The organism is Lacticaseibacillus manihotivorans DSM 13343 = JCM 12514 (assembly GCF_001435035.1).
Lineage (GTDB): Bacteria > Bacillota > Bacilli > Lactobacillales > Lactobacillaceae > Lacticaseibacillus > Lacticaseibacillus manihotivorans.
Genome location: NZ_AZEU01000027.1, coordinates 1 through 41,315, shown reverse-complemented (window position 1 = coordinate 41,315; position 41,315 = coordinate 1). Strand labels below are relative to the sequence as shown.

Annotated in this window: 38 protein-coding genes, 1 tRNA gene and 1 pseudogene; 30 read left to right on the top strand and 10 right to left on the bottom strand. The window is 48.4% G+C overall.

Features of this window, described 5'->3' with window-relative positions; translation table 11 throughout:
• Window positions 1-56: 56 nt before the first annotated feature.
• A complete protein-coding gene (locus FD01_RS01955) occupies window positions 57-275 on the top strand; it encodes a hypothetical protein (RefSeq protein WP_056962416.1) in 219 nt (72 codons plus the stop codon).
• A 30-nt stretch (window positions 276-305) separates the two neighbouring features.
• Here the strand turns inward: FD01_RS01955 and FD01_RS01950 are convergent, their stop codons facing one another.
• Window positions 306-980, bottom strand: a complete 675-nt coding sequence (locus FD01_RS01950; protein ID WP_054714908.1) for a phosphatase PAP2 family protein — start codon at window positions 978-980, stop codon at window positions 306-308.
• Window positions 981-1,313: 333 nt separating this feature from the next.
• On the opposite strand from FD01_RS01950, the gene leuS reads away from it, so the two are divergent.
• From leuS to FD01_RS01930, 4 genes are all read left to right on the top strand, one after another.
• Window positions 1,314-3,725, top strand: coding sequence for a leucine--tRNA ligase (gene leuS, locus FD01_RS01945; protein WP_056962415.1), 2,412 nt, complete (start codon window positions 1,314-1,316; stop codon window positions 3,723-3,725).
• Between the two features lie 137 nt (window positions 3,726-3,862).
• Window positions 3,863-4,156, top strand: coding sequence for a hypothetical protein (locus tag FD01_RS01940; RefSeq protein ID WP_054714913.1), 294 nt, complete (start codon window positions 3,863-3,865; stop codon window positions 4,154-4,156).
• Between the two features lie 138 nt (window positions 4,157-4,294).
• A complete protein-coding gene (locus FD01_RS01935; RefSeq protein ID WP_056962414.1) occupies window positions 4,295-5,932 on the top strand; it encodes a putative polysaccharide biosynthesis protein in 1,638 nt (545 codons plus the stop codon).
• A 3-nt stretch (window positions 5,933-5,935) separates the two neighbouring features.
• A complete protein-coding gene (locus FD01_RS01930) occupies window positions 5,936-6,628 on the top strand; it encodes a pseudouridine synthase (protein WP_056962413.1) in 693 nt (230 codons plus the stop codon).
• An 84-nt stretch (window positions 6,629-6,712) separates the two neighbouring features.
• Here FD01_RS01930 and FD01_RS01925 read toward each other — a convergent pair.
• Window positions 6,713-6,796 (bottom strand) — tRNA-Leu (locus FD01_RS01925).
• 104 nt (window positions 6,797-6,900) lie between these two features.
• Here FD01_RS01925 and FD01_RS01920 point away from each other — a divergent pair.
• The 4 genes from FD01_RS01920 (at window position 6,901) to FD01_RS01905 (ending at window position 10,737) form a co-directional block, all read left to right on the top strand.
• Window positions 6,901-7,725 carry an NAD(P)H-hydrate dehydratase gene (locus FD01_RS01920; protein WP_054714916.1) on the top strand — a complete coding sequence of 275 codons (825 nt, stop codon included), beginning with the start codon at window positions 6,901-6,903 and terminating at the stop codon, window positions 7,723-7,725.
• Between the two features lie 211 nt (window positions 7,726-7,936).
• Window positions 7,937-8,203, top strand: a complete 267-nt coding sequence (locus FD01_RS01915) for an ACT domain-containing protein (protein ID WP_054714918.1) — start codon at window positions 7,937-7,939, stop codon at window positions 8,201-8,203.
• A gap of 13 nt (window positions 8,204-8,216) precedes the next feature.
• Window positions 8,217-9,560 carry a PFL family protein gene (locus FD01_RS01910; RefSeq protein ID WP_056962412.1) on the top strand — a complete coding sequence of 448 codons (1,344 nt, stop codon included), beginning with the start codon at window positions 8,217-8,219 and terminating at the stop codon, window positions 9,558-9,560.
• A 130-nt stretch (window positions 9,561-9,690) separates the two neighbouring features.
• Window positions 9,691-10,737, top strand: coding sequence for a competence protein CoiA (locus FD01_RS01905; RefSeq protein ID WP_056962411.1), 1,047 nt, complete (start codon window positions 9,691-9,693; stop codon window positions 10,735-10,737).
• 60 nt (window positions 10,738-10,797) lie between these two features.
• On the opposite strand, the gene FD01_RS01900 is transcribed toward FD01_RS01905, so the two are convergent.
• Together FD01_RS01900 and FD01_RS01895 are read right to left on the bottom strand one after the other, a co-directional pair.
• A complete protein-coding gene (locus tag FD01_RS01900) occupies window positions 10,798-11,385 on the bottom strand; it encodes a DsbA family protein (protein ID WP_225436266.1) in 588 nt (195 codons plus the stop codon).
• Window positions 11,386-11,456: 71 nt separating this feature from the next.
• Entirely contained in the window at window positions 11,457-12,020 is a 564-nt protein-coding gene (locus FD01_RS01895) for a CYTH domain-containing protein (RefSeq protein ID WP_054714936.1), read from the bottom strand.
• Between the two features lie 92 nt (window positions 12,021-12,112).
• Here FD01_RS01895 and yjbM point away from each other — a divergent pair, with 92 nt between their 5' ends.
• The 6 genes and pseudogenes from yjbM (at window position 12,113) to ltrA (ending at window position 19,460) form a co-directional block, all read left to right on the top strand.
• Window positions 12,113-12,772 carry a GTP diphosphokinase gene (gene yjbM, locus FD01_RS01890; protein WP_054714939.1) on the top strand — a complete coding sequence of 220 codons (660 nt, stop codon included), beginning with the start codon at window positions 12,113-12,115 and terminating at the stop codon, window positions 12,770-12,772.
• Window position 12,773: 1 nt separating this feature from the next.
• Window positions 12,774-13,571 carry an NAD kinase gene (locus FD01_RS01885; protein WP_054714942.1) on the top strand — a complete coding sequence of 266 codons (798 nt, stop codon included), beginning with the start codon at window positions 12,774-12,776 and terminating at the stop codon, window positions 13,569-13,571.
• Window positions 13,568-14,473, top strand: a complete 906-nt coding sequence (locus FD01_RS01880) for an RluA family pseudouridine synthase (RefSeq protein ID WP_054714944.1) — start codon at window positions 13,568-13,570, stop codon at window positions 14,471-14,473. Before FD01_RS01885 ends, FD01_RS01880 begins: the two co-directional genes overlap by 4 nt.
• Before the next feature lie 196 nt (window positions 14,474-14,669).
• A complete protein-coding gene (gene pepT, locus FD01_RS01875) occupies window positions 14,670-15,914 on the top strand; it encodes a peptidase T (RefSeq protein WP_056962409.1) in 1,245 nt (414 codons plus the stop codon).
• Window positions 15,915-15,954: 40 nt separating this feature from the next.
• Entirely contained in the window at window positions 15,955-17,571 is a 1,617-nt protein-coding gene (locus FD01_RS01870) for a peptide ABC transporter substrate-binding protein (protein WP_056962408.1), read from the top strand.
• A gap of 507 nt (window positions 17,572-18,078) precedes the next feature.
• Window positions 18,079-19,460, top strand: a pseudogene (gene ltrA, locus FD01_RS01865) (group II intron reverse transcriptase/maturase).
• Between the two features lie 87 nt (window positions 19,461-19,547).
• On the opposite strand, the gene FD01_RS01860 reads toward ltrA, so the two are convergent.
• The 3 genes from FD01_RS01860 to FD01_RS01850 all read right to left on the bottom strand — a co-directional run bounded on the left by FD01_RS01860 (window position 19,548) and on the right by FD01_RS01850 (window position 22,489).
• The gene (locus FD01_RS01860) at window positions 19,548-20,183 is read right to left on the bottom strand and encodes a copper homeostasis protein CutC (protein ID WP_054714947.1); all 636 of its coding nucleotides are present in this window, start codon (window positions 20,181-20,183) and stop codon (window positions 19,548-19,550) included.
• A gap of 10 nt (window positions 20,184-20,193) precedes the next feature.
• Window positions 20,194-21,018, bottom strand: coding sequence for an undecaprenyl-diphosphate phosphatase (locus FD01_RS01855; RefSeq protein ID WP_054714949.1), 825 nt, complete (start codon window positions 21,016-21,018; stop codon window positions 20,194-20,196).
• A 442-nt stretch (window positions 21,019-21,460) separates the two neighbouring features.
• Window positions 21,461-22,489 carry a lactonase family protein gene (locus FD01_RS01850; RefSeq protein WP_056962407.1) on the bottom strand — a complete coding sequence of 343 codons (1,029 nt, stop codon included), beginning with the start codon at window positions 22,487-22,489 and terminating at the stop codon, window positions 21,461-21,463.
• Window positions 22,490-22,599: 110 nt separating this feature from the next.
• Here FD01_RS01850 and FD01_RS01845 point away from each other — a divergent pair, with 110 nt between their 5' ends.
• Window positions 22,600-22,971 (top strand): PTS glucitol/sorbitol transporter subunit IIA, encoded by a 372-nt coding sequence (locus tag FD01_RS01845; RefSeq protein WP_056962406.1) that lies wholly within the window; start codon window positions 22,600-22,602, stop codon window positions 22,969-22,971.
• Between the two features lie 47 nt (window positions 22,972-23,018).
• Here the strand turns inward: FD01_RS01845 and rpsN are convergent, their stop codons facing one another.
• The 3 genes from rpsN to FD01_RS01830 form a co-directional block, all read right to left on the bottom strand.
• Window positions 23,019-23,288, bottom strand: a complete 270-nt coding sequence (gene rpsN, locus FD01_RS01840; RefSeq protein WP_054714954.1) for a 30S ribosomal protein S14 — start codon at window positions 23,286-23,288, stop codon at window positions 23,019-23,021.
• 160 nt (window positions 23,289-23,448) lie between these two features.
• Window positions 23,449-24,426: a GMP reductase gene (locus FD01_RS01835; protein WP_056962405.1), complete on the bottom strand. Its 978-nt coding sequence runs from the start codon at window positions 24,424-24,426 to the stop codon at window positions 23,449-23,451.
• Window positions 24,427-24,671: 245 nt separating this feature from the next.
• A complete protein-coding gene (locus FD01_RS01830) occupies window positions 24,672-25,619 on the bottom strand; it encodes a magnesium transporter CorA family protein (protein ID WP_056962404.1) in 948 nt (315 codons plus the stop codon).
• Between the two features lie 75 nt (window positions 25,620-25,694).
• Here FD01_RS01830 and FD01_RS01825 point away from each other — a divergent pair, with 75 nt between their 5' ends.
• From FD01_RS01825 to FD01_RS01760, 14 genes are all read left to right on the top strand, one after another.
• Window positions 25,695-26,534 carry a methyltransferase domain-containing protein gene (locus FD01_RS01825; protein WP_056962403.1) on the top strand — a complete coding sequence of 280 codons (840 nt, stop codon included), beginning with the start codon at window positions 25,695-25,697 and terminating at the stop codon, window positions 26,532-26,534.
• Between the two features lie 252 nt (window positions 26,535-26,786).
• The gene (trmL, locus tag FD01_RS01820; RefSeq protein ID WP_054714957.1) at window positions 26,787-27,296 is read left to right on the top strand and encodes a tRNA (uridine(34)/cytosine(34)/5-carboxymethylaminomethyluridine(34)-2'-O)-methyltransferase TrmL; all 510 of its coding nucleotides are present in this window, start codon (window positions 26,787-26,789) and stop codon (window positions 27,294-27,296) included.
• An 11-nt stretch (window positions 27,297-27,307) separates the two neighbouring features.
• A complete protein-coding gene (locus FD01_RS01815) occupies window positions 27,308-29,362 on the top strand; it encodes a DNA topoisomerase 3 (RefSeq protein ID WP_056962402.1) in 2,055 nt (684 codons plus the stop codon).
• A 145-nt stretch (window positions 29,363-29,507) separates the two neighbouring features.
• Window positions 29,508-31,784, top strand: coding sequence for a DNA translocase FtsK (locus FD01_RS01810; protein ID WP_056962401.1), 2,277 nt, complete (start codon window positions 29,508-29,510; stop codon window positions 31,782-31,784).
• A gap of 2 nt (window positions 31,785-31,786) precedes the next feature.
• On the top strand, window positions 31,787-33,043 hold the full coding sequence (yfmF, locus tag FD01_RS01805) for an EF-P 5-aminopentanol modification-associated protein YfmF (protein WP_056962400.1): 1,257 nt from the start codon (window positions 31,787-31,789) through the stop codon (window positions 33,041-33,043).
• Window positions 33,043-34,347 carry an EF-P 5-aminopentanol modification-associated protein YfmH gene (gene yfmH / locus FD01_RS01800; RefSeq protein ID WP_056962399.1) on the top strand — a complete coding sequence of 435 codons (1,305 nt, stop codon included), beginning with the start codon at window positions 33,043-33,045 and terminating at the stop codon, window positions 34,345-34,347. Before yfmF ends, yfmH begins: the two co-directional genes overlap by 1 nt.
• 1 nt (window position 34,348) lies before the next feature.
• A complete protein-coding gene (gene ymfI, locus FD01_RS01795) occupies window positions 34,349-35,068 on the top strand; it encodes an elongation factor P 5-aminopentanone reductase (RefSeq protein ID WP_056962398.1) in 720 nt (239 codons plus the stop codon).
• Between the two features lie 90 nt (window positions 35,069-35,158).
• The gene (locus FD01_RS01790; RefSeq protein WP_054714959.1) at window positions 35,159-36,082 is read left to right on the top strand and encodes a helix-turn-helix domain-containing protein; all 924 of its coding nucleotides are present in this window, start codon (window positions 35,159-35,161) and stop codon (window positions 36,080-36,082) included.
• Between the two features lie 2 nt (window positions 36,083-36,084).
• Window positions 36,085-36,654 (top strand): CDP-diacylglycerol--glycerol-3-phosphate 3-phosphatidyltransferase, encoded by a 570-nt coding sequence (gene pgsA, locus FD01_RS01785; RefSeq protein WP_054714962.1) that lies wholly within the window; start codon window positions 36,085-36,087, stop codon window positions 36,652-36,654.
• A gap of 137 nt (window positions 36,655-36,791) precedes the next feature.
• The gene (locus tag FD01_RS01780; protein ID WP_056962397.1) at window positions 36,792-38,033 is read left to right on the top strand and encodes a competence/damage-inducible protein A; all 1,242 of its coding nucleotides are present in this window, start codon (window positions 36,792-36,794) and stop codon (window positions 38,031-38,033) included.
• A gap of 221 nt (window positions 38,034-38,254) precedes the next feature.
• The gene (locus FD01_RS01775) at window positions 38,255-38,749 is read left to right on the top strand and encodes a hypothetical protein (protein ID WP_152164819.1); all 495 of its coding nucleotides are present in this window, start codon (window positions 38,255-38,257) and stop codon (window positions 38,747-38,749) included.
• Between the two features lie 5 nt (window positions 38,750-38,754).
• Window positions 38,755-38,970 (top strand): hypothetical protein, encoded by a 216-nt coding sequence (locus FD01_RS01770; protein WP_054714967.1) that lies wholly within the window; start codon window positions 38,755-38,757, stop codon window positions 38,968-38,970.
• A gap of 223 nt (window positions 38,971-39,193) precedes the next feature.
• The gene (rny, locus tag FD01_RS01765; RefSeq protein ID WP_056962396.1) at window positions 39,194-40,765 is read left to right on the top strand and encodes a ribonuclease Y; all 1,572 of its coding nucleotides are present in this window, start codon (window positions 39,194-39,196) and stop codon (window positions 40,763-40,765) included.
• A 224-nt stretch (window positions 40,766-40,989) separates the two neighbouring features.
• The coding region (locus FD01_RS01760; RefSeq protein ID WP_156647254.1) for a DUF6056 family protein at window positions 40,990-41,315 on the top strand (326 nt) is incomplete at its 3' end.

The following is a 41,315-nucleotide window of genomic DNA, read 5'->3' as shown; positions in this document are numbered from 1 at the left end:
ACCGTCAGAGCAAGGCCGCCTGAGGTTGAAAGTCCAGAAAAACGTCCGCACGCCCCTTGGCGCAAGGCGTGGCCGGCAATCACAAGTTGAATGCTGATATGTTCAACGCGTTGATCGATCCCAACAAAGCCAGCGAATTATCTGCCAGCGTGCTACCGAGTTTGCGGCACATTTTGTACACTGGGATCCATGGATTGTACTGGTGCACGGTGATCACCGTGATTTTAGCCTTGATCGCTAATTATTTTGATCATGATGGCCAATTAACGGCCTAATAAAAAGGTCCTCAATCGAGGGCCTTTTTATTAGGCTTCAGATTTGATTTTTGGCCACCAAAGATATGCCAGCAAACAAACACCAAACAAAGCGAGCAACCAGCCGGCGGCGACATCAGTGGGATAGTGGACTTGCACGTAGATTCGGGATACGCCAGTGAGAAAAATCATGACGCCAGAAACAAGGCGCAGACCCCAAGCCCATTTTTTGGATACGGGCCAAATCAAAGTTAAAACAATTAAGCTACCATATAAAAGCATTGCCCCTGCAGAATGCCCACTGGGAAACGAAAAGCCGCCAGCAGTGGTCAATGGATGAATGCTGGGATCGGCGATAAATGGGCGTGGGCGGCGTAACCAGTGTTTGATCAAGTGATTGATGCCAGACATCACCGCGACGTTGCTGAGGACAAATAACGCTTGATACGGGCGCTTTTGCCACCACAGCCCGAAAGCAAAAACAGCGGCGATGAGGGTGACACTGAGGGGATCGCCTAAAGTGGTAATCACCAGCAAGCTTGCAGTCAACCAACTTGGCCGCGTGTGACAAATCACGTTAATGATTGGCTGATCGAGGGTGGACAGCCAGCTGCTATGTTGCCACACGCCGTAAATCAAAGGCAAAGCGCAGATCAAGGCAATGATGGCGATGGGGATGAATGATTGAGGACGCCGAGCATTCGGCGTGAATATTTTATTTTTCATAGAAGTAATCCTAGCATAGATTGGTTGCTAAGGCTTGTCAGAACCTTTAAGTTTTGCTATTATTGACCCAATATCAAACGAACAAGGGACTAGTAATCCAGCTACGGGTCAACAGAAAACAAGCGGGCAATGTGAGCTTGGCGAAGTAGTAGACGAACTCACCTTTTGCGTTGTCGGCGTGAACTCAGTAGCGCCGCGCGGCTGGACCGTTATCCCAATCAAGCGCTGCATCATGCAGAACTTAGGTGGTACCGCGGTGAAAGCCGTCCTAACTTTTTAGGACGGCTTTTTGTATTCTTTGCTCAGTTTGGTTAACTCTAGGAGGCAATTTTGATGGTATACGATCACAAGGCGATCGAGAAAAAGTGGCAGAAGTATTGGGCTGAACACAACGAGTTCAACACCACCACTGACCCCGATAAAAAGAATTTTTATGCGTTGGACATGTTCCCATATCCGTCAGGCCAAGGCTTGCATGTGGGGCATCCAGAAGGCTATACAGCTACGGATATTACCGCCCGCATGAAGCGGATGCAAGGCTTCAACGTGTTGCATCCAATGGGTTGGGATGCGTTTGGCTTGCCAGCTGAACAATACGCCTTGAACACCGGCCATAACCCCCGGGAATTCACCAAGAAAAACATTGAAAACTTCAAGCGTCAAATCAATTCACTGGGCTTTTCTTACGACTGGAACCGTGAATTGTCCACCACTGATCCGAACTACTACAAGTGGACCCAATGGATCTTCGAACAACTGTACAAGCATGGTTTAGCTTATGAAGCTGAAATCCCAGTCAACTGGAGTCCAGATCTAGGGACTGTGGTTGCCAATGAAGAAGTCATCGACGGCAAAACTGAACGTGGCGGCTTCCCAGTCATTCGCAAACCAATGCGTCAATGGATGTTGAAAATCACCGCTTATGCCGACAAGTTGTTGGCAGATCTGGATGATTTGGATTGGCCTGAAAACATCAAACAGATGCAACGCAATTGGATCGGCCGTTCCGTTGGGGCCCAAGTGACCTTTAAAGTCGCAGACTCTGACAAGTCTTTTGACATTTTCACGACGCGTCCAGATACCTTGTTTGGCGCCACTTACAGCGTCATGTCCCCAGAACATGAGTTAGTCGACCAAATCACCACGCCAGAACAAAAAGCCGCAGTTGATGCTTATAAAGCGGCCATCGAACACAAGTCTGACTTGGAACGCACTGACTTGAACAAAGACAAAACTGGTGTCTTCACCGGCGCATATGCGATCAACCCGATCAACGGCGAAAAACTGCCAATTTGGATCTCTGATTATGTCTTAGCCACTTATGGGACTGGGGCAATCATGGCCGTTCCTGCCCATGATGATCGTGACTATGCCTTTGCTAAGAAGTTTGATTTGAAGATCATCCCAGTGATCGAAGGCGGCAACGTTGAAGCAGAAGCTTACACTGGCGACGGCGTGCACATCAACTCCGGGTTCTTAGACGGGTTGAACAAAGCCGATGCCATCGACAAGTCTATTGAATGGCTTGAAGCAAAAGGTGTCGGCGAGAAGCATGTCAATTACAAGCTGCGCGACTGGGTCTTCTCCCGTCAACGCTATTGGGGCGAACCAATTCCTGTGATTCACTGGGAAGATGGCGAAACCACGTTGGTTCCAGAAGATGAATTGCCATTGATGTTGCCTGAAGAAGCTGACATCAAACCTTCTGGTACTGGTGAATCTCCATTGGCCAACTTGGATGATTGGGTCAATGTGGTCGACGAAAACGGCCGCAAAGGGAAGCGCGAAACCAACACCATGCCACAATGGGCCGGGTCTTCTTGGTACTTCTTGCGCTTTGTGGATCCGCACAACAAAGAAGCCCTTGCTGATTATGACAAGCTCAAAGAATGGCTGCCGGTCAACTTGTACATCGGCGGTGCGGAACACGCGGTATTGCACTTGTTGTACGCCCGGTTCTGGAACCTCTTCTTGCATGATATCGGTGCTATCCCGAACAAAGAACCCTTTCAAAAGTTGTATAACCAAGGGATGATCTTAGGCGATAACCATGAAAAGATGTCCAAGTCTAAAGGCAACGTCGTCAACCCAGATGACGTGGTGGAACAATACGGTGCCGATACTTTGCGCTTGTATGAAATGTTCATGGGCCCATTGGATGCCGGGATCGCTTGGAGCACCACTGGTTTAGCCGGGGCGCGCAAGTTCTTGGATCGCGTATACCGCACCTTCATTGATGACAACGGTAAAATGCGTGATCACATCACCACCTTCAACGATGGCAAACTCGACAAGGTTTACAACGAAACCGTCAAGAAAGTTACCGAAGACTTTGAAGACTTGCACTTCAACACCGCCATTTCGCAAATGATGGTTTTCATCAACGAAGCGCAAAAAGCCGACGTCTTGCCATATGAATATGTTGAAGGCTTGGTCAAGATGCTCGTCCCAATTGCCCCGCATTTGATGGAAGAAATCTGGAACAAGTTAGGTCATGATCACAGCTTGACTTATGCGGCTTGGCCAACTGTGGATGAATCCAAGTTAGTCACCAAGCAATACACCTTGATGGTGCAAGTCAATGGGAAGCTGCGCGGTCATATCACCGTCGACGCTGATCTTGACAATGAAACTGCCAAGGCCAAAGCCAAGGAAATCGAAAATGTGGCGAAGTTTATCGCTGGCAAGACGATTGTTAAAGAAATCGTCGTCCCAAATAAGATCGTCAACATTGTTGTCAAATAAGTTTTTCCAAGGAGTCAAGGCTTAGGCCTTGGCTTTTTTGTGCGGGGCATACCGATAATGACAGCTGGCGGCTTTCAGTTAGCTCGACTTAACAAATGTGAATTCTGCGTTACCATAAGAGTTAAGGAGGCTTCGAATTGAAAAAAACTTTAATTTCAATTGTTTGTTTCATCGGATTATGTGCGACTAGTGCCGTGCCAGTGCTCGCTGACTCAACAGTGCAAGTCAATCCCAAGACGCCAACTTATTACTACTATGACCTCGCTTGGCAAAATGTGTCCGGCAAGCTCAAGCATATCGGTTGGGTCGCACCGACGACGCCAGCCAGTGACGCCACGCAAGGTGACTATGTCCAAGGCACGATTTCACCGCGTGGCAATGTCAATGGTCAACCTGCTGTCAACAAAACGCAAACCACACCAGCTGAATAAAAATCAAGTCGAGTCCATGATGGCTCGACTGTTTTTTTGGTGTAAAACACATGACGAATCACGTTCATTCGTTGAATCACCCGTGAATATCTATTAAACTGTAAAGGATAGTGCATTGATAGGAGCGGCGTAGCACACATGGAAAAACAAACATCGGCACAACGCCCCAAGCGTTCTGCCCAAGAACAAATGCTACGCGGTTCGGCATGGATGACCGCTGGCAGTATTTTCTCCCGGATCTTAGGTGCGATTTATATCGTCCCTTGGCGTATTTGGATGGGCGCAGCTTTTTTAACCGCCAACGCCTTATTTACCAAAGGGTATCAGATCTATAGTGTGTTTTTGATCATCGGCACCGCTGGGATCCCCAGTGCGATTTCCAAACAAGTGGCGCATTACAATGCCATGAATGAATATAAAACTGGCCTCAGGCTATTTTTTAATGGTTTATTGTTGATGGCGGGGATGGGCATATTGTCATTTGGGGCGTTATGGTTCTTGGCCCCGATTTTGGCGGTACATGATCCGGCGTTGACACAGATTTTTCGCTCGTTGGCCTGGCCGTTATTGTTGATCCCGATTTTATCGATTTTACGGGGCTTTTTCCAAGGCTATAACGAAATGGCGCCCAGTGCCATCAGTCAGTTCATTGAACAAGTAGCGCGGATCATTTACATGTTGTTGATGACCTTTATCATCATGCGCTTAGGTAGTGGCAATTACGTTGATGCGGTATCGCAATCCACGTTTGCGGCTTTTGTCGGCGCGGTATTTGGTTTGGGCTTGTTGGCAGTTTACTTTTTGCGGCAACGTCAGCGTTTTGTGGAATTGGCTGAAACCAGTGATGATAATTTACAGATTTCGATTCCAGAAATTTTATTGGATATCATCAAACAAGCCGTACCGTTTATTATTTTGGATTCGGCGATCAACTTGTACTACATCGTCGATCAATACACGTTCAATCCGATGATGCACGTGCGCTATGCGGTTTCCGAACACCGCTTAGATGAAATTTATGCGTTGTTTGCGGGGAACGCTAATAAGTTGATCATGATCGTGGTGTCATTGGCAGTCGCCATGGCAGTTACCGCCTTGCCGTTATTGGCTACGGCAGCGACGCGAGGCGACAAGCATGAAGTGGCTGCACAAATCACCAACACCTTGCAATTGTTTTATGTGGTGATGATCCCAGCCGCAGTGGGGATGGCAGCCATTGCCAAACCGTTATATGTGCTGTTTTACGGCTATGATGAACTCGGTGTGCATATGTTAGAGCTGTCCAGCTTTTTGGCAATCTTGCTTGGGTTGTTCACGGTATTGGCGACGTTGTTGCAAGGCATGTTTCGCAACCGGTTGGCGATTGCTGAAATGGCAGTGGGATTTGCCGTCAAAATCGTCTTACAGTGGTTGATGATCTACTTTTTCAATGTGTATGGCCCCACCATCAGCTCGATGATCGGCATGATCGTCACCAGCTTGTTGATGTTGCATACCTTGCGGGTAGATTATCACTATAAAGCGCGGCAAACGATGCGCCGCCTGCTTGGCATTTGCGGCTTTTCCGCGTTGATGTTTGTCGTGGTTCGCGGCATCGCGCTGTTGATGGGCATGTTCTTAGGCACTCAGCGCGCGTTACCGGCAATTTTAACCATCGTCGTGGCAGTCCCATTAGGCGTGCTTGTTTATGGCTATGCCATTTTGAAAACGCGCTTGGCTGACATGATCGTCGGCTCGCGGGTGGCTGGTATCCGGCGACGGTTGCATATGAGGTAAGCTTTGAGATTAGATAAATATTTGGCGCATTTGCAAGTCGGCAGTCGTGCTGAAGTGAAGCAATTGATCAAGAAAAAACTGGTGACTGTTGACGGTGACGTCGTGCGCGATCCCGGGTTTGCCGTGACTGAAACGATGCAAGTGGCAGTCTCCGGGAAAATGGTTTCTGGACAGCTGGCTGTGACTTATATGATGAATAAACCAGCTGGCGTGATCACCGCGACAGAAGATCCGCAAGCCCGAACCGTTTTGGATCTGGTTACACCCAGTGATCGCCGACCGGGGTTGTTTCCAGTGGGCCGCTTGGATAAAGATACGACGGGCTTGTTGTTGTTGACGACTGATGGGGCATTAGGCCATGACTTGTTATCCCCCAAGCACCATGTGGATAAAACTTACTTGGCGACGCTAGATGGAGCATTAACGCCTGACATGATCGCGCAACTTGAAGCGGGGATCGTCTTTAAAGATTTCACCTCAGCGCCAGCTCAGGTAAAATCAGTTGGTGATTGTGAGGCTGAGATCACGATTCATGAAGGCAAATTCCATCAAGTGAAGCGCATGTTTCATGCCGTTGGCGTCGAAGTCGTAAAACTGCAACGTTTGTCCATGGGCGGCTTGCGCTTGCCCGATGATTTGCAAGCAGGGCAATATCGGCTGTTAACAGAAGCCGAAATGAAGCAATTACAGCAATAACTCGTAAGGGATCAGTGAAAGCTGGTCCTTTTTTTGTATTTGAGGACAAAAAAAGAGCTCAACTTCTCAGTTGAACTCAAGTAGTGCCGCAAACAGGAGTCGAACCTGCACAAGGAAAACCTTACAGCGACCTGAACACTGCGCGTCTGCCAATTCCGCCATTGCGGCATGAGTTGTTAACTTAACAACGAAAACTAGTATATCAAGGTTTGTCGAGTGTGTCCAGTCCCAAGCCAAAAAACTTGCGGTACAATAGTCTTGAGGTGATAGCAATGCAAACTCTTTCAGAACAATGTGTGAGCCAAGTGGTTCACCCTCGAAAAAAGAAAAGTTATAAAGGTCAGTTCGGTCGCGTGACAGTCATCGGTGGCAATGCCCAATATGGCGGCGCTGCGATCATGTCGGCAAGTGCTGCAGTATATGCAGGCGCAGGCTTAGTGAGTGTGGTGACAGATGCGGTGAATCGCTCGGCGTTGCATGCTCGCTTGCCAGAGGCGATGATTTTGCCATTTGATGCCGGCAAGCTTGAAGCCTTGCTCATTGCCCAAGATGTGTTAGTGATCGGGCCAGGTTTAGGCGATGATAATGCGGCTTTACATTTATTAAAGCGAGTATTTGCTACGATTCGTCCTGACCAAACAGTGATTATCGACGGGTCAGCCATCACCTTGATTGCCCGTGAGCACTTAACAGTGCCTGAAGCGCGATTGATTTGGACCCCACATCAAATGGAGTGGCAACGCTTGTCTGGCGTCAAGCTTTCCGATCAAAACCCACAAACCAATGCGCAAGCAGCAAAAAAAATTTCGGGCGTCGTGATCGTAAAATCTGAAGCAACCGAGATTTTTGGGCTGCAAGAAGCCTATTTGAATCCAGCGGGCTCGCCAGCGATGGCAACAGGAGGTTCAGGTGATACGTTAACGGGTATCTTGGCGGCGTTTGTTGGTCAGTTCGGGTATTCAGATGCCACGATTTGTGCGGCGGTGTATACCCACAGTGCCGTCGCTGATGAGGTTGCAAGCACCCATTATGTGGCCTTACCAACTCAAGTGATTACGCAACTACCACAATATATGGCACTGATGTCGCAAAAATAATCCACAGTATCCACAAGATGTTGTGGATATCTTTTTGCCTGTGATTAGACCAGTGCTGACAGTGGCTAATTTTTCTGCGATCCTTGCGCATCTGTCGGTTAAATTCAAAGAGAAAATCACAAAAAATCCGAACAATACAAGATTAATACCGGAAAATGATGGGACTTATGGTAAACTAAATTTATCAATCAAAAAGGCAGGAAATCAACCTATGCAAGTCATCGTTACTGTGATCGGAACCGATAAAGTCGGCATTATCGCCAAAGTCACCACCAAACTCGCCGCATTGAACGTCAATATTTTAGATGTGTCCCAAACGATTATGCAAGGCGCATTTACGATGATGTTATTGGCCAAGTTGCCTGAAGACGGGGACTTTGGGGCCATCAAGGCCGACTTGCAAGATCTTGGGGCTGACATCGGTGTTGAAGTGAAAATCGCCCGTCAAGAAATTTTTGACGCGATGCACAAACTCTAGGAGGCAGGAACGCATGGAAAGCAACCAGATCAAAGAAACGATTCAAATGATCGCCGAAGAAAACTTGGATATTCGCACGGTCACCATGGGGATCTCCTTGTTGGATTGTATCACTGGCGATACCAAAACCACCGCTCAGCGCGTTTATGCCAAAATTGTTGATAAGGCCAAGAACTTGGTGCCAGTGGCCAACGCGATTTCCAGTGAATTCGGGATTCCGATCGTGAACAAGCGCATTTCAGTGACGCCAGTGGCAATGTTGGCTGGCGCTGATCCAAAGCCAGACTTTTTGCCGATCGCCAAAGCCATGGATGATGCGGCTAAAGCCGTTGAAGTGGACTTAATCGGTGGGTTTTCAGCAACAGTGCAAAATGGCTGCACGCCAGCCGATTTGGCCTTGATCGATCAAATTCCCGCTGCCTTGGCAGCGACGGATCGGGTATGTTCCAGCGTCAATATCGGGGCCTCTCGCTCTGGTTTGAACATGGATGCCGTGAAGTTGATGGGCGAATGCGTCAAAGCCATCGCTGACATTGATCCAAAACTCGCCATGAAATTGGTGGTGTTCTGTAACGCGGTGGAAGATAATCCGTTTATGGCTGGCGCTTTTTGGGGTGTATCTGAAGGCGATGTCGCGATCAACACTGGGGTTTCTGGTCCTGGTGTCGTACAGCGGGCCATTGCCAATCAACCGGATGCGGATTTTGAAGTGATGTGTGAAACCATCAAAAAAACTGCTTTTAAAGTTTCTCGCATGGGGCAGTTTGTCGGCAAAGTCGCAGCGGAACGTTTAGGGGTACCGTTCAACATCGTCGATCTCTCCTTAGCGCCAACGCCTGCTAAGGGGGATTCTGTGGCTGAAATTCTGGAAACCATGGGCTTGAGTCATGTCGGTACGCCTGGGACGACCGCCGCGCTCGCATTATTGAATGATGCGGTGAAAAAAGGCGGCGTGATGGCAGCCGAACGCGTTGGTGGGTTATCTGGGGCGTTCATTCCGGTTTCAGAAGATGCCAACATGATCAAAGCGGCCGAAGCCGGCCACATCACCTTGGAAAAACTCGAAGCGATGACGGCGGTTTGTTCGGTCGGCTTGGATATGATCGCGGTGCCAGGGGAAACACCAGCAACGACGATTTCGGGAATGATCGCCGATGAGGCGGCCATTGGCATGATCAACAACAAAACCACGGCGGTGCGGGTGATCCCAGTGCCTGGTAAAAAAGTCGGCGATGCCATTGAATTTGGTGGGCTGTTCGGCTCAGCACCGATCATGGCAGTGAACACCGGGGACGCATCAGTATTCGTCAACCGCGGTGGCCATATTCCAGCGCCAATTCACAGCTTCAAGAATTAATCGATGAGAATTTTACTGAGCCTCGACGATTCATTTCGTTGAGGCTTTTTTCGTTTGCTCAAAGTTGTCCAATGTTTCAAAAGATGAAACGCCTTTGCTTTGCGTAATTTATTAGTGAAGGGGTGATCGAATGTTTGTGGCAATGACAACTGATGAAAAGCGCATTACCTTAGTGGATCATGAACAGGCAGAAAAATTACGCGGCGGTGAGTTTATCTGTCCGGCTTGTCGCGAACCCGTCCGCATCAAAAACGGGCAAGTGATGCCTGCACATTTTGCCCATATCGGACCGGCTTGTGATGTCGACAGCGAAGGCGAAAGTACGATTCATTTGCGCGGCAAACAGTGGCTGATGCAGTTGGGCCAATTGTTAGGTTATGCCGTGACGCTAGAAGTGTATTATCCAGAAATTCGCCAGCGTGCAGATGTGGTGTGGGAAAAGCCTGAACGGAAATTGATTTTGGAATTTCAGTGCAGTCCATTAGACCCGAAGCGCTTGAAAGAACGGACGAAAGGTTATGCACAATTAGGGTTGGAAGTGATTTGGATCCTCGGCCCGCGTTACTACAGTCAACGACCTGGCGGCATGCAGGCCAAATTCTTGCGTTGGGATACGCAACATGGCTATCACTTGTGGTATAGCGACGGCCAAAACTTTTTGGAATTGTGGCAAGCACAAAGGGGGTATTTCAACGTGCAACGCTTTAGTCAGGGACCGATGCACCAGCGCCAAGTACGAGTCGGACAATCTGGGCCTAAAATCGTGCGCTTGATCGATAACGCCTTGCATTATCGCGAGCGCAATGTATTGGCGTTGCAACAACTCGCGTATGCGCAAGGACAACATCTCAGCGGCTTACCTTGGTTGGTGCATGAGCACTTAACGCAGTTGATCGGGTTGAAAGTACCTGAGTGGCAACTGCGCGCGAAGTGGTTATTAACCTTTGAAGGTGGCAATATTTCCCGGGAAATGAATCAGAAATTCTGGCATGAGCAAGTCGCACTCGCCATCACACCGTTAGTGGACAATGCGGCACTGGTGACGACGGTGGCAACGGTGTGGCTGCAGACATTGAGCCAAGCAGGTTATTTAAATGCCACCGCCGATGGCTGGCAGTGGGTCAAGCCGTTGCCGTGGTTTGTCGATGGCGAACACAAATTAGCAGCCTTGCGCTGAATCGACGCAAAAGCCCACGACTACTTTGTGAAGTTGTCGTGGGCTGATTGGAATTGGGGATCAAAGCACGTGTAGCATCGAAGGTGACGTTGGCTCAGCGAGCTTTTCGCAGACGGCTTTGAGGCGTTGATAGTTGCGGGTATTGCCGAGCTTGACGCCAGCGTCAAGACTTGCGGTGTCAAACACGACGACATCTGGGGCTTGGGTGACGCCCATTTCTTGAGCCATGTGTTGATCACTATCCAGGCAACGCGTGGTCGCCAAACGCTGACGATCATCGAGAAAGGCAGCTTGATTTAAGTGATAGCCAGAAACCAGCGCCATCGCAAAGGCGGGATCATAGGTGAAATTGCCATCGTTGAACATTTCTTGCTCGCCTAACAGCAGTTGGCGGGCTTTTTGATTGCCTTGTAGTTGGGCGGCTTTGAAGTCTAAGGCCACTTGATAAGCGGCATCGTTGACTAGGTTGCGTAAGTTCAAATCTTTAGGGTCTTGATGGTGATGCGTGAGGATATCGGTGATCACTTGAAAATTGAGCAACATCGCGACATGCAAGTCGACTTTTTGACGTGATTCCTGTTGGAGACGAAAGACTGCGGCTTCAGCTTGGCGGCATTGTGCGCCAAGTGGATTCACAAACAGAAACATTTCTAACAAGTTGGACCCTCCAAATTTATTCGATATCCTAACTTTACCAGATAATTTTTAGAACACAATTTTTAGCCTTGTGACTTATTCACATTATCAATTGCACGCTGGATCTTGTTTTCTGGAGGCAGTAAGTTGATGGCAAAATCTGTGGCCAATTGTTGCCAAAAGGCCTGGGCTACGGCGATATCGGTGTATTCCATTTCCAGTTCCCAATCATCGTGACCATTGGCGTAGGTGGTGTGATCAAGCGTCAGCAAACCGGCAGGCTGCGGGGCTAAATAGCGCGTGGTCGTGGCTTGGCCGATCAGTTGTAAGTCGGCCAAAGCGATGCCGGCTTGGCTCAGCTGGGCCTCAACTGCACCACCGGCAACCAAGTCAGCGCCTTTGATCGCATCCGTGTATTCGATCAACTTGCGGTTTGGCCCAGCTGGGACTTTGAGCGTTTGTTCGGCATGATCAGCAAATTCGCGTGTGCGCAAGCCGAAGTGATGGACTTTGAGTTGATGATTGACGGTATCGAAATAACGATTGGTTTGGGTAAACGGCGGCTGAAAGGTGATTTGCGTGAGTAATTGCTCAGCCGTAGTAGCAGGCAGAAGCGTTTTGAATTCTTGTTCGACTTGTTTTGACAATTTTGTGGTCCTTTCGGTGTACTCGTCAACTAATATTGTCTCCATTATATGGTAAACTAAGATTGTTACAATATGGATGTGGAGGCATGGCGATGCAACGTGATTGGGATAGCTTTTTAATGCCGTATTATCAAGCGGTTGATGAACTGAAAATTAAATTCCGTGGAATGCGGAAACAATTTCAACAAGCCAATGAACACACGCCGATCGAATTTGTGACCGGCCGGGTCAAACCCATCGACTCCATTATCGAAAAACAGTCGCGGCGCTATATTTCAGACCAATTGTTGGAACAAGATATGCAAGATATCGCGGGGCTGCGGATCATGTGCCAATTTGTGGAAGATATTTACCAAGTGGTGGATCTTTTGCACAAACGCACCGACATGAAAATCGTCGAAGAACGCGATTATGTCACTAACGTCAAGCCCAGTGGCTACCGCTCGTATCATGTGGTGATCGAATATCCGGTGCAATTGGTACATGGCGAAAAGAAACTCCTCGCTGAAGTGCAGATCCGCACTATGGCGATGAACTTCTGGGCCACCATCGAGCACTCATTAAATTATAAATACCAAGGCGAATTTCCTGATGATTTGAAGGCGCGTTTGAAGCGGGCGGCGGAAGCCAGTTTCATGCTCGATGAAGAAATGTCTGAGATCCGAGAAGAAATTCAAGAAGCCCAACAGCTGTTTTCTTATGGCAAAGGTCAAAATGTCCCGATGCCAAAAGCAGACAAAAAGGATGACTAGTATGCGTATCGCCATCATCAAAAATTCGAATAGTCAATCAAAAACCGCGGCCAAAAAGCTGGAAGACAAGCTGACGGCCGCGGGTTTTGAAATGGATCTGGACACACCTGATGTGGTGATCACCGTTGGCGGCGATGGCACGCTGTTAGGCGCGTTTCACCGTTATGCGCAACAGCTCGATCATGTGCGCTTTATTGGGGTGCATACTGGGCATTTAGGCTTTTATACCGATTGGCGCGATTTTGAAATCGACCAATTGGTGCAAGCCTTGCTCAATGACTCTGGGCAAAGTGTGTCTTATCCCTTGTTAGATGTGTTAGCGGACTACGAAGATGGGACCACTTCGCATTATTTGGCGTTGAATGAAGCGACTTTGAAGCGCTTGTCCGGGACGATGCGCTGCGATGTTTATATCAAAGAAGACTTTTTTGAAAGCTTTCGTGGGGATGGCTTATGTGTGTCGACACCAACTGGATCCACGGCTTATTCCAAGTCTAATGGCGGCGCGGTGATCCATCCGCGCTTGGATGCCATGCAAGTGACTGAAATTGCCTCGATCAACAACCGCGTCTTCCGCACATTAGCCGCCCCAATGATCTTAGCGCCTGATGAATGGGTGATTTTGCGTCCAGAACCGTTCCAAGATTATCTCATGAGCATCGATCAATTTTCGATCACGCCGCAGTTGGTCACGTCGATCCGCTTTAAAATTGCCAGCGAGCGGATCCATTTTGCCCGGTATCGGCACATGCACTTCTGGGATCGCGTGGAAGATGCCTTCATCGGCGCCAAGCAGTGAAATTAACGTGGACTTATGCGCAAAGCGAGCCGATCAAGTTGTACACGTTCTTGCGACAAATCGGCATGGCGCGCATGCAAATCAAAAAAGCGAAATTTCACGGTGGGGAATTCTTTGTGAACGCAGAGTCCGTGCACACCAATTTTGTCGTCCATCAAGGTGATGTGGTCGACATGGTGCTAGCGCCAGATAAAGTCTCTGATCAAGTGATCCCGTATTCAGCACCATTTGATATCGTGTATGAAGATCGCGACTATTTAGTCGTCAACAAACCCGCCGGTATCGCATCAATCCCAGATGTGGCCAAAAGCCCAGACACCATGGCCAATCGCGTGAAGGCGTATTTGATCGACTCCCAGGCTGAAAGCACCGCCATTCATGTGGTGACGCGCTTAGACCGCGATACCAGTGGCTTGATGCTATTTGCCAAACATAGCCTTGCCCATAGCTTGATCGATACGCTATTGCATACCGACAAGATGCAAAAGCATTATTTGGCGCTAGTTTCTGGGGCCAAGGCGATTCCGGCTCATGGCTGGTTGGTTTTGCGCTTAGGACGCACGACAGATTTTTATATGCATCGTGGCGTGGTGGCTGACGGCAAAGTGTCAGTGACTGAATATGAGGTCCTGGATCAAGTCCCTGAAGCGCAATTGATCCGTGTCCGTCTGCATACTGGCCGTACCCATCAAATTCGGGCGCATTTTTCAGCAATCGGACATCCGTTGTTTGGGGATGACTTGTATGGTGGCCCTGCGGTACCAGAACTCGATCGCCAAGCGCTGCATTGTGCGGAACTCGATTTCTGGCAACCGCTGACGCAACAAATGATCCACCTCAAAGCGCCATTACCAAAAGATTTGAAGGCATTAGCCAATCAGCTGCAATTAAAAAGTCAGTAACTGCACATTATGTGTGATGTTACTGACTTTTTTACGTTGCAGAGACTTTATTTAACCGTAGTTCCGACACCGTGGAAAAATAATACTTCCAAGAATGTTAGATAAGCTATCTCCAATAATTGACAAAAAAGCCATTAAATTACAAACTAATGCTAATCAATTATTAACCGTTATTTAATTATCTAGGGGGAGAAACATGACTTATCACATAAATTTATCGGCAATCCAAGACGATTTTCTGAAGTACGCTAAAATGAACACGCGCTCGGATCCCACTCAAACTTCAGTCCCGTCCACTCCAGGACAAACTGTTTTTGCAAAGCATTTAGTCAAACAGATGGAGATGCTGGGCCTCACCGATGTTCATCTTAACATGGCCAGTGGATTTGCTTCTGGAACCTTGGTGGCTAATATTAACAAAAATGTGCCGAGTATTGGATATATTGCCCACCTGGATACGGCAAATTACGAAGCGGCAGGTGTACATCCCGTGATCCACGAAAACTACGATGGAACTCCGATTCATTTTGATAATGGACTTGAACTGACCGTCGATCAGTTTCCGGAATTACGCCGCTATTTTGGTGAAACGTTAATTTCAAGCGATGGCACCACACTTTTGGGAGTCGATGACAAGGCTGGCATCGCCGGTGCAATCGGCGCAGTTCGTTATTTGATTGCGCATCCCGAAGTCAAACACGGTGAGATCAAATTAGCTTTTGGCCCAGATGAAGAAATCGGTACTGGCGCGGACCGTTTTGATGTGGCGAGCTTCGCAACGGATTTTGCCTACACGCTGGATAACGGCGATCTCGGTCAAATTGAATACGAAACTTTCAATGCTGCTCAGGCTACGCTGGAGATTCAAGGCGTTTCCGTGCATCCCGGCAACGCCAAAGACTTATTGATCAATGCCTTGTCCATTGCGCGCGACTTTGATAATGCGTTGCCGAAATATGAGCGTCCTGAATATACCGAGGGGCATCAAGGCTATTTCCACTTGAATTCGGTTCATGGCAACACAGATCATGCTACGGTGGTATACACCATTCGCGATCACGATAAGGAGCTGTTTGATGCGCGTAAAGCAACGTTTCAACAAATTGCCGAGACTCTAAACGCGCAATTTGACACGTTGAGAATTACGATTGCGATGCACGACCAATATTACAATGGTGCTTCAGCAATTCAAAAAAATCCCCAGATACTCGCCTTGGCCGAAGCGGGGATTAAAGCAGTCGGCTTGACGCCTTCGATTATCCCGTTTCGCGGTGGAACCGATGGCTCAAAAATTACTTATTTAGGTTTGCCCACCCCTAACTTGTTTAACGGTGGGATTAACTTTCATGGACCATATGAAGTTGTGTCAACGGAGGCGATAGGCAAACTAGCTGAGACGTTGGTTGCCATTGCTAGTTTGAATGTTGAACAAAGCGAATGATCCGGAAAACAGTAGCAATGTTAACGAGGAGAGATACTGAATGAATTTAAAAACTAGTAGGATCGTCGTAGGAACCAGCACATTATTGTTGCTGGCTGGTTGTGGGACTAACGCCAAGAGTAAGAAACAGACGCTTTCGTGGATGGAAACAGCGGCAATCGTGACCAACGATTCGGCCCAAGCAACTGATACCGGTTCTTTTCAGATGATGATGAATACCCAAGAGGGAATCTATCGGATGAAAGATAAAGGGCAAAAGCTGACGTTGGCGTTAGCCAAGAAAGTTTCCGTGTCTAAAGACGGCTTGACTTATCACGTCACTTTGCGCCACGCCAATTGGAGCAACGGTGATCCAATCACCGCACAGAACTTCGTATATGGGTGGCGACGCACTGTTACGCCAGCGACGAAATCACAAGATGCGTTTTACTTCTCACCAGTAAAAAATGCAGATGCGATTATTGCGGGGAAGATGTCCCCAACCAAACTTGGCATAAAATCCCAAGACAAATATCATTTCACAATCACCTTGGCGAAGCCAACAGCATACTTCAAGAAAGTCTTAGCCTTTCCGTTGTACTATCCGCAAAATCAAAAAGTGATTGAAAAATATGGCAAAGATTACGCCACGACCAGCGCTAAGCAAGTGTACTCCGGTCCTTTCAAGCTAACCAAGTGGAATGGTTCCTCAGACTCATGGACCCTGGTCAAAAACAACCAATATTGGGACAAGAAGGCAGTCAAGCTGACCAAGATCAATGAAACTGTGGTAAAGGATTCCTCTACGGCGATAAATTTGTATAATTCAGGCAAGCTCGATGAGGTGACCTTGACGGGTGCCTTGGCACAACAACAGGTCAACAACAAAGAAGCCGTTAATCGCTTAAGTGCTAATCTGGTGCGTTTGGACCTGAACCAAAAGACCCAGCCAGCGTTCAAGGATCAAAAAATTCGCCAAGCGTTGTCGTTGACCATCAATCGCCAAGCTTTAGTGAAGAATGTGCTGAAAGATGATTCGACCGCGGCGTTAGGCTTTGTCCCAGTAGGCTTGGCGACAAACTCAATTACCGGTAAGGATTTTGCTAAGAGCACTCAAATAAAATCGGCAGTTGCCTTTGATTTGGCCAAAGCCAAGAAGCTTTGGCAGGCTGGTAAATCGGAAATTGGTATCACCAAACTGAATATCACTCTTTTGGCAGATGATACGGATAACTCCAAGAGTGTGTCAGAGTACCTACAAGGCGCGTTGCAGAAACTACCCGGCTTGACGGTCACGGTGCGCAACATCCCTAAGGCCCAACGGTTGCAAGAGCAAAACTCTGGCAATTACGACATTGTTGCCGCCACTTGGCAGTCCACTTGGTCTGATCCGTACAACTTCTTGGATATTTGGTTGTCGAATTCCAGTTACAACAATTCTAGTTACAAAAGTACGAAAGTCGATCAATTGCTAGACGACAGCGAAAACAAATATGGCAATGATTCACAAAAGCGTTGGGTTACGTTGCAAGCTGCTGAAAGGCAATTGATGACAGATCAAGGTACCATCCCGTTGTATACTGCCAACAACTTGCAGCTTTTGAAATCGAAAGTCAAGCATGTTATTTTCAACCCAACCGGGGTGCCTTATGATTTTAAGTATGCTTCAATCAGATAAGGATTCAGTGCCTGGTGAATGAATAAAGTCCATTCAAAACGTTAAAAAACTGCGAACCTCAGTTGAGATTCGCAGTTTTTGGGGTGCGCCCAGCATGGACGCCAACTAGGTGGTGAAAGTCCACTGTGAGCCGTAGTAGTCGGAATCACTAGCCAAGGGCAAGGGTGTCCATCGTGAGGTGGAATCTGAAGGAAGCCTGATGAGCAAAACACTACGCTGATGTACAAGAAGTAGCTATAAGGCATAAGGTTGCTGCACAAACCAAAGTCCAATACTACTCGAAGTCATGACCGTAAAGCTGACAGCGACATGGTGTGAAAGTTGACGTTCTTACCTGGGGAAGCCTGTATCACATGATCTCGTCTGGGAATGCCCAAAGGAAAACGAGGTAAAGCGAGGCAGTGATGTCTCGTTGAGTGATGCAGGAGTCAGCCGAGGCCATAGTAGCGGCGCAAGCCGTGAAGGGCTGAACAGTAATAACTCACACTGATATTGGAGGTGGATACCATGCGACAATCGCAGAAAACAGAACAAGCTGACCGCCAGCGGAGGATAGGTCTGGAAGACCAAAGGAAAACTGGGGCGCGTAGTATGGCGTCGGGAGAAAATACGATGATGAGTGGCATTGGGTTTCAAGCCTTGATTCTCAGCAGAGAAAACCTCAATCAGGCCTATTTGCGAGTATTCAAGAATAAAGGAGCGGCGGGAATAGACGGGATGACTTTCGATGAACTCCTGCCATATCTGAAAGAACACAAGCGAGAACTACTGGTAAGTCTGGTGGATGGGAATTATAAACCTAAACCAGTTAAGCGAGTAGAGATCCCTAAGCCAAACGGTGGCGTGCGTAATCTTGGCATACCGACCGTCGTTGACCGCCTGATTCAACAAGCAGTCGCTCAGGTATTATCGCCAGTGTTTGAACAGATATTCTCCGACAATAGTTTTGGTTTTCGACCAAATCGAAGCTGTGCCGACGCAATCGCGCGCACAGTGGCGCTTTATAATTCGGGCTATCACTATGTGGTAGACCTTGACCTCAAGGCGTATTTTGATACGGTCAACCACGATATGCTTATGAAGTTTCTTGAACGCCAAATCGATGATCGCTGGACGCTTCGGCTCATTCGCCGATTTCTTACCAGCGGTACGATGAACGGCAAGATGTTTGAACGAAGTGAACAAGGTACGCCACAAGGCGGACCGATCTCCCCGTTATTGGCAAACATTTATCTCAATGAGCTTGATAAGGAACTGACCCGACGCGGCCACCAATTCGTGCGCCACGCCGACGATTGCAATATCTTCGTCAAGTCGCCACGAGCAGGTGAACACGTGCTGGCAAGCATCGCCCACTTTCTTGAAAAGGAACTGAAGCTAACGGTCAACCAAGAGAAGACGAAAGTCGTCTCTGCGACTAAGATGAAGTTTCTTGGTTTTAGCCTCTCAGTAGATAAGAACGGGGCGTATCCTCGTCCGGTGAGGCAAAGCAAAGAACGAGTGAAGCAAGCCCTGAAGAAGCTTACCAAGCGTAATCGCGGGACTTCTCTTGAGGATATGCTTGGGCAGATTCAACGCAAGATGCGTGGCTGGTCGCAATATTACTGCATTGGCAAGATGAAGAGCTTTATAGTCTCGCTAGACCAGTGGCTTCGGTCACATATTCGTCAGTATATCTGGAAGCAGTGGAAGAATACCATAACTAGAATCAATAACTTGAAACGATTAGGGCTATCAGCTAGTGATGCATACATCGCCGCCAACACTCGTAAGGGTACTGGCGAACGGCGCACAGCAAAACGCTGTACTATACCCTAACAAATGAAAAGCTGGAGCGTCTTGGACTGATAAACCTGTCCAAGACGCTCCAGCATATTCAGAATGCTTAAATTACTGAACCGCCGTATACGGAACCGTACGTACGGTGGTGTGAGAGGTCGGTAGTCGAACTAATCAACTACCTCCTACTCGATTGATTAGAAATTGATGATCTTAGTGCCATGCGCTTCAGCCACGCCTAATTCGCGGGCCACCATGTCGACGTTATCAGCAGTGATGCCACCACCTGGTAAAATGGTCAACTTGCCTTCAGCTTGTTTGACCAAGGTCAACAAATGCGGCAAGGTTTCAGTGATTGGCTCACTTAACGGTCCACCATGCGTCAAGATGCGGGCCACGTCATGTTCGGCTAACCAGTCGATGGCTTCTTGTTGGCGGTCGGCGCGAATTTCGTCGAAGGCCATATGCATGACCACATCCATCCCAGCTGAAGCGGCGATCAAGTTTTCCATCGCGTCCTCATCGAGCCAACCATCTGTTGTTAACGCCCCAAAAGTTACGGCATCAACGCCTTGGGCTTGGGCTTCGAAAATATCAGCTTCCATGATTTTAAGTTCTAAGTCGTTATAGACAAAGTTGCCACCACGTGGGCGGATCATGGCCACGACTGAAGCATCATGTTCATGAATGTAGCGCGTGCTTTCAGCCAAGACCCCTTTGGAAACCGTGGTGCCGCCAGCGGCTAAGTTGTCGTTGAGTTCGATGCGACGGGCACCAGCGGCTAAAGCTTTTGGCAATGAGGTGAAGTTTTCAACACAGACTTCTTTTAACATGCGGAACCTCCTAAGCTAAGAACAATACCAAGATGACGACGATCCCTAAGGCGATGCGGTACCACCCGAATGGCTTGAAGTCGTGAGTTTGCACGAATTTCAGCAACCACTTGATGGAAATGAAGGCGACGATGAAGGAAACGACCGTCCCAGTTAATAAAATCACCCATTGTTCGCCAGTGAAGGTGTTGCCGTTCATTAAGAACTTGCCGATTTTTAAAATCGAGACACCGACCATGGTAGGAATGGCCAAGAAGAAAGAAAACTCAGTGGCGACATAACGGCTGGCCCCTAAGATGATCGCTCCTAAAATCGTGGCACCAGAACGCGAAGTCCCGGGAACGATGGATAAGGCTTGGAACAACCCGATGAACAAAGCGGTTTGATAAGACAAGTTCGCTAAGTTCGCAATTTTTGGAGCGCGGTTTTTGAACATGTTTTCGATGACGATGAATAAAATCCCGTAAAGGATCAAAGTCGTTGCGACCACTTGTGGGGTGTGCAAATGCGCATCCATCCAGTCATTTAACGGCAAGCCGATGACGATCGAGGGGATGCAGGCGATGATCACTTTGAACCACAGCACCCAAGTGGCAGATTTTTCTGCATGGGACTTGGATGGGGCGAAGGGATTGAGTTTGTTGAAGTAAAGTAAGATGACGGCTAAAATCGCGCCAAATTGAATCACGTATTCAAACATCGCCATGAAGTCAGCGTTTTGTTGGATCTTGACCACTTGGCTGACCAAATCGATATGGCCGGTAGAGCTGACGGGCAGAAATTCCGTCAGCCCTTCGACGATCCCGATAATAATGGCTTTGAAAATGTCTAACATAGAATCCTCCTGATTGAAAGCAGCCTTGTGTGACTGCCTATAAATGAAAACCCAGCATTTTTAGTATACCTTGCGTGAAAAATATTGCCACTGATACAGGCACTTTTACAAAAATGCTACAAATTAATAGAGAGACGGCATTTTGAACGTGGGCCTCCAGCTGGCTCGTCGGTGCGTGGTGAGGGTCCTCGAGAAAGCTAACTTGAATCGTCGCTACGCTTTGATTCAAGTGGATCTTTCTCTGTGGCTTTCCGTAAGCGACAAGTCACTAACGGAAATCTCACCACGCACCGACGGCCAACTTCCGACTCACATTCAAAATGCTACTACGTTGATTGTTCAGTGAAGGTTCATTAATTATTAACGAGTTTGAATGGTTTGATTGCAAGAAAAAAAGTTCTGACCTTTTACGTTCAGAACCTTGCAGTATATATTTTTGAAATTATTCAGCAGGCAAGAAGTTGACGTTAACGGCTTCTGGTGCTGGAATGTCTGCTTGCAACCAAGTCAACTTACCAGTGGCTTCATCGCGGCGATAAAGCGTGGCGTTATCAGTGTTTTGGTTGACCACTAAGAGATACTTTTGGGTCAAATCGAAATTGAAGTCGCGAGGGAAGGACCCTTGAACCGGGATCTGTTGGATCAATTCCAAATGCAAGCCGCCGTCTTTTAAGGCAAAGACTGCCATGGAGTCGTAACCGCGATTGGAAACATAAACGAATTTGCCATCTGCAGAAATGCGGATCGCCGCAGCCCCGTTATGTTCCGTCCAAGTGGCAGGAATCGTCGCACGGGTATCGCCAATGGTGAAGGCCCCATTATCGTAATGCAAAACCGAGATTTGGCTGGAGAGTTCGCCGACTAAGTAAGCCAAATGATCGTTCAAAAAGGCGATGTGGCGCGGACCGTAGCCAACTGGCAAATGCAAAACCGTGGCTTTGCCCAACTTGCCTGCATCAGATACTGGGTAAGTGGATAAAGTGTCGTTACCGAGGTCGACTAAGACCAAACGGCCATCAGGCGCCAAAGCAGAATAATGCACATGGATGGCATCTTGTTCAGGACGAGGGCCGGAGCCACCATGTACGGCCCGATCAACTTCAACTAAAGTATGATCAGCTTGGATCTTGTAAACCACCGCGCGGCCATCGTGATAGAAGCTAGCAAAAACTAATTGGCGCGCTTCATCAATGGAGACATGGGCAGGTGAGCCACCTTTTGAAAACGTGGTGTTGATGATTTTAGCCGGATTTTGGTTCAAATCGATGGTCGCCAAGCCGCCTTCACCGTCCCCAGCGGCGCAGGCATAGGCGAAGTTGGCTTTAGAAATCGCGAGGTAAGTCGGGTTTTTGACCCCAGTGACAAAAGGTTCAGGGGTGGAAATACTGCCATTGGCGGAATCGAAGTTAGCAGAATAAATGCCAGCCCCAGTTTTTTTAGTGTAGCCGCCGAGGATCACTGTTTGTTTCATATCGAAAGCCTCCAGAAAAATAATTGCTTCTATTATAACACACGCGTGAAACCGGATACGTTGCGAGGCAAACATGTTATGATAGAAGAAAAGGTTTGCAGGAGGCTCTCATGACAATAACAATTTCGAAAGTGACCGCAATTGGCGCCAACGCGCTTGATCCCGCCGATTCCTTGGTGATTTTATTTGGGGAAAGTGCGACGCCGGCGTTGCGCGATGTGGCGGTGATCCAGCAATTCGATGATCCAAAAGCCCAATTGGCGTTGACGGTTGCGGTAGGCGATCACGTTGAAATCGATTCAGTGAGTTATTTGGTCGAGCGTGTCGGCAAACTCGCCAATCAGAATTTACAAACCATCGGCCATGTGAGCTTGATTTTTGATCAAATTCCCGATCAACCGATGGAAAATGCGCTGTACTTAGAACCGAAAGTGAAGCCACAATTGACCATTGGCAGCACGATCATCTATCTCACGAAATAAAAACAACCTCCGATTGTCGCCGCAATCGGAGGTTGTTGATTTTTAGGCTACCAAGAGGCTTTGCGGACCCCTGGGATTTGGCCTTGATGGGCAAGATCGCGGAAATTCAACCGTGAGATCCCGAACTTGCGCATGTAGGCATGCGGGCGACCATCGAGCTGATCGCGGTTATGCATCCGCACCGGGCTGGCGTTGCGCGGTAAGGTTTGCAAGGCCGCATAGTTACCTGAGGCTTTGTACTCAGCCCGAACGGCAGCGTACTTATCGACTGTGGCAGCGATTTTCTTTGCTTTGGCAATTTTTGATTTCTTAGCCATATAATTCCTCACTTTGATTTGAATTTATCTAAAAATAACTTACTTCCCGTTAGTAACAACTCATTTAGTTTAACACGGGCACTTTCAAATCACAAGTGAAATTTGACGTTTCTTGACCAAAACAAAAAGCGCGCCACCACGCAGGTGACGCGCTTTGATCTTAGTATTGATCGCCGTTAAAAATGGAGTTTTTCACGATGACATAATCGACTTTGCGCAAAGCTTCCAAATCGCGGCCGCCGGCGTAAGAAACAGAGGACTGCAGATCTTCTTTCATTTCCGTCAACGTGTCGGCAATGTGGCCTTTTAATGGTAAAAGGATCTTTTTGCCTTCGACGTTATGATGGGCACCTTTTTGATATTCAGAAGCGGAGCCATAATATTCTTGGAACATTTTGCCGTCTTTTTCGACTTTTTTACCTGGGGTTTCGTAATGGCCGGCAAAAAGTGAGCCGATCATGCACATGGTGGCACCAAAACGTAAGGACTTGGCGATGTCACCGTTGTTGCGGATTCCGCCATCGGTGATGATCGGCTTGCTAGCAGCTTTGGCACACCAGCGCAAAGCGGCCAGTTGCCAGCCGCCGGTCCCAAAGCCAGTTTTGAGCTTGGTGATGCAGACCTTACCTGGGCCGATGCCGACTTTGGTGGCGTCAGCGCCAGCATTTTCGAGTTCCCGAACGCCTTCTGGGGTGCCAACGTTACCGGCGATGACAAACGTGTCAGGGAGATATTTCTTGATGTGTTGGATCATGTCGATGACGATTTGCGAATGGCCATGCGCGATATCGATGGTGATGTATTCAGGATTCAACTTGTGGCCGGCAAGTTCTTTGACAAAGGCGAATTCTTCGGGTTTGACGCCAACCGAAATCGACGCGAACAAGCCTTTGCTGTGCATATCCGCGACAAAATCTGCCCGACGTTCGGGATTAAAGCGATGCATCACATAAAAATAATCGTTTTCGGCGAGCCATTGCGCCAGCGGTTCGTCAATGATCGTTTGCATATTAGCGGGAACAACAGGCAACTTGAAGGTGCGGCCGCCAAATTCCACGGTCGTATCGACTTCTTTGCGCGAGCGCACAATGCACTTGTTGGGAATCAGTTGAATATCTTCATAGTCAAAAATTTGCATACTTGTCGTCCTTTCAAAAACACGAACAATCTTCAATAAATCGTCGGCACTTTTCGCACCACGAGATAATATAGGCGAAGTTCGGGTAAAAGTCAAACCTAAAATGAAATTTGTAACAATTGTTCGTGTTTTAGCCGCCGATCGACTGATTTCCGAATGACAATTTCTGTAAAACCGAATTTTGTTCAACAAAAAAGCCTGCATGTGCAGACTTAAATGCGAATATTGAATGGTGCTGATGAAAATTAGAAATACTTCTTCCGCCAGAACTCGAAACCGACGACGATGCCGATCGCAATGGAAATGGCGATCGTGATGATCCAACTGGCGTGCATATTGGCCCAAGGCAGCTCCACGTTCATGCCATAAAACGAGAAGACTAACGTCGGAATCGTCAAGATGATCGAATAAGACGTCAGGAATTTCATGACCCCGTTCATGTTGTTGTTGATGATCGACGAGTAAGTATCGCTGGTTTCATTTAAGATGGAGTTGGAAATCGCAGCCATTTCAGACCCTTGCTGATTTTCAATGATGATATCATCCAGCAGATCTTGATCGTCTTCGTCTAAGCTGAGGGGATTATTGCGGCGCAGTTGATCCAACACGTTGCGGTCGGTTTTAATACTCATCATAAAGTACACCAAGCCGCGTTGGATGCCCATTAATGCGTAGAGTTCTTCGTTTTTCAAATTGTTTTGCAACTTATTTTCTAAGGCTTCGCGGGCTTTGTTGATGTCGCGCAAATAAGCTAAATAGGCGACAGTCACTTGATAAAGCATCATGAGGCTCGCTTGGTTGCGCTTGGCGGGGTTGAAGTTCGGCACCCGATTTTCAGCGAACATGGCCAATAACGGTTGGGATTGTTGATCGATGGTGATGATCGCCGTTTTGGTCAAAATAATCGCCAAAGGCACTGTTTTATAGGTGACGCGTTTTTTCTTGTCGAGGCCGGCGATGGGCATATCAAAAATCAACAGATGCGCGTCGTCATCTGGTTCATATTCGTAACGTGCGCCTTCATCAGGATCTAAGCCATATAACAGAAAGTCTTCTGGGACATGGGCTTTTTCCATTAAGCGCTGGCGTTCGCTTGCGTCAGGCGCAACAGCATTGATCCACACGCCTGGCGTGATTTTGGTTTGCGTCGTGAGCTTTGCTTTTGTATCATCGAACTTGTAGATTGCAAGCATGGCTGACCCTCCGTGGTTTCTATAGCTAACATTCTACGCGAAATTAGGCAGGCTGGCACGCCGGGAGGAAATTAATTGAAAAAAATCGATACAAAGTCACAATGGGCAGCAGGGCTGGGACCATTGTTTGCTTGTCCGGTGTGTCATGAACCGCTGTTTGTGGAAGGCCACTCGTTTGTGTGTGCTAATGCTCATCGCTTTGATCTAGCGAAAAAAGGCACGATCAACTTTTTAAATGCGCCAGTAAAAACCGAGTATACGGCGGAAATGTTGGCAGCGCGGCGGCGCGTACTACAAGCAGGGCTATTTTCGCCATTTGTCGATCGGATCGCGGCGCAACTCAGCGGGGATGAACGCTTGTTGGACATCGGTTGCGGCGAAGGGACGCCGACAGCAGATCTCGCCAAAACTGGGGCAGATGCCATTGGGTTTGATATTTCAGCACCAGCAATTCAATTAGCTGGGGCGTTGGATACGCCTGCATTTTTCTGTGTCGCGGATTTGGCGCGGTTGCCGTTTGTGGATGGTTCCTTTGATGTGTTAGTGGATTTATTTTCACCAGGCGCTTATGCCGAGTTTGATCGGGTACTCAAAGCTGGCGGGCGGTTGTTCAAAGTGATCCCAGAAGCGGATTATTTGCGTGAATTGCGCCAAGGTTTGTATGCGGGCACCCCGAAAGCTACATATTCCAATGCGCCAGTGTTGGAACGGTTTATGGCGACTTATCCAGACGCAGAAGTTTCAGATATCGAATATGATTTTCCAGTCGATGCCGCACAGTTTGAAGATATTGTGGCGATGACGCCGTTGAGCTGGCAAGCCCCGGCTGATAAGCGCGCAGCCTTGTTAGCCAACCCACCAGCCAGCATTCATGTCGCCGTCAAATTGTTACAGGTGATGAAATCTCATGCTTAGTGTTGCAAAATGCATCATGAGGTGTTAAATTACTCTTAAGCATTTTTATTTCTGGCTTTAATCAGGGCTTGCTTTTGGGAAATTGATTAAAGTTAGCGATAGGAAACTTAATTAAGGTACCGTCTCGCCGTGCTAGACACCGAGGCGGTATTTTTATGCGCGGGAAAACATGAAAATCCTCTTATTCAGGGGACATGGGGGATTTTTTGGTCACTGTGGTAGAATGAGTTAACACAAATTTTGGAGGCAATCATGGCTAATCACATCGTTTTGTTTGAACCGCTGATCCCAGCAAACACTGGTAACATCGCCCGCACCGCCGCGGCAACTGACTCTTATTTACACTTGATCAAACCGCTGGGCTTTGAAACCGACGACAAACACCTGAAGCGCGCCGGCTTGGACTATTGGGACAGCGTGAAAATCGTGTATCATGATTCGCTGGACGATTTCATGGCCACAGTGCCTGACAAGCGCTACTTGTATTTGGTCTCCAAGTTTGCGGACAAAACATACTCCGATGTCGATTATTCTGACACCACCAAAGATCACTACTACATGTTCGGCAAGGAAACCACTGGCTTGCCTGAACCCTTCATGCGCGAAAACCCTGAAAAAGCGGTGCGCATTCCGATGACTGAAAACGTTCGTGCCTTGAACTTGTCTAACTGTGCGGCGTTGGTGATTTTTGAAGCCTTGCGCCAACAAAACTTCGCCGGCCTTGAACGCACGCACACCTACGAACACGACAAGCTCAAGTAGAAAGGATCCTCATGCAACTGGTTCTTGCAGAAAAACCTAGCGTCGGCGCTGAACTGGCCCGCGTTTTAAAAGCTGATCAAAAACATGCCGGCTATTTTGAAGGCAATGGCTACATCGTCACGTGGTCGCTTGGCCACTTACTCACCTTGAAAATGCCAGAACAATATCATAAAGAATGGGCCGAGTGGACTTTCAATACCTTGCCAATGATCCCAGAAACCTTAGAGATCACCCCGCTGAAAGAAACGCGCAAACAACTCGCCGTGGTGAAATCCTTAGCCAAGCGCCAAGACATCAAAGTCGGTATCATCGCTACGGATGCTGGGCGTGAAGGGGAATTGGTCGCGCGGTATATTTTTGATTATTTGAAATTCAACCAGCCGTTGAAGCGGTTGTGGATCTCGTCGCAAACTGATGCGGCGATTAAAGATGGCTTTGCCCATTTGCGGCCAGCAACAGATTTTGAAAACTTACATCAAGCGGCCTTGGCCCGAGCAGAAGCCGATTGGTTGGTGGGCTTAAATGTGTCCCGCGCGTTGACCGTGAAGTATCATGATTCGCTGTCTGCCGGTCGCGTGCAAACCCCAACGTTAGCTTTTGTGGCCGCTCAAGAAGCCAAAATCAATCAATTTAAGCCGCAGACGTATTATCAACTTAGCGTGAAGACGCCATTGGGCAATGCCAGTTTGGATCGGCAATTTTCGGATCAACACCAAGCCCAAGTTGAAGCCGACACGTTGAGCAAACAACAATTGACCGTGACGGCAGTGAAAGCCAAGCATGAAACTGTCCAGCCACCACTGCCTTTTGACTTGAATGAATTGCAACAAGTGGCCAACCAGCAATACGGCTTCTCACCAAAACAAACGCTCAACACCTTGCAACGATTGTATGAACGCGAGAAGTTGGTCACTTATCCGCGGACGGATTCGCGCTATTTGACCACTGATCTTAAAGCCACGATGGGTGCGCGACTGGCCGCGATGGGGCGCTTTTCCAAAACTGCTGCCCAACTGGCAAAACGCGGCACAGCCCCGGATTATGTGTATAACGATGCCAAAGTCGGCGATCACTATGGCTTGATCCCCACCGAAGAAATGGTGGACCCGAGTCGGTTGGAACCAGATGAACTGAAGATCTATCGCCTGATCGCCATGCGCTTCATCGACTTGTTCAAACCGGCGTACCGCGCTGACGTGTTGACTTACACCTTAAAAGCCGGCGACCAAACGTTAACCGTGAAAACCACCAGCGTCATCGAGCCTGGGTTTAAAGATGTGGAAAAATCGACTGCAGAAGCCTTACCCGTTGGCGCCAAGCTTTCTGGCAAGTTTATCGTCAAGTCCCATCAAACGAATCCACCAGCCCGGTTGAACGAAGCGACTTTGCTGGGCAAAATGGATCACTTTGGTTTAGGGACCCCAGCGACGCGCGCCGATATCATCGATAAGCTGCAATCTGCAGGTTCGATGGAAAAGCGCGGCCGGGAACTTTTGGTCACCACCAAAGGCCATGCCTTGTTGAAACTCGTCAATCCAGACCTCGTGACACCAGATCTCACCGCCCGTTGGGAAGCACAACTGCAAGCCATCGAAAAAGGCCAAACCACCCGCAAGGCTTTCATGGGCGACATCAAGGATGCCACCAAGCGGTTAGTGCTTGAAGTTAAACAAAGTACCGTCAAATACGATGATCCCAACTTAACCATGAAGAAGTGCCCAGAATGTGGCTCGCGCTTGCGTGAAAAGGCCACCAAAATGGGCGTGAAATTGATTTGTTCGAATCCCGAATGCCACTATAGCCGCTTCCGCGATCCCAAGTTGTCCAACCATCGTTGTGCCAATTGCCACAAGAAAATGGTGATCTTAACTGGCAACAACGGCGATTACTTCAAGTGTCAAAACTGTGGCAACACCGAGCAAATGTCTGCAGCCAAAGGCAAAAAAGGCCGCGTGAACAAGCGTGAAACCCAACGTTTGATGAAGCAATATAGCAAACAAGCCGAACCTGAAGAAGAAAGTCCGTTAGCATTAGCCTTGAAAGCTGCGATGAAGCATCAAGATTAACTGAGAAAGTCTGACTGTGAGGGTCAGGCTTTTTTAGTTTTCGGCGCAAAACTATTTTCACAAAATAATATCGGTCGGAAGCCTTTTTTCATTCAGTGAGAGGGTCGTGTATAATAGGTGAGTTAAGAGCTTTGAGGAGGCAAACATGGCAACTAGACGCAAACCGACCACGCGCAAACGCAAAACCACTCGCCGCACCACCACCAAAGACCATACCTTAAATTGGGTAGGGGTCGTGTTTGTCGTGATCGGTTTATTGGCCATGTTTCGCCTTGGCCTCATCGGCGCAGTGTTCGCCAATTGCTTCCGCTTGCTCGGCGGCAACACGTTCTTATTCTTGACGGTGTTGTTTACCGGCTTTGGCGCATGGCTGGCAGCCACTGCGACCTTGCCCCACATCCGGCCGCGCTGGTTATGGGGTGGCCTACTCGCTTACGTCAGCATTCTCGTCTTAGTCACCGGCTTGTCGATGAGTCAACTCAATGTGCACAGTCATTTTGAACTGGCGATTTGGCGCACCTTGCAAAATGATTTCGCCTTAGTGACCACGACCAGTGACGCTGGCGGCGGCTTGCTTGGTGGGCTAATTTTTGGCTTATTTGCGCCGCTGATTTCCATGGTCGGCACCGAGATCCTGTTTGGCTTGTTGACCGTTGTTGGTATTTTGATCATTGCTGGCGTCACCCCGGAACAAGTTTTCAATGTGTTTCATGCGATCGGCCACGGTTGCGCGCGGGCGGTCAGTGGGTTGAAAACGGGCATCGCCAATATGCAAGACCAAGCGGCGACAAAACCTAAACGCCAGCCAAAACCGAAAGCTGAAAAGCCCAAAAAAAATAGTGAAGATAAAGATTTACCGAAACCGCGGGCAGAAGCGGATGATTTTACCATCAATGCCCCAACGCCAGCGCCGCAACCAGAACAACCCAAACCACAACCTCAGCCTGAACCAGTGGAAACTCAAACAACTGATGATGAAGCTGAGTTGGACACCGCAAGTACCGGCGCCGATTACATCATGCCGCCGATCAGCTTGTTATCCCCAGTGCAATCCGTGGATCAATCCAAAGAAGTGAATTTGATCAAGCAAAACCGGATCAAACTCAAAGATACGATGGATTCCTTCGGGGTGGATGTGTCGGTGAAGTCTGCCACCTTAGGCCCTTCGATCACCCAGTATGAAATTCAACCAGCCACTGGTGTGAAAGTGTCAAAAATCGTCAACTTAGCCGATGACTTGGCCTTAGCCTTAGCCGCTAAGGATATCCGGATCGAAGCGCCGATTCCTGGGAAATCCTTGATCGGGATCGAAGTGCCGAACACCCAAATCGCCACCGTTGGCTATCGCGACGTTTTGCAACATTCGCCGCAACATCCTGGCAAGCCTTTGGTGATCCCGTTAGGTAAAGACGTCAACGGTCATGTGCAAACCATGGACTTGTCCAAAATGCCGCACTTATTGATCGCTGGGGCTACTGGCTCTGGGAAATCCGTCATGATCAACGTGATCATCACCAGCATTTTAATGACGGCTAAACCGGATCAAGTGCGGATGATGTTGATCGATCCGAAAAAAGTAGAATTGTCGGTTTACAACGGTGTGCCGCATTTATTGACGCCAGTGGTGACGGAAGCCAAGCTCGCGCCAAGTGCGTTGAACAAGGTCCTCAAAGAAATGGAACATCGCTATGAGCGCTTTGCCGCAGCTGGCGTGCGCAATATGGGCGAATACAACAAAAAAGTTGCCCAATCTGATGATCCTGCAATGACTAAAATGCCTTACATTGTGGTGATCGTCGATGAATTATCTGATTTGATGATGGTCGCTGGTAATGAAGTGGAAACGGCAATTGTGCGTTTAGCCCAAATGGCACGGGCGGCTGGGATCCACATCATCATCGCCACTCAGCGGCCTTCGGTTGATGTTATCACTGGCTTGATCAAAGCCAATATTCCATCACGCATTGCCTTTGCGGTATCCAGTGGGGTCGATTCACGGACCATTTTGGATGCGAATGGCGCTGAAAAATTGCTTGGCCGCGGGGATATGTTGTACAAACCCATCGATGCCTCTAGCCCGATGCGGATTCAAGGCGCGTTTATCCCATCTGAGGATGTGGAAGCCGTGGTCAATGCCATTACCGATCAAGTGCAGCCGGAGTATATTGAAGAGATGGCGCCAAGCGATGCCCCAGAACCAGGTCAAAATGGCGCGTCAGATGATGAGCTGTATGATGATGCCAAAGCCTTTGTCATTCAGCAACAAAGTGCGTCGACCAGTATGTTGCAACGCCGCTTTAGAATCGGCTACAACCGCGCGGCGCGCTTGATCGATGACTTGCAACAACAAGGCATCATCACCCCACCAGATGGGGCCAAGCCACGCAAAGTCTTAGTGAATCCACCAGCTGAACAGGAGTAAACATGCGCATTGAATTAACCAAAGGCGTGGGCTTAACGGTGATCCCCACGACCCAATTTAAAACCACCCGCATCGCGGTGCATTTCTTAGCCCCGTTAGCAAAAGCTGATGTGGCGGCGCGGACGCTGTTGACCAGTGTGTTAGAAACTGCTAGCCGCAAGTATCCGACGCAATCTGAATTATCCGCCTATCTCGAAGCTTTGTTTGGGGCTAGTTTTGGCATCGGCGTGGGCAAAGAAGGGCGGATGCATCGCGTCACCGCCTCAATGAATTTGCTCAGTGATCAATTGGCCCAATCCGATTTGTTAGCCCAAGGGATGGCCTTTTTAAAGCAAGTGTTGTTTAATCCTTTAATGGTCAATGACCGCTTTGATGAGGCAATTTTTTCTCGTGAACAACACAATTTGAAACAGTATTTGGAAAGTTTACAAGAAGATCGCCAAACGCAAGCGGCTTTAGGCTTACAAGCGTTGTATTTTCAACGAGACCCTAGCCAAGCGACGCCTTCTTTTGGGACGCCTGAAGGGTTAGCGAAAGTGACGGCCAAACACTTGGTGGCAGTTTATCATCAAATGCTCACCCAAGATCGCATTGAAATCGTGGTATTAGGCAATGTTGATGAAGCACAAGTTCAGCAATTCGCTGCGGACTTTGATTTTGCACCGCGAGCATTGGCTGAAGCAGCGCTTGACGTCGAGGTGCCGGTGCATGAAGTGCTCACCGATCAAGTCAACGCCCCGGTGATTCAAGCGAAGTTAAATCTCGGCTATCATGTCGACACGGATTATTTTGGTCCGAAAGCTTATGCAACGATTGTGGCCAATGAGTTATTCGGTGGTTCTGCGTTATCCAAGTTATTCACTAATGTCCGTGAAAAGGCGAGCTTGGCTTATTATGCGTCCAGCTCCTTTGATCAAGCGCGGCATTTGGTGACGGTGCAAACTGGGATCGATGCGGAAAAACAAGCGGTTGTGCTGAAGCTGATCGGCGAACAGCTCAACCAGATCCAACAAGGCGATTTCACTGACGCCCAACTGCAAACCATGAAAGATGGCTTGATCGCCAATCGCGAAACCGCCTATGATGCGCCACGCTTCTTAGCCCGCGTCGGGTTATTAGAAAGTTTATGGCCGAGCCAACCGCATACTTTAGCGGACTATATTGCCGGCGTTCAAGCCGTCACCCGCGAGCAAGTGATGCAAGCGGCGGAAAAATTTGATTTACAAGCGATTTATTGTTTACAAAAAGAGGTGGGCTGATGGAAAAACACGATTATCCAACATTAGGCGAAGTGCTGTACACGCAAACCCTCACCAATGGCTTGCGCGTGTTGATCGTGCCAAAGCCTGATTTTCATGAAACCTATGCCTTGTTTGCCACCAACTATGGCGCCATTGACACCAGCTTTGTGCCGATAGGCGAAACTGAGATGGTGCAACAACCGGCCGGGATCGCGCATTTTCTCGAACACAAAATGTTTGAAAAAGCCGATCACGATGCCTTCGACTTATTCGGTGAAACTGGCGCCAATGCCAATGCTTACACCTCGACGACTCGGACGGCCTATTTGTTTTCTGCCAGTCGTGCGGTCGACCAAAATCTCAACACGTTATTAGACTTTGTCCAAGATCCTTACTTTACGGATAAAACCGTCAACAAAGAAAAAGGCATCATCGGCCAAGAAATTCAAATGTATCAAGATGACCCTGGCTGGCGGCTGTATTTGGGCTTATTGGGCTCGCTTTATCCCAACCACCCAGCATCTGTCGATGTCACTGGGACCATTGATTCGATCGCGACGATTACGCCGGAAATGTTATATCAAGCGCGTGCCCGCTTTTACCATCCTAGCAATATGACCTTGACGGTGGTGGGACCAGTGGATCCTGAGCATGTGATCGATTTAGTTGTAGCCAATCAAGCGACCAAGACCTTCCCAGCATCGGATTCAATCTTGCGCGGTGTGGATTGGGATCTGGACAAGCATTCAGTGATCGCTCATCGTGAATTGGCCTTGCCGGTAGTGCGGCCAAAAGTGATGGTCGGCATTAAAGGCCAAACTAAAATCGTCGATGATGAAGCCGGCTTGAAACAACAAATTGCCACACGTCTGTTATTAGAAGCCTTGTTTGGCGATTCGTCTCCGCTTTATCAACAATGGTATGACGCCGGTTTAGTGGATGATTCTTTTGATTATGGGTTTGAAGCGCAGCGGACGTTCAACTTTGCCACGCTTGGTGGGGATGCCGATGATCCCACGGCTTTGATCGATGCGTTGCAACAAGTGATCGCGCAAGGGGTCGATCAACCAGAGCTGACGCCTGAGCGTTTTGAACGCTTGAAACATGCCGCACTGGGGAAGTACGCGATGTCGTTGAACTCGATGTCAAGCATTGCCAATGGCATCAGCAGTCAAAGCTTTGGTGCGGTCAACTTGTTTGACTATCAACGACTGCTCCAAAACGTGTCATTTGAAGATGTGCAAACTGCGGCCCGCCAGTTATTTGATCCAGAAGCAGTCGCTAGCTTGATCATCTATCCCACTGATGGAGAGGAAGCGTAATATGCGTTCAGCATTGATTATCGGCGCCTCTGGTGATATCGGCACGGCTATTGCTGAAAAATTGGCCGCCGAAGGATACTCGTTGTACTTGCATTATCATGCGCATCCGGTCGATGACTTGGTGAAGCAGCTAGCGGCCAAATATCCCAAGCAGGATTTTATCCCCTTGGCTTATGATCTCACTGATCCGGAACATTTAGATGACTTGGTCGGGCAACTGTTTTCCTTGGATGCGGTGGTGTTTGCTGCCGGGCAAACGTATTATCACTTGTTTAAAGACACAACGGTTGAGGAACTAACTGCGTTGATGCGCGTTCACTTGTTGACCCCAATGGCCATGTTGACCAAGCTTGAAAAAAAGTTGGCCCAAAGCGGCCATGGTCGAATCGTTTTCATCGGGTCGGTTTATGGTGGTTCAGGTTCTGCGATGGAAGTGGCATACTCCACGGTGAAAGGTGGGCAGTCTGCTTTTGTCAAGGCCTACGCGCAAGAAGTCGCCAGTTTAGGCATTACAGTTAATGTCGTGGCGCCAGGTGCAGTGGATACGAAGATGAATCACATGTTTGATCCAGAGACTTTAGCCGCGGTTAAAGACGAAATTCCCGCTGCTCGGCTGGCAAAACCCCAAGATATCAGCTTTTACGTGGCGACTTTGCTGCAACCAGAAGCGGCTTATCTGACTGGCCAAACGCTTTATGTCACTGGCGGGTGGTTACGTTAAGTGCATCTCAACAATTTCTTAATTCATGCTCATGTCGATTCATGTTATACTGAAAATAGACATTAAATACTTAGCGGGTGAAGAAAACAAATGGATGAAATTGGGCAAAAACTGCGCACCGCCCGGATTGAAAAGGGCTATACCCTCGATGATCTGCAACAGATCACGAAGATTCAAAAACGTTACTTGATCGCCATCGAAGAAGGTAATTTCGATGCGCTGCCAGGTGACTTTTATGTGCGTGCGTTTATCAAACAATATGCCGATACAGTAGGCATCGACTCTGATGCTTTGTTGACACAATTTCAACAAGACATTCCAGATACGCAGCCCCAAGAATATGTAGAACAATCAGTTGAAAGCCAATCACGCAAAACGCGCGCTGTGGCCGACAAGCCAGTGAACAAACTGCGCCGTTATTTACCACAAATTGTGATCGCAGTGGTGGCGGTGTTGATCATTGCTGTGGCTTATGTGGTGACTTTTAAGAGCTCGCAAGCTGATAAGCAAGCAATCCCAGACACGGCCAGCTCAGTGACAGTTTCCAGCAAAAAGAAGACCAGCACGTCTAAGAAGTCTTCTAGCAAGTCATCGAGCAAATCTTCAAGTGCGTCAGACAAGTCGACGAGCTCCAGCAAGAAGAAAACCAAGAAATCTAGCTCTAGCAAAAAGGCTTCCAGCAAGTTGAGCGTGGCTGTCGCTGCTGAAGCGAACGCTGCTCAAGCCGTGACGGTGAAGAACTGGCCGACGACTGCCAACACGATTACCGTCGGCGCCTCCAAGAGTGCGGCTTGGGTCGAAGTCTTGATCAATGGGACGGCTACTTGGCAAGGGACGTTATCTGCCGGTGCTGATCATACGGTTGACTTGCCAGCTGGCACCACGAGCTTTGCGGTGAAGTCTGGGAATGCGACGACGACGACCATTAAGTTGAACAAGACCAATGTGGATATCTCCAGTGGGACCAGTTTTGTTCGAACCATCAACTTTACAACGGAAAGTGCGGGTAATTAAGGGTGAATTTACCAAATAAATTAACGCTGATGCGGATGATTTTGATTCCAATCTTCACGTTATTGTTAGTGTTTAATTGGCCAGCCGGCGCCGTGTCCGTATTCGGCGAACCAGTGGCCACTAGCTGGTTTGTTGGGGTGATCATTTTTATCGTGGCGTGCTTGACGGATTTTGCGGATGGCCAAATCGCGCGGCGCAACCACCTGGTGACTAATTTCGGGAAGTTTGCCGATCCTTTGGCAGACAAATTGTTGGTCATGACCGCGTTCATCTTCTTGGCAGTGCGCGGCTCCGTGCCTGCTTGGGGTGTGGCGATCATCTTGTGGCGGGAACTGGCAGTGACTGGCTTGCGCTTGTTGCTGGCAGGTAGCGGTGAAGTGATGGCTGCGGCTTGGCCTGGTAAAATCAAAACCAATGCACAAATGTTTGCGATCATTTTCTTAATGTTCAACAACTTTGGCTTAGGATTGCGCATCGACTTGATCTTGTTTTACTTGGCGGTATTCTTCACGATTTACTCCGGGACTGAATACTTCTACAAGAACCGCGGAGTTTTCTCCGATTCGTTCTAAATTTTCAACGCAGTGCCGCCCGAGTGGTGGCCTGCGTTTTTTGGTTTCCCAGTGGCTTTTGAAGCTAGCCGTGGCTGCGTTGCTTCAAAAAACGCGACGCGATCAGCACAAAATATTTTTTAAAAGGTGGTAAGCACATGCAAGCAGAAATCATTGCCGTTGGGACCGAAATTCTTCTAGGTCAAATCGTTAACTCTAATGCCAGCTTCTTAGCCAAACAATTTGCCGATTTAGGCATTGATAGCTTAAATCAACAAGTGGTCGGTGATAATCCTGAGCGGATGGAACAAGCGTTACAACTGGCTGATTCACGCGCTGATGTGGTCGTGTTGCTCGGCGGCCTTGGTCCGACCAAAGACGATTTGTCCAAACAAGTGTTGGCCAAACATTTAGGTGTGCCCCTTGCCACTGATCAGCCGGCTCACGATAAGTTGGCGCATTATGCCGAACAGCAACATCACACAATGACGGCCAACAATTGGGTGCAAGCCCAGTATCCTGAAGGCGCTCATGTGTTGGCCAATCATGTCGGGTTAGCGGTTGGGGCAGTGTTTGAAGCGCCGGGACATCGCTACATTTTACTACCTGGGCCACCTAAGGAATTCAAGCCGATGGTGTTAGATCAACTGGTGCCATACTTGTTGAAAGTCCTTGGCGGCAATGCGGTGTTGAAAAGTAAAGTGTTACGCTTCTTTGGCATCGGTGAGTCAGCGTTAGTCACAGAACTGCAAGATTTGATCGAAAATCAAACCAACCCAACTATCGCGCCTTACATTAAAGATTGGGAAGTCACGTTGCGGATCACGGCCAAGGCTGAAACGCCTGAAGCAGCGCAAGCTTTGATTGCCCCGATGCAAAAAGCCGTGTTAAATCGCGTTGGCCAGTACTTCTACGGATTTGGTGATGATAATTCACTAGCGCAAGTGGCCGTGCATGCTTTATCGACGCATCATCTGACGTTGACGGCGGCAGAAAGTTTGACTGCTGGGGCGTTCCAAGCTGCATTAGGCGATGTGCCCGGCGTTTCTGAGTGGTTTAAAGGCGGATTTGTGACCTATAGCAACCACACCAAAGCCTTATTCCTGGGCTTAGATGAAGCGAAAATCAATGCCGATGGCGCCGTCAGTGAACAAACTGCGATTGCAATGGCTGACGGGGCGTTGAGCAAAGCTGAAGCAGATATCGCCATTTCATTTACTGGGGTGGCTGGACCGGGACCTGCCGAAGGCCAAGAAGCTGGGACGGTGTGGATCGGTTTGGCACAATCGGGGAAGCCGACGACTGCGGCCTTGTATCATTTTCCAGGCGCGCGAGCAGATGTCCGCGGCCGGGCGGTGAAAGCGGGATTATTTACGATTTATCAGGCGTTGAATGAATAATTGAAAATTTATTTTGGGCCGAGAAGATGATTCTCGGTTTTTTTGCGTATTTATATAGTGAAGGGGCGATCACTATGGAAAAACGCAAAACCTGGTGGCTGTTGTTGAGTGTCGCAATTGTGAATGTTGGTGGTATTGTGGTGCAGGCGTTGGTGTGAATCGGGCCGGTGTTTCGCAGCCAGTCTAGCGCAGTCGGTCGGTGGTTATTGTTGTGGAACTTGGTGCAAGGGTTGTTGGTGGTGGCCAGTGGGTATTTAGGCGTCAGCTCTTATTTGAAAGAGCAGCGTAAGGCGACTCGAGCGACGGAAGTGGAGTTGTTTGATCATACGATCGATGCACTTGGCTATTTCAATGATGACGTAGTGCCTGAAATGGATCGATCGATTGCGACTTATCTTGAATTATTGCATCCGTTGCATCTTGGTAAGCACTTAACCAAAGCACAGCGGTACTTGTTAGGTAATGTAATTAAAGAGTCGCATTTTGAAAGAGTATTTCAGCGACTGAATGTCTTGTCTGGGTTCGTTCATTATGATATGATCAATGAATCTCAAATGTACGCGAGTGTCTGGGACGAGCTGTCACGGTTGCTAAACGTTCCTTTTTTTGAAGAAATTGTTGTAGAATCTCAAAAACAACGGTTAATGAACAATTATTTGGACTTCATTGAGTCCTCAAAGAAATATGCCGCAGAAACTAAGCTGCGAAGGAGTTGAGATTAATGTATACAAAGGCGGATCTGCATTATCAGGTTGCTTCAGACGAAGAGCTTCGTGGAATCTTAGAGGTTTTGAATGACCCGAGAATTCCTGATACCGCATTAAAGACAGACCTGTTGTATCGATCACCAGATGACTTAATTACTCGCGATCGTGCAGAAATGGCAGAAAATGCCCGTCACCTATCACTGGGACGGATGAGATTTCGCTTTCGCTGAGTGAATGTGATCAGTTAACGCGGCACCAAAGAATAAACTTTGACCCCAATGGACAGCCCGCCAGCTGTCCATTTTTGCAAGCGTTAACCGGCATTGCATACCAAGCCATGATTGACTTGCAGGCGCGGGTTCGCTACAATCGAATAGTATTAACTAATTCTATAAAATAGCATCAGTGAACGTTCTATTAGAACCATCGCTATGATGATGCGGAGGTGAACAGATGAGCTCAGGAACATGGGCCGCAATTATCCTCGTCGCGATCATCGCCTTAGCGATCGGGGTTTGGATTGGGAACATTATCCAGCAACGCAAGCACCAACAAAGCTTAGATCAAGCGCATGACAGCGCAACTGGGATAATTGAGGCCGCTAAAAAAGAAGCATCCACGCTTAAAAAAGAGACCTTGATCGAAGCCAAAGATCAAGCGCATGAGTATCGCAGCCAAGTGGAACAAGAGTTACAAGATCGCCGCAATGAAGTGCAAAAAGCGGAGAATCGTAACGTTTCACGGGAAGCGACGCTGGATCATCGCGACGACACGCTGGATCGTAAAGAACAAAGCCTGTCTGATCGAGATGCCAATTTAAATGCCAAGCAGCAACAACTAGATGAACGTGAAGCTAGTATTGCTGCCATCATTGCCGAACAACAAAAGACCTTAGAACAAGTCGCGGAATTGACCAAAAGCCAAGCCCGCGACCGGATCCTGACTGATACCAAAGCCGAACTTGCCCATGAGCGAGCAAAGCTGATCAAAGAAAGTGAAACCGAAGCCAAAGACACTGCCGACAAACAAGCCAAAATGCTGATCGCCCAAGCGATCCAGCGTTCGGCTTCTGATGTGGTGGCCGAATCCACTGTCACCGTGGTGAACTTACCAAACGATGACATGAAAGGCCGCATCATTGGCCGTGAAGGGCGCAACATTCGCACGTTGGAAACGCTCACAGGGATCGATTTGATCATCGACGATACGCCAGAAGCTGTAGTGTTGTCTGGTTTTGATCCGATCCGCCGTGAAATTGCGCGCATGGCGTTGGAAAAGTTGATCCAAGATGGCCGGATCCATCCGGCTCGCATTGAAGAAATGGTGGATAAAGCCCGCAAAGAAATGGATGATCGCATCCGTGAATTTGGGGAGCAAGCCATTTTTGATATCGGGATCCACAACATGCACCCAGACTTGATCAAAGTCTTGGGCCGCTTACACTTCAGGACTTCTTATGGCCAAAATGTGCTCGATCACTCCATTCAAGTGGCAAAACTTGCCGGGGTAATGGCAGCCGAGCTCGGTGTTGATGTCACCATGGCGAAACGCGCCGGATTATTGCATGATATCGGCAAAGCACTAGATCATGAAGTTGACGGCTCTCACGTTGAAATTGGCGTCGAGCTGGCAACGAAGTACAAAGAACCAGCAACAGTGATTAACGCAATCGCGTCACACCACGGGGATGTCCCAGCAACCAGTGTGATTTCCGTGTTAGTGGCCGCAGCTGATGCGATTTCTGCGGCGCGTCCAGGCGCTCGTAGCGAATCGCTGGAGAATTACTTGCACCGCCTTGAAAAGCTGGAATCCATCGCCAACGCCTATCCAGGTGTCGACCACTCCTTTGCGATTCAAGCCGGCCGCGAAGTCCGCGTGATCGTGCAGCCTGACAAGTTGTCAGACGAACAATCCGTGGTATTGGCGCGCGACATTCGCAACCAAATCGAAAAAGAACTGGAATATCCAGGGCATATCAAAGTCACCGTCATTCGCGAAAAGCGGACGGTGGAATATGCCAAATAGTCAAGAGATGCGTCTACCAGTGATGGTGGGCGTATTTTGTCTTGACGTAGTGAATTGCATGTCAAGCAGCATTCGAATTTCAAGTAGTGGGATATAATATGATTTTCGTATTACTACTTTTAGCAATCATCTTCATGTGCCCATTAAAACAGAATATACATGATACAATAAACATCGTAGCGTTGTAATTCTACCTACAAATACAAACACAAAGGTCGAACTTGATGAAACGTATTCACCCTCTACAACTTGCTGTTTTGGTAATCGAATTCTTGATTACGTTCAGCTGGAATTTGATGATGCCTCTGATGAACGATGATTTAACCTTTGCATCCCTGCCGTCTGTTGCGAGTCTTTTTCATGCGAGCTTTCACGATTATTTTTACTGGAATGGCCGTTTCTTTGGTCAAATCATTGCCCGGCTGCTGGCGTTTATGCCACACATTGCCAGCTCCGCATTAAACGGTCTTGCATTTATATTGCTCACGTATTTGATGGTGTCGCGCGGCACGCTATTCCGGCGGCCAATATTCAAAATAATCCGGCGGAA

Coding starts and splice junctions, on each gene's coding strand:
- FD01_RS01950 (WP_054714908.1), bottom strand. CDS start 980: ATGAAAAATAAAATATTCACGCCGAATGCTCGGCGTCCTCAATCATTC.
- leuS (WP_056962415.1), top strand. CDS start 1,314: ATGGTATACGATCACAAGGCGATCGAGAAAAAGTGGCAGAAGTATTGG.
- FD01_RS01935 (WP_056962414.1), top strand. CDS start 4,295: ATGGAAAAACAAACATCGGCACAACGCCCCAAGCGTTCTGCCCAAGAA.
- FD01_RS01920 (WP_054714916.1), top strand. CDS start 6,901: ATGCAAACTCTTTCAGAACAATGTGTGAGCCAAGTGGTTCACCCTCGA.
- FD01_RS01915 (WP_054714918.1), top strand. CDS start 7,937: ATGCAAGTCATCGTTACTGTGATCGGAACCGATAAAGTCGGCATTATC.
- FD01_RS01910 (WP_056962412.1), top strand. CDS start 8,217: ATGGAAAGCAACCAGATCAAAGAAACGATTCAAATGATCGCCGAAGAA.
- FD01_RS01905 (WP_056962411.1), top strand. CDS start 9,691: ATGTTTGTGGCAATGACAACTGATGAAAAGCGCATTACCTTAGTGGAT.
- FD01_RS01900 (WP_225436266.1), bottom strand. CDS start 11,385: ATGTTTCTGTTTGTGAATCCACTTGGCGCACAATGCCGCCAAGCTGAA.
- yjbM (WP_054714939.1), top strand. CDS start 12,113: ATGCAACGTGATTGGGATAGCTTTTTAATGCCGTATTATCAAGCGGTT.
- FD01_RS01885 (WP_054714942.1), top strand. CDS start 12,774: ATGCGTATCGCCATCATCAAAAATTCGAATAGTCAATCAAAAACCGCG.
- pepT (WP_056962409.1), top strand. CDS start 14,670: ATGACTTATCACATAAATTTATCGGCAATCCAAGACGATTTTCTGAAG.
- FD01_RS01870 (WP_056962408.1), top strand. CDS start 15,955: ATGAATTTAAAAACTAGTAGGATCGTCGTAGGAACCAGCACATTATTG.
- FD01_RS01860 (WP_054714947.1), bottom strand. CDS start 20,183: ATGTTAAAAGAAGTCTGTGTTGAAAACTTCACCTCATTGCCAAAAGCT.
- FD01_RS01855 (WP_054714949.1), bottom strand. CDS start 21,018: ATGTTAGACATTTTCAAAGCCATTATTATCGGGATCGTCGAAGGGCTG.
- FD01_RS01850 (WP_056962407.1), bottom strand. CDS start 22,489: ATGAAACAAACAGTGATCCTCGGCGGCTACACTAAAAAAACTGGGGCT.
- FD01_RS01845 (WP_056962406.1), top strand. CDS start 22,600: ATGACAATAACAATTTCGAAAGTGACCGCAATTGGCGCCAACGCGCTT.
- rpsN (WP_054714954.1), bottom strand. CDS start 23,288: ATGGCTAAGAAATCAAAAATTGCCAAAGCAAAGAAAATCGCTGCCACA.
- FD01_RS01835 (WP_056962405.1), bottom strand. CDS start 24,426: ATGCAAATTTTTGACTATGAAGATATTCAACTGATTCCCAACAAGTGC.
- FD01_RS01830 (WP_056962404.1), bottom strand. CDS start 25,619: ATGCTTGCAATCTACAAGTTCGATGATACAAAAGCAAAGCTCACGACG.
- trmL (WP_054714957.1), top strand. CDS start 26,787: ATGGCTAATCACATCGTTTTGTTTGAACCGCTGATCCCAGCAAACACT.
- FD01_RS01815 (WP_056962402.1), top strand. CDS start 27,308: ATGCAACTGGTTCTTGCAGAAAAACCTAGCGTCGGCGCTGAACTGGCC.
- FD01_RS01810 (WP_056962401.1), top strand. CDS start 29,508: ATGGCAACTAGACGCAAACCGACCACGCGCAAACGCAAAACCACTCGC.
- yfmF (WP_056962400.1), top strand. CDS start 31,787: ATGCGCATTGAATTAACCAAAGGCGTGGGCTTAACGGTGATCCCCACG.
- yfmH (WP_056962399.1), top strand. CDS start 33,043: ATGGAAAAACACGATTATCCAACATTAGGCGAAGTGCTGTACACGCAA.
- ymfI (WP_056962398.1), top strand. CDS start 34,349: ATGCGTTCAGCATTGATTATCGGCGCCTCTGGTGATATCGGCACGGCT.
- FD01_RS01790 (WP_054714959.1), top strand. CDS start 35,159: ATGGATGAAATTGGGCAAAAACTGCGCACCGCCCGGATTGAAAAGGGC.
- FD01_RS01780 (WP_056962397.1), top strand. CDS start 36,792: ATGCAAGCAGAAATCATTGCCGTTGGGACCGAAATTCTTCTAGGTCAA.
- FD01_RS01770 (WP_054714967.1), top strand. CDS start 38,755: ATGTATACAAAGGCGGATCTGCATTATCAGGTTGCTTCAGACGAAGAG.
- rny (WP_056962396.1), top strand. CDS start 39,194: ATGAGCTCAGGAACATGGGCCGCAATTATCCTCGTCGCGATCATCGCC.